Below are 57,671 nucleotides of genomic sequence, written 5' to 3'. Positions count from 1 at the left end.
GGCATATTTGATAATGGTCCGATAACCCTGAATTTAGCTGGTGAATGTTCATTACTTCTCACCTGGTTCGCTGTTGCTTCGGGACGTTCATTAACCATCCATGCAAGTGCATAGCCAAGGAAGAAGCGCTGAGCAGGAGTTAAGTTGGCAATCATTTCATTATTTTTGAATTGATTTGTTTTCTTGAAAGCTTCGTAAGCCATAATGATTCCGCCTAAGTCGGCAATATTTTCGCCTTGTGTAAGCTCTCCATTAATGTGTAATGTATCAACAGCAATATAATTGTTGAATTGCTTTACGATCATTTTTGTTTTAGCATAAAACTTTGCACTGTCTTCTGGAGTCCACCAATTCTGAAGATTTCCTTCAGCATTGTATTTGCAACCCTGGTCATCAAAGCCGTGAGTTATTTCGTGTCCGAATGTTGCACCAATAATTGAATACAACAAAGCGTCATCGGCCATTTTACCTTCATAGCCCGGAACAATAATATTACATCCGGGAATGCAAACTTCATTATTTGAAGGGTTGTAATAAGCGTTATAGGTTTGTGGCTCCATATCCCATTCGGTGCGGTCAACAGGTTTGCCATATTTTGAAATCATATAATTTGATTCCCATTTGTTGGCATTGATAATATTTTTAACAAACGAAGTACGGTCAATGTTCATAGCGCTTAAATCTTTCCATTTGTCGGGATAGCCAACTTTCATGATTACTGCGTTCAGCTTTTTCAATGCTTTATCTTTTGTTACATCACTCATCCAGTCGAGAGCTTTTATTCTTTCGGCATAAACCGATTTTATTGCATTGCCAATTTCAACAAGTTTTTCTTTTGTCCCTTTTGGTAAATATTCATCAACATAAACCTGTCCTATGAGTTCGCCAAGAGAATTGTCGGTTTGTTCAACTACGCGTTCCCAGCGTGGTTTAGGTTCTTTAATTCCACGTAAATTAGTGGAGTAGAAATTGAAAACTTCCATATAGGTCTTATCATCAAGATAACGGGCAAGGTTTTTAACAAGATTATATTTCAGATAATTTTTCCAATCATCAACAGGAAATGATTTCAGGTAACCATTGAGGGCTGTTAAATATTCAGGCTGACCTACAATAACCGAATCAACTTTGTTTAATCCAACACCTGCAAAGAATACCGACCAGTCGATGTTTGAAGTTGATTCTGAAAGTTTCTTCAAAGTCATCTTATGATAATTTTCCCAGGGGTCGCGTGTATCTTCACGTTTACGCGATGCTTTAGCCATAGCTGTTTCGAGTTTCATCAGGTTGCTGGCAGCAGTTTTTGCTTTGGCTTCATCATAGCCCAGTATTTTAAACATGTTCTGAAGATGCTGAATGAATTTTTCCCTGTTACTTACTGCACGTGCATCGCTGTCGAAATAGTAACTGCGGTCGGGAAGGCTTAGTCCGCCTTGTGAAAGGAAGATAGCATATTTGTTGCTGATCTTATCATCCTGTGCAACATAAAATCCAAATAATGGAGAACCTGCTACAATATGAATGTATGATGCTGATTTAAGAATCCCGTTGATGTCTTTTATACCGTCAATCTCGTCGAAAATATCTTTTAAATCAGAAATGCCGTTTTTATTGATGGTGGCGCTGTCCATACCTGATGAAAAGAAGTCACCGATTTTTTGTTTGTTACTTCCTTTTGTAGCTTCTTTCAATGTGGCTGATGATTCGCATATTTTGCGGATTTGAGCATTAACAGTATCCTGGATCAATTGCCAAATTCCATTGCTCTGTTCGCTTGCAGGAATAGGATTTTCTTTAAACCATTTTCCATTTGCATAAAGAAAGAAATCGTTACCGGGCTTCACTGTTGAGTCGATGTGCATTACCAATGCATCTGGACTTTCCTTGTCTTTCTTTTTAGAATTGCATGATGTGTTGCAAACGCTAATTGCAACAGCCATCAGTGAAGTAAATAAAAAATATTTTTTTCATTTAGTGATTTATTTTAATTGATTTTTTTAAAGTTACCAAATGTAAAAACATTATTGATATTTTATAACTTTGGTTTTCTTAAAATTTTATAATAAAAAAAGTATTATGGCATTTAAAAGTATTAAAACATACGTACCGCAAGTATATCATAAGTTTTTACCTGTTTTTTTTGATAGCGAAATTCCTGAAGAGAAATTTGCAAACTGTCAGGACTGTCCGATGATATGCGAAAGCCGAGCCGATTTTGAAAAAGACTTATCGAAACCATTTGCTCCCGATACTAAGTGTTGCACTTTTTTTCCAAAGTTGCCAAACTATATGGTAGGAGCAGTATTGAGCGATACAACTCCTGAAATGGAAGAGGGCAGGAAACGTTTATTGCAAAAAATAAAAGAAAAAAAAGGTGTTCTTCCTCATGGAATTTATCCTACAAAAAAATATTCCTTACTATATGAACATGGACGGAAGCTTGGGTTTGGTAAAAGTATAAATTTACAATGCCCTTATTATTTGCAAGGGGAATATAATTGTTCTTTATGGAAATACAGGGAAGCAATATGTGCAACATGGTTTTGTAAAAGTCTTACCGCACACGCAGGAATATCGTTCTGGAACAGGATGACTGCAATCATGAAACATATCCAGGAATCGGTGATACTGCATGTATTTGATAAGCTGGAATTGCGCGACACCATGCCTTTTGGTGATAACAGCAATATATCATATGAAGATATGGATGATTTATCAATGCATAAAAATGAATACTCGTTTTACTGGCAGCAATGGGAAGGAAAGGAGGACGCATTTTATAAAAAATCGTTTGAACTTTTTAATGAACTTACATTACAGGAATTCTCTTCAGTAAATGGACCACAGTTTAATCTGCTAGTGAAACAAGTGAAAGAACATTATAATAATATGATGGTCATTCCAAATGTTTTAATTCCTAATCCTGAAATAAGTTTCTTTAGTGAAATTGAAGGAACATATCGGATTAAAACATCAGCATATATTGAAAGAAATGAAAGCAATGTTGTGTTTGCGTTTGATATTCCAGAATCGATTATCAATGCATTTGACGGCATAAAGACCAATGACGAAATATTTATTTATCTCGAGAAACAGAAGAATATTACCTTAGGAAAAGATGTGCTTCTTGCATTGTATCATAACCACGTTTTGATTTCAAAATAAATTTTATATTTGTGTTAAACATTCTCAAAAATAAAATATGAAAAAAGTAAAAAGTTGGATTCTTATTATCATGTTGCTATCGGCAACATTCACAGGATTTATTCCTGTTCAGAACCGTGAAAAAGAATTGAACGGGCATACTCCTTCATCGTATATTTCGTGTGAACCTTGTTTTGAAGCTTTCCTGAAGAATTTATCAAAACTGGATGCTTTGATTTATGTTCCTGATACCAAACTGGAAAATGCTGAAAAGCATGGTTTGGTTTCGGGTGTAAAAAAAGAAATGTATTTGGATTCTATTCCATTGATGTCTAAATACACCCAGGTAACACCTGCTATTTCAGCAACCGATGCATGTTCGCAAACTGTGAAAGCAACTTTTGATGAAATGAAAATGGTTGTTTTTGTTGAGAGTTCAAAAAGTCTGCAATTTTCAAAAATGGGTTTATCAAAAATTGAATGGAAAGATACTCAGCGTTTAAAAATTGATGGCGAAATTCATAAAAACACTGCTGTGAATTTTAAATTAGTTAACAACAATAACATCTCAGTTAGCTACACTCCCGTTGTTATTAAGTTCTAAGAAAAAATATTTTTTTGTACAATCCTCTTGCCATGCAAGAGGATTTTTTATTTCAATGAATCCAAAATCCTTGCAGGAACTGTGCTTTTATTTACTATAATAGAAATTGTTTTTAAACGTATATATTGTTCCGATAAATAAAGGTAGCCTTTGTAGGCTCCTTTATCGCCCCATGAATTTTTTGTGAAATAAAATTTATTGCCGCTTTGGTCTTTTGCGGTTCCGGTGATATGCAAAAAGTGGTCGTCGGTAGTTGTAAAGTTATCGAAACTTCTCTGGTGATTTTCCTGCGTTACTTTAAGTTCTTTTTCCGTTACTGTTAGTGTTCTTGATTGCTCTACCTCATTTTTACGTGACCACTCAGTTTCAGGAACAATAGCTAATCCTTCAAATTGTGAAAACTCGTTTTCGCTTACATCTCCACCCCACCCAACGGTGTAGCCTTTTGCAATAGAACTGTCAATAATCTCAATCAAATCATCAAGGGGAATGTTATTATATAAATCAAATGACCAGTTGTCGGGGATTTCAAGAAAAAATTTCTGATAAAATGGGTGATGGTTAAACGATGTGAATTCAATATAATCATCAGGATTTATTTCCAAATAATCTTTCATGTATGTTATAGGATTATATTGGGTTTTGTTGATCTCAAATGTTTTCGGCACTTTGCCCATATACTTGTCTAGTATTTTTTCAAAACCTTTTATCCAATCTGTAGGAAAATTGCTTTCGTTTTCTTCTAATAATTTGTCAAGATAATTTTTTAAATCGTTTTTCATTTTGGAATGGTCATACATTTTTTCATCATCTTTTTTTCCGGGGTACTCGTTCAGCGGAAGCAGCCCGTATTTCCGCATCATATTGATCACATCATGTGCTTCGCCGCCTTCATCAAAATTATATTTACCATGAAGCCTAACATACAATACTGCTTTTTCAATGTAAGCGCAACGAACAATATACATTTCCGATAAATCAATTTCTTTTTTTCCGTTTCTCAATAATTCTGATTCCAGCATGGAACAGGTTGCAAAACTCCAGCATGTGCCTGTGTTTCCCTGGTTTTTTACCGTGTTTGCTTTAAGCTCTTTCTGAATGGTGAATTTATATTTGTCCTGCGACCATGATTTAACAGGCATCAGGAAGAACGCAATAATTATAAAATAAAGAAGTGATTTAAAATTTTTCATATCAACAGTTTTATTGAATACAAAATTAGGCATTAATATTATTTGATTATTGAAAAAAATCATATATTTGAATGCTGATAAGTTATGGAAAAACAATTACAAATATCATTCGATACTTCGGCGGGTCAAGCTATGTCAATACCATGCATTGGTGTTTTTGGAAGAAAAAACTACGGAAAGAGTTCATTTATTAATGCTCTATCGGGAGTTGAATTGGCTGAAGTTTCAAAAATTTCGGGTACCACAAAAGAACCTCAAAAATATCTTTGTGAACTGAAAGATATTGGTAAAGTTATTTTATTTGATACTTCCGGTATTGATGATTATGGTGAAGCAGGAGAGAAGCGCATACAGAAAAGTATGCAGGTATTAAAAGTTATAGATTTTGCTGTTCTGATTATTACCGGGAATCTTTTTGCTGAACCTGAGAAAAAAATGGTAAATCATTTTATTGATTATGCATTACCTTTTATCGTAGTTCATAATAAATCTGATATCAATGAATTGGCACAGGTATACAAGACTCAGGTTGAAACAGCGTATCAGACCAATGTGATTGAATTCAGTTCAACTGAAAAAAGTAATGTTTCAAATGTTATCAATACCATTAAGCAACTTTTGCCTGAGTCAGCTTATGAATCAAAGTCAATGCTTGGTTCGGTGGTTTCAAAGAATGATATTGTTGTTCTGGCAATACCATCAAACCTTAAAGAACCTGATGGGCAGCTGAGCAAATCGCATAACGAAATTGCCCGCGACCTGATAGATAATTTATGTTTCGTGCTGATGGTGAAAGAAACAGAGCTTCAGACGATTTTTTCGACATTGTATGATGCGCTTCGTATGACCATAATCCCTACATCATCATTTAACAAAGCCATGGATTTGCTTCCATATAATACACAGCTTACAACATATGGAGTTGTTATGGCCAGGCATAAAGGGAATTTTAATGCGTACCTGAAATATACACCGGTTATTTCTGAATTGAAAGACGGCGATCAGGTGCTAATTATACAAGCATCCGGTGATAGCACTTCTTCCGAATATAAAGAACCTGAATTGGTGATTAACCAACTGGATGCATTTTGTGAAAAGAAACTGGAATACCATATTGTTAACCTTTCAGAAAAATTACCCGACGATTACAGCCAGGTAAGGCTTGTGGTGCTTTGCGGAAGTATTGTGCTCACCAAAAAACAGGTCAACCGGATTATCGAACAGTTCATTAATGATGGTGTTCCTATTACTTCTTTTGATATGCTGAATGCATATACCCGTGGAATTTATACCCGGGCGATCTCTCCGTTTATTAAAAAGTAATTTTTAATCTTTCGTATTAAACTAAAAGGTATTAGATATATTGATTTAATGACTAAACCTGTCATATTTATTCATTTTTTAATATTAAAATTAAATTATTTCGTCATAAATTTTTTATAATTAGGCGTAAGTAATTGTATTTTAACATTTAGAACGCTGTATTGCATTTTATTTTCTGAAACAGATTTTTTAAATTTGCTATTGCAACAGCAAGCCAAAACACATGAACTTTCAGGAAGCAAAGGAATTTATTCTTAATAAACTGAAAAACGAATTAAAACCCCGCTTATACTATCATTGCTTATCACACACTCTTGATGTTTATGAATCGGCTAAGAAATTAGCAGCGATGGAAAATATTACCGGTAAGGATTTGATATTACTTGAAACAGCGGCGTTATATCACGATTCAGGATTTCTTTTTGGATATTGCGACCATGAACAAGAATCGGTAATGGTAACAAGAAAATATTTATCTGAATTTGATTATACCGATGAAGATATCGATATCATTTGCAATATGATTTTAGCAACACGATTGCCTCAGAATCCAAAGACTTTATTGGAGAAAATATTATGCGATGCCGATTTGGATTATTTAGGTCGTGATGATTTTTTTATGATAGCCAATCGCTTGCTTTGCGAATGGAATGAACATGGTCATGAAGTTTCATTAAAGAAATGGTATCATATACAAGTTGATTTCCTCGAAAAAAATAACTACTTCACTGAGTCAGCCATAGCGCTACGTAACGAAAAGAAAAATCAGAATTTAACTCAAATCCAAACTTTGATCAACTGATTTTTAATTTTGAATAATTTTTATATTTTTGCATAATAACTTAATTCTATGAAAAGCAAGAGAGAAAATATTGTACTTGTTCCTACCGATTTTACTGAGGTAGCTGATTTTGCTATTGACCATGCTGCCGGCATTGCCAAACAAATAAATGGAAAGATTGCCATTTTGCATGTCATTAATAAGGAAACAAAAGCCTATTTAAAGAAAGAAAATTTAAATGATGACGTAATTAAAGAAAAATTGAAGATAATTGCTTCATCTATCGAGAAAAAATATAATGTAAAGCTTGATTATATTGCTGAAGAAGGCAGTATATTCACAACAATAGCCAAAGTTGCCGATGAAATTAAAGCCCGGATGATCGTAATGGGAACTCATGGAAAAATAGGAGTTCAGCATCTTGTCGGAAGTTTTGCAATGAAGGTTATTGAAAGTTCATCGGTACCGGTAATTGTTGTTCAGGAACGCGAATTTGGTAAAGGATATAATAATGTTGTGTTTCCAATTGATGAAACTTCTGAATCGAAACAAAAGGTTTGCTGGGCTATTCATATTGCAAAAATATTTAATTCTACCATTCACATGTTTGGAATAAAATATAAAGATGAATTCCAGGCTAACGAAGTGGAAAGAAACATGGCGCAAATAAAGAGTATACTTAAGAAAAATGGAGTTAAGTTTACTGAAAAGGTTTCTGCTGAATCAGGAAATTTTGCAAAAAGTATTAATGTTTATTCTGATTATATTAAAGCCGATATGGTAATGATAATGACAAACCCCGACCAGTTATTACCCAGCTTTATTCTTAGTCCGTGGGCCGAACAGGTAATGTTCAATTCATCCAAAATCCCGGCAATGTGTGTTAATCCTGTTGAGCTTGATATTACTTCTATTAGTTTATAAGCTTTTTTACTTTTAATATTAAAGCCGGGATTCCGGCTTTTTTTATTAATTTGCAAACTGTTTATGAAAAGGGAAGAAGCTAAAATAAAAATTGAAGAACTTCGTAAGGAAATAAACGAGCATAACTATTATTATTATGTTCTTTCACGGCCATTGATCAGTGATTATGATTTTGATTTGTTGCTGAATGAACTGATTGAGCTCGAAAAACAATATCCTGAATTCTTTGATGAATATAGCCCTTCGCAGCGAGTAGGAGGTGAAATCACCAAAGATTTTAAGCAACGTAAACATAAATATCCGATGCTATCGTTAGGGAATACTTATTCCTTTTCGGAGCTTGACGATTTTAATGAAAGGGTAAAAAAAGTACTTGGAGAGAATTATCAATATGTGTGTGAATTAAAATTCGACGGACTTTCCATTGGTTTAACCTATTCAAAAGGGAAATTGCTTTACGCGGTTACGCGAGGCGATGGAGAGCAGGGTGATGAAGTAACAGTGAACATTAAAACCATAAAAAGTATTCCATTACAACTTCATGGTTCTGATTTTCCTGATGAATTTGAAATGCGTGGTGAAATTATCATGCCGCATAGATCGTTCGAAAAATTAAATGCCGAAAAAGAAATGGAAGGGGATGTCCCTTTCGCTAATCCGCGCAATGCAGCATCGGGGAGTTTGAAAATGCAGGACCAGAAAGAAGTTGCAAAAAGAAATCTTGATGGTTTTTTTTATTCCCTGTTAGGTGAAAAATTACCTTTTGATAATCATTTCGATAATATGAAGGCCGCAATGAACTGGGGATTTAAGGTTTCTGAATATATCAGGAAATGTAATTCAATAGAAGAAGTAAAAGAATATATTGATCATGTCGAAAAATTACGTCATCAACTCGACTTTGATATTGATGGTGTTGTAATAAAAATAAATTCTTTTGCACAACAGGAGCAGCTTGGAAGCACAGCAAAATCGCCACGCTGGGCAATAGCTTATAAGTATATGGCCGAACGGGTTTCTACAAAATTATTATCCGTTGATTTTCAAGTGGGACGTACAGGAGCTATCACACCTGTTGCAAACCTTCAACCGGTGCAGCTTTCAGGCTCGGTTGTAAAAAGGGCTACCTTGCATAATGCAGACCAGATCGAGAAACTGGATTTACATATTGGCGATACCGTTTTTGTTGAAAAAGGCGGTGAAATCATTCCGAAAATTATTGGTGTTGATACAAGTATTGACAATAAATGCTTACCTAAAGTCGTATATATCGATAAATGTCCTGAATGTAAAACTCCGCTTATCAGAAAAGAAGGCGAAGCCAATCATTATTGCCCGAATGAAACAAATTGCCCCCCGCAAATAAAAGGGAAGCTGGAACATTTTATCAGCAGGAAAGCCATGAATATTGAAAGTTTGGGCGAAGGGAAAATAGAAATTCTTTTTGATAATGGTTTGGTAAAAGATATTTCTGATTTATACAGGCTGACTTATAAAATGCTTTTCGGACTTGAGAAAGAATATGTATCAGATGATGGTAAAAAACGAATTGTAAAATTTAAGGAAAAAACAGTTCAGAATATATTGAATGGTGTTGAAGATTCGAAACATGTTCCTTTTGAAAGGGTATTATATGCAATAGGAATTCGTTATGTTGGAGAAACTATTGCAAAGAAACTGGCATTACATTATCAAAATATAAGTGCATTGAAAAGCGCTACCAAAGAAGATCTTATTAATGTTGATGAAATAGGCGAGAGGATTGCTGAGAGCATTATCGGTTTTTTTAATGAAGAAAAAAATATTGAATTAATAAATCGTTTAAAGTGCTTTGGCGTTTCATTCAGTATTGCAGAAGGCTTGAATTCATTAGTGTCGGAAAAATTAAACGGTAAATCATTTGTGGTCAGTGGAGTGTTCAGAAAATATTCCCGTGAACAAATTAAAAAAATGATTGAAGAAAATGGTGGAAAAAACATTAGCGCAGTTTCATCGAAAACCGATTATCTGCTTGCCGGCGATAATATGGGACCCGAAAAACGGAAAAAAGCAAATCAATATAATGTTCCTATAATTTCCGAAGAAGATTTTTTAAAGATGCTGAAGTAAATGGTATTATTTATAAAAGTTGTATCTTTATATTCCTGAAAAAAAACAGCAATGAGAAAAAAACGGTACATATACATATTGTTGTTTGTATTAATAACATCTTATTCTTTTTCGCAAAGCGACACTACAGGCAAAGTAAGATATACATCCGATTTCGTTTTTGATGAAGGCATTTATACCAGTTTTGAACAGTTCAAAACAGATAGCCCTGCAATAAGAAAGTTTGTTGTAAAAAAGCCGGCGCCATATTCCGATCCGAATTATAAGGATATTGTATACATCTGTCCCGATTCAGTTAAAACACCCGGCGGATGCGAATTAAAGGACTGCTGGGGTTATTCTTATAAAGGTGATGTTTATATTGCTCATGCTTATTATTCATACTATTTTAAATTAATGGTAATTGGTTCATTATGCCATTTTGTAGGGCTTAACAGCATTAACCATGCAAATAATGTAATTACGGGTTTTAGCAGCGACAGTGAATACCAGCAATTCTTTATTGATTTTGAAACAGGTAAGGTGGAATTATTTTCTTATAAAAATTTTTCAAAATTTTTGCAAACACACGACAATGAGCTTTACCAGGACTTGCTCAAACAAAAAAAGAAAAAGAAAATCATTTTTAAATATCTTTTAAAATATAATGAAAAACATCCGGCTTATATCGGTTGATTATACTCGTTCTTATCAGGTTTGCAAAGGCAAAACTGTTTAGAACGAGTTATATCGTACAGAAAACAAAAAATATTTTTGAAAACTCTTTTCTGTCGGTATAAATTATTTTTCGCGTTATGGATTTAGATATTCAGTTTTCCTTTTAATAGCTTATACCCGTTATTACTTACTTTCAGCACATCATTATTTTTAAGTACGGCAGAATAATTTTCCTTATCATAATAATCAAGGCGTTGGATAAAATTTATATTTACAATAAAAGAGCGGTGAATGCGGATGAAGATACCGGAATCGAGATGTGTTTCAAAATATTTCATTGTTTTTTCTTTCAGGAAATTTCCTTCTTTCGTGTGAACCTGCACATAATCATCATCGGAAGAAATATAAATTATTTCATCAGCATTAATTAAATGAATTTTGCTGCCGGTGCGGATAGCAATGCGGTTTATATTTTCTTCTTTATCATCGTAAGCATTCATTAAACTGGAATAATTCGGTTCCTGTTTATTTTTAGAAAAGATTTTTTCTTTTGCTTTGTCCAATGCATTAGCAAAGCGTTCTTTGGTAAAAGGCTTTAATAAATAATCGGCAGCGCCGGTTTCAAACGCTTTAATGGCGTATTGTTCGAAAGCTGTAGTGAATATGATCACAGGTTTATATTGAATCAATTCCAACACTTCAAAGCCTGTGAGTTTTGGCATTTGAATATCGAGTAAAACCAGGTCGGGTTTATTATTATTTATAGCAAGAACACCAGTAAATCCATCGGCACATTCTTCAATGATTTCAATGTCATTATTTGCAGAGAGATAATTTTTTATCAAAGCTCTTGCAGGTTCTTCGTCTTCAATAATGATGGTGCGGATTTTCATGATTGAGGAATTAATAATTCAACATAAAAAATGTTATTTTCTGATTTTGTTCTTAACAGGTTTTCCTGTCGATAAATGATTCGTAAACGTTCTTTAATATTATTTAAACCTATACCGTTTCCTTTATAAAGTTTTGGTGAAGAGTCGAAATTATTTGAGATAGAAATGGAAAGATAATTATCGTTTTTTTTACAAATTGTTTTTATGATGATGGGTTCAGTGCTTTCGTAAACCCCATGTTTTATGGCATTCTCAAACAACGGTTGTAAAATCATTACCGGAATTTTTAATTCGTTACTTTCCGGTTCTATGATAAATTCCGAAATAAGTTTATTCCCGAAACGTACTTTTTCAATATCAATATAACGGTTGATGTTGGCCAGCTCCGTTTTTAATGACGAGTATGATTCGTTGGGTTGACTTATTGAATAACGAAGGAAATCGGACAGCTTGATGATCATTTCCTGCGCTTTCTCAGGATTGGTAATAGTGAGTGAGCTGATCGAATTTAAACTGTTGAATAAAAAATGTGGATTGATCTGTGATTTCAGCATATTCAATTCGGCTTCTTTGATCATTTTTTCCAGTCTTGCTTCATTGGATGTACGTTCCTGCAAATCGTTGTAATAACCTATGATATAATAAAGCAATGCAAGGATAAAATATAAAAATGTACCGCTTACAATTCTCCAAATGGAAGAATTATCAAGGAATTGAATATATAAAAGGTTATCGGAATAAAGCGACCGCATAATAAAACCAGATGCACTTATCCAGACAAGAAGGATGAGTATCAATGATGTTAAATGATTAATAGCAGTATTGAAAACAATTGATTTTGCTGACTTGGAATAACGCACCACATACCAAACAGGCAAGCCGATAATTGCAAAGAGAAAATTATAAACAATACTATCGGCAACAGCAATTTCAAAATCAATTTTATAAATATAATAAAAAACAGTAAACTGGATTATCATCAGGATAACCCAGCTTATTCCATATATAGATATGAATCGGAGATTTTTAAAAAAAGGATGGTCCATAAAATGGAATTAATTTTTTATTTCGCATCCGCCGAAAATTGCAACACCTTTTATAATGAGTTTGCTTTTTGAGAATTCGTTTGCATTCTTTGTCATGAAACGTTTGTCGCCAACTCCGCCTAAGATAGAAGTCATTTGCGACTGAACATTCCAATCAGAAGGTACGCGTATTGCAGTTCCTCCGAAAATACAGGTGATCTCAAGCACATGCTCTCCTTCGGGAAGAGTAGTTTGTGTGAGGTCGATATCAGAACCGCCGAAAATATTGGTGATTTTGCCTCCCTTGAATTCAACAGGTGACAGGCGCATTTTATTTCCGCCAAAAACATTTGTTTCATCAATGTATCCGTCGCTTACTTTCGTTTCCGAATAGGAATGGTGGTTAAATGGATGATGCCACACTCTTTTTACAAGCATCATAATTCCAATAATTATAATTAATGCAGGCCAAAATGTATGTGTGTATTCAAAAGGAAAAGAAAACAGATCGGGTAAAATAAAAAATCCGCCTATTAGTATAAGAATGATACCGGTCATGCGGCTTTCTGGCGCAAACAGGTTAACAACACCAATGGCTATTAAAAACATTTCCCATGAGAAAAAAATATGTTTGTACTCATGAGGTAACACACCTGTGTTGAATGCGAGCAGCAAGCTGCCTGCCACGATAAAAAGTATTGCTGTAATGATTTTTTTCATTCTTCTGTGTTTGCTGCAAAAATACGTTGTAGTTTCCATAATTTAAAATTTTAATGATTTATTTATATGTTAATTAAGCTCTTCACACTGGAAGATATTTTTCTTTTTTTTATTCTACGACAAATATACTATGCTATGAAAGCCCTGTTATATAGCAAATCGGTGAATGAATGGTAGATGTCGGTGAATTACGTGAAGAGTTTTGTGAGCAAAATATTTGGTTGGCGGTTTATGGGTTGTGCAGAAAGTTAGGTTTATGGTTATTAGTTTATCGAGTGAAAAAAACATACTACTCACAACAATTAACTAAACCAGTCGCTTCACCTATCAACCATTAACAAGAGTTATAAGTTTTAAGGTTGGGCAGCTAGTTAGGGTGGTGGTCAAAAGTTGAAAGAGAAAAAAATCGCAAATAAAGTTGAACATTCGGCATTCGATATTGGAAATTGGATATTGGATATTGAGAAATATTAACCATCAATAAATAACCATTGACTTTTTTAATAGAAAATAGATAATAGCAAATAGAAAATATTAAATTGATGTCCGCCAAGGCGGATTGGTTGTAGGTTTGTTGCAACAGGACTGGTTATGTGTTTTAGATTGATGGAGTTGAAACCTTAGCCCTTTGACAATTGACCTGACTTGTTGCTACACCTTTCAACTATTGACTTTTTTAATAGAAAATATATAATAGCAAATAGAAAATATTAAATTGATGTCATTGGTTGTAGGTTTAGGGCAACAGGCCTGATAAAATTACAATTGAAGTTTGTGGAATCAATTGAAAGAAAAATCAATTCACATTTCACTTTATTTATTTACTTTTATTGGATAATTTATTTTATGAAAAAACTTATTTTATTAGCACTTATCTTTTTTTCAGGAATATTTGTGAAAGCGCAAAATCAGGATTCTTTGGTGATTTCCTTAAATGATGTTGCTGTAAGTCCTGAAAAAGTATGGTGTGTGAAAGCATTTATTCAGGATGAGAAAAAGCTCTGGATGTCGCCGGTAAAAATGATGGATAAAGATAAACTTTATTGGGCGCCTGTTTTTGGAGCAACCATTATTGCTTTATCGCGTGATGAAAAAATTTATTCTGAAGTTAAAAAATTCCAGGCAAAACATCAGTGGGTTTCCGACCTTAGTCCTGTGGTTACATACGGAGGCGAGAATGTTACTACTTTATCTACATGTGCGTTATTTTATTTTGGCGGACTTGTATTTAAAAATGATAAAGCAAAACAAACCGGATTAATGGCTACTGAAGCATTACTGCATGCAGGCTTTATTGTAACATTAGGAAAATTATTCACAGGAAGGCAACGACCTTCTTTCGATAATGGAAAAGATTACTGGAACTGGTTTCCAACATCATTGAATGCTTTTAAAAAAGATTACAAACAATCAGGTTATGATGCATTCCCGTCAGGGCATACTATTGCTGCATGGTCGGTAGCAACTGTGATTGCAAAGCAATATAAAGACATTAAGATAGTCCCGATAATTTGTTATACGCTTGCCACAGGTGTTGGAATATCAAGGCTTACACAAGATGCACACTGGATGTCGGATGTAATCATCGGTGGCGCCCTGGGTTATTCTATAGGAAGTTTTGTTGTTCGTGAACGTACCAATACTAAATTTTCTTTATTGCCTGTTACCGATGGAAAATCGGTCATGTTAAGTTCAACATTTAAATTTTGATTGTTGATCATGAAAAAATATTTTGCATTCGTGATTTTTATTTTTTGCATGACAAATATCCATGCGCAGGAAAATTACGACTGGTGGGTGAATATTCATCACTGGGATGGCATAACTCCATGGTATCAGTATTTGAATTTTTCGCCGAAATATTTTGGTCCGAATGCGTTGCCTGTTCCTGAAATTCAAAAAGGAGTCACCGGAGATAAAGCAATTGTGGAGCTTGCGGCAGATGGACATTTCAGTAAAGGTGATAAAACACAAAATGCTTTTACTATGTTGTATTATCCTATAGTACCTAAAATTGTTGCAATTGAAGGATATGTTGTACCGCTTGAACATTTTAAAATAGATACGATAACCCGTGATGAGCGTGCATCGCGTGATAGAGACGGTGAAGGAACTGCCGGTGGTGATATTTATTTCGGGACAATTGTTCAGTTGGTCAGGAATAAAAAAATCCCTGATATGGCATTGCGCATTTCGTTGCGCACCGCTTCGGGGACAAATGTTTCAGCAGCACGGTATACTGATGCTCCCGGATATTTTTTTGATTTATCATTTGGTAAAGAAAAAAACAATAAAAAATTTTTGATGAATAAATTGCGTTGGTATGCTATGATTGGGTTTTATAGTTGGCAGACAAACAGGGGCGATTACAGGCAGGATGATTCGTTTTTATATGGAGCAGGACTTGATTTAAATTTTTTGAAATATATTATCTCATGTAATGCCGGTGGATATTTTGGTTATATAAATAATGATGACAGACCTGTTGTTGCAAGGTTGCAGCTATCAAGAAAAACAGGAAATCATTTCCTTGGAATAAACTTTCAAAAAGGATTGAATGATTATCCATATAATTCAGTGAGATTATTTTTTAGATACACTTTGCCTGATGCAGTGTTTTTGAAAATATAAATGTGTCTTTTGATTTGAAATTATGGCTAATAGTATACCGACAGAAAAAAGGTTTGCAAAAATATTTTTGTTTTCTGTACGGTATAACTCGTTCTAAACAGTTTTACTTTTGCAAACCTGATAAGAACGAGTATAAATGTGGAAAACATTCCAGATATAAACTCTTTTATGCCATTTATATTTTAAATTAAACCGACTATCAAATCATATCTTTAATATTAAAGATTTTTTATTTTTTTGCATTATCATAAACTGATTTTTTTTATATGAAAAACAAAAAACTTTTACTATTGTTATCGTTTATAATAATATTAGTATTCAATGGTTGCAAGAAAGGCGAGGAGGACCCTTTGGTATCATTTCTATCACGAAAAGCGAGAATCTGTCGTAATTGGGAAGTTACTGAAGGCAGGGTGTCTTATGGTACACCTCAGCTTTCTGAAATATATAAGTTTGGTGAAGATAACAGGCTTATTTACCAGGAAAATCAGGGAAGTATAGAAGGATTTTATAAATGGAGGTTTGAAATTAAAAATGATGGTTCATATAGGATTTATCAGAATTTAAATTTCCCGTATAATTATACATATGTTTTGGATGAACAAGGCTATTGGTATTTTCTTTCAAAAAATAAAGATGGTGAGGCCAAGAATAAAGAATATGTTGCTTTTCAAGCTGTATCGGTTCAGGCGAATACAACCAATTATTCGTATCAGGCAGCATCACCAACAGTTTACCGCATTGTGCAGTTGAAAAATAAATCTATGAAACTTGAAGGTATTCGTGATAATACTAAAACCGAAGGTTCATGTGTTTCTGAAACAAAAATTATTGAAAATTTAACTTTATCGCCGGATAAAGATTAAAATAAATAAAACTGCAAAATACGCAATCCAACTATTTACGCTGATGTTGAACGGGTCGCTGTAGCAACTAACGTTTATTATTATACTTAGGCTGAAAGAATTTGCAAAATAATGCAAATTCATTCGCCCAGTATAATTACTGTTTTCCTCTAAAAAAACTAAACCGAATTAGTATACTATTTTTATCATAAAAGTGTTAAAATACATTTATTGTGGTTTCTATTTCATTTGTTTTGATATATTTGGTGTGTTATAAAATCATATCATTATGCGAAAACTATTTGCATCATTTATTTTATTTTCGTTTTTTCCAATGAACATATTTAGCCAGAACTGGCAGACGTATCCTTATTCTCCTGTAAATACACTTCTCTCATTTCCTCTTGATGATGGAAGGCATACAACTAATACCACTACCGAATGGTGGTACCTAAACCTGCATCTTATAGGTGCAGCGCCTGATTATAAAAAATATGATGTAATGCTTTGTTACTTTAATAAGCCTACTACCCAACGTATCTTTAATATTGCTATGCCTGAAACAGGCGTTTTTCATACTAATGTAAACCAAACCCCATTGGCGCTTACATCGCAAACAGCTTATTGGGGACTTACTTATTTTAATCTTTATCCATCCATTAAAGATACTTCAATATGGACATATCCGATAGACAGTATTCCTTATCGTTATTATTATCATGCTATAAATTCTACTGATAATGATGCACTTAATATTTATGTTACCAGCAGCCGTCCTCCTCTGAATGTTGGAGGTAATGGTTATATTCCCGAAGGTGTTGAAGGCGACTCGTCATATTATTTTTCTTATACAAATATGAAAGTTGAAGGTACAATTAAATTTGCTGGTGTAACCGATACTATCACTTCAGGAATTGGATGGATCGACAGACAATGGGGACCGTTTTCTATTGGAACAAGTTCTTCATATGAATGGTTTTCTTTACAGTTGGATAAACCGGGTATAACTTGGGGAACGCCACAAACTCCTTCTGAATTTAATATGTGGCAGATCTATTCCGACACAAACGATGTTCCTTATGTGCCGGGACTAAGATTCATTAGCGGTATATATCCTGACGATTCGCAGGATACTACTTGTAATTATATCTTTGAACGACTTAGTTATTGGCATGATGCATCAACAGGAAAATATTTTTCGAGCAGTTGGAGATTGATAAATCCTGTTCGTAATATTACTCTTGATATTATACCTACCATTCCTGATCAGTTGGTTAATGTTACTGCATTTAAATTTTGGGAAGGTTCAACAGAAATAAAAGGTGTTATAGAAAATAAGCCAGTTGAAGGATTGGGATTTGCCGAATTGGTTAATGGCCACACTTACCTTATCAATACACCATCAGTACCAACAGGTTTAACCATCACATCATTTGCTGATCATAACACTATAAACTGGAATACAAGTACAGCAGGGACATATCCTGTTGGCGGATACCGGGTATATCGTTCTGCATCTACTAACGGATACTGGAAATATCTTGCTTCTACTTCAGCGTTATCTTATGATGATTATTCCGTTTCACCCGATACGCTGTTTTATTACACAGTTACCAGTTTTGATAATCAGACCTCCACTTCTGCAAGCGCCTATGCAAGCCCTGTCCTTGCTGGTATTAAAGATATATCAACGGAAAATTATTTTGTGAATATTTATCCTAATCCGGCAAAAAATCAAATCACTATTGATATTACTAATGATATGAAAGGAAGTCATGCTGTAGTTGAATTATATAGTGTAGAAGGAAAATTAATATATAACCGGCAAATATTGAAAAGCAAAACACAATTAGATATTTCCGGTTTACCATTGGGAGTATATATATTAAAGATAGCTGATGATAATACCATAGTTATGAAAAGATTTGCAAAAGAATAAAATTTCATGAACGAATATATATAAATTGAAATCATTATAAAACCGCAAAATAAATTACAGATATATGAAAAAAGCATTTACCATAATTATTGTATCCTTGATCTATACAATGAATATGTACAGTCAGAACTGGCAAACATATCCATATTCGCCTGCCGGAACCGTTCTTTCGTTTCCTGTTGATGATGGAAGGCATACAGCTTCCAATACCAATACGGAATGGTGGTACATTAATCTTCATCTTATAGGTTCGGCGCCCAATTATAAAGTATATGATGTAATGCTTTGTTACTTTAATAAACCTGCTAATATGCGTATATTCAATATTGCTGTTCCCGCTACCGGTACATTTCATACCAATGTTAACCGGACACAATTGGCTCTTACTTCTCAAACCGGACATTGGGAACTTTCATATTACATCCTTTTACCATCGATTCGCGATACTTCAAAATGGACATACCCTACAGATAGCGTTCCTTATCGTTATTATTTTCATGCTGAAAATCCTACGGATAACGACGGATTAAAAGTTACGGTTACCAATAATCGTCCTCCTATTAATATTGGAGGCGATTGTTATATTCCAATTGGCACCAACGGCGACTCTTCATTTTATTATTCATATTCCAATATGAAAGTTGAAGGTACTATTAAATTTGCAGGAGTAACAGATACCATCACTTCCGGAATAGGTTGGATCGACAGGCAATGGGGGCCTTTTACAGTAGGTATTAATACAAATAATTTATATGAATGGTTTTCGATGCAGTTGGATAAAAAGGGCACTATATGGGGTAGCCCGCAAACTCCTTCGGAATTCAATATATGGCAAACATATACCGCCGATTCCAACAATGTACCTTGTACTCCTGCATCAAGGCTTATAAGCGGCATATATCCCGACAATTCCCAGGATACCTCGTCGGGGTTTATATTTGAACGAACCAGTTATTGGCACGATCAGGCAAACAATAAATACTATTCAAGCAGCTGGCGGCTTATCAACCCTTTGCGTAATATTACCCTTGATATGTTTCCTACTATTACCAACCAGGTTATTGATGTTACCTTATTCAAATTTTGGGAAGGAGCGGCAACAGTAAAAGGATTAGTTGAGAACAAACCTGTTGATGGTATTGGTTTCGCTGAGTTGGTTAAGTCGCACACGTATATGATAAACACTCCGTCTGCACCGGCAAATGTGGCGATTATACCATATGCAGACCATAATACAATAAGTTGGAGCGCGAGTACAGCAGGAACATTTCCCATCGGGGGCTACAGGGTATTCCGTTCAACATCAACTGATGGCTACTGGAAGTATATTGCCACAACTACAGCTTTATCGTATGATGATTATACTGCTTCGCAGGATACCCTTTTCTATTACACCGTAACCAGTTTCGATAACCAGTCGGCAGTTTCGGCAAGTGCTTATGCAAGCCCTGTATTTACAGGTGTAAAAGATGTTTCATTGGGTAATTCTTTAGTGAATATTTACCCGAATCCGGCTAAAGATCAAATAACCATTGAAGTCCTATCATACAATACTGATAATATTTTTACAATGGATTTATTGAATATTGATGGAAGAATTATAAAAAGTCAAACCATAAATAAATACAAAACACTTTTTGATATTACCGATCTTCCTTTAGGAATCTATATTTGCAGAGTAACAAGTAATAATGGTGTTACTGTTAAAAAGATTGTGAAAGAACATTGAAAGGTATAGAGGTATAAGGGTATAAGGGTATAAGGGTATAGGGGGATAGGGTATAAACATTAAATTAACCTGGAAATTCGACATTCAGTATTGGAAATTGGATATTAAAAAAGTCAATGGTTGAAAGGTGTAGCAGCTGGTTAAGTCAATAGGCAAAGGGTTAAAGTATAAACACCATAAACAAAAAAACATTTGTCCAAACCAGCCGCCCAACCCATCAACTTATGTCATTGGTTGTAAGGTGTAGCAACTAGTCAGGATGAATGTTAAAAGTTATTTGTAAAAAAACTTTATACTTAAAAACTATTGACAAAACCAGTCGCCCAACCATTCAACTTATGTCTATGGTTATAAGGTTTAGCAGCTGGTTAGTCTGAATGTCATTGGTGGTATGTAACCTTATTTACACAAAAATATTTACACTCTCTATTGCATGAACCCTCTCAATTCCTGCACGCATCGTTATAGTTCTTATCGGAATCGTTCAGATTCTTCCACACATTGGTACAATGTCAACTGTAATCGTTCAGATTCTTCCTTACATTAGTACGATGTCAACTGTAATCGTGCAGATTCTTCCTTACATTGGTACGATGTCAACTGTAATCGTACAGATTCTTCCTTACATTGCTACGATATCAATTGTAATCGTTCAGGTTCCGGGTCTGTTCAGGGAACTGTGTCAGGGATTGATTTAAGGAGCATTCATTCTATCTTACAACTTGATACTAGTGTCTTACGACTTGATACTAATGTCTTACGACTAAAGACTAGATACTTTTTAATTTTCAAAGGTATAGAGGTATAAGGGGTATAGGGTATAATAATTCTGACTTATGCACTCAGCACTTTAACTTTCCTTGTCTCCTTGTCTCCTTGTCAGCTTTCAACTCTTCGCCGTCAGCCTGAGCTAGTCGAAGGCTGGGCAGGTCATTTACTCAAAAAAAATCGCGTCTTTGCGTCTTTGCGCCTTTGCGTGAAATAATGAAATTCAGTCCCCAGTAACCGCGAATGACTACAAATGTATCTTACGACTTACGACTATCGACTAGATACTTTTTAATTTTCAAAGGTATAGAGGTATAAGGGGTATAGGGTATATAAACATAAAAATAAATTTTTCGATTCACTCTACAGTCCGCAGTCTACAGTCTCCAGTAACCACGAATGACCACAAATGTATCTTACGACTTACGACTATCGACTTACGACTTATAATTTAGTCGAACTGGTGTAGTTGTTAGTATAAAGTTGATATTAAAGCTTTTTTTATAATTTGAAAGGTTTTACATTTGAATAATAAAAAATTTATAAAAGGTGAATAAATATTCTTTTACATAGTAGTAATTATTCACTTTTGGTGAATATATAAATAGTTACAGGCAAGTTTAAAACACAAGACACATATAACACAACAGTTAGACATGAGTATACTTCACATCAATCAAATTTCATCGAAAATCCAAGACTTATTTAAATCACATTTAGAACTAAGTGACATTGGAGCAAAAGACAATCAAAAAGACGATAAAATAATTACTCGTTGTCTTGCAGCATACGCAATATATAACTCTCTTGAAATATCCGAACAACAAGCAGCTCAATCAGTAGTTGATGGTGGAGACGACAATGGTATTGACGCAATATTTTATTCTCCTACAAATAAAAAAATGATAATAGTTCAATCTAAATGGAGTAAAGATGGTTCTGGGGAACCCGAGAGTGCAGGAGTTGCAAAGTTCTGTACTGGGGTACGCGATTTATTCAATTTAAAGTTTGACCGATTTAATGAAAAGATAAAAAGGAGGCAGAATGAGATAGAATTAGCATTAGGTGAATATGATACAAAATATGAATTGATTTTTATAGACACCTGTACTTCATTAAACTTAGCAATACACTCTAATAGGCATATTGAAGATTTATTAAATGAAATGAATAACATTGGAGATTCAAATGCTGAAAATCTTGTTTCCTTTTATCGCTTAAATCAAAGTAAAGTTCATTCTTCATTAGCCCAAAGTGCTGGAAATGCAGCAATCGACATTGAATTAGGCTTAACAAATTGGGGTGCAGTAAATGACCCTTTTAAGGCATATTATGGTATGGTATCAGGTAATGAAATCGTTCAATGGTGGAAGAATTACAACGTAAGATTATTTGAAAAAAACATACGACAAGTTTTAGGGTCAACTGATGTAAATGAAGAAATTGAGAAAACTCTTCAAACACGACCTGAACTATTTTGGTATTTTAATAATGGCATAACAATAATTTCTGACAGTATTTCAAAGTCTTTAGTTGGTGGAGGCACAAGAGACTTGGGAAGTTTTAAGCTAACGAATATTGCAATTGTAAACGGAGCACAGACTGTTAGTACGATAGGAAAATACGGAGTTGCAAATTCTTCAACAAACTTAGACAATGTTAAAGTTGGAATTAGAATAATTCAACTTTCAGAAACTCCAGAAAATTTTGATAAAGAAATCACAAAATGTAATAATAGACAGAATAGAATCGAAAACAGAGATTTTGTTTCACAAGACATTGAACAAATTAGAATTAAAACAGAATTGATGATAGATGGTATTGACTATAACATAATGAGATCGGAATCATTTCAATACTCTGATAAATCATTTGAATTAATAGAAGCCACTGCATCACTCGCTTGTGCAAGCGGTAAGACTTCATTAGCAGTTCAAGCAAAAGGAGGTATTGGTAAATTTTTTGAGGATTTAAACAAAGGGATTTACAAAGAAATATTCAATGCTTCAGTAAGTGGATATTATGTTTTTAATGCTGTGAAGACTGTAAGAAAAATTGAGGCTATTATTAGAAAGGAAATAACCCTATTAGGTACATACAGCGGCAGACAATATGGACTTCTAGTGCATGGAAATAGAATGATTGCACTTAAGACAATTAATGAACTTAATTTAAAGTCTCAACTTCAAAAAATAGATTATAAAATAGACGATTCAATACTAGAAGCAAAGGTCAAAGACATAATTTCAAGGATGACTTATTATATTGATACTAAATACACGGACAGTATACTTGGAACCTTGTTTAAGAACTCTTCAAAATGTTCAGACCTTATAGACAACACATAAAACCAGCCATTAACAGCGGTTTTGCGTCAGGCGGGTTGATGTGCAAACCTGGTGCTTTGTGCTTCTATTCAAGTTTAGTGCTGGTTGACAGTTTTGTGCTCCGAAACCCGCCCGAACGCAAAGCCCGAAACCGTTATCTTTCATTTATTTCTAACTTTTTTTAATATATATATATCCAAACAAAAGCTCACCTAAATGGATAAGAACATAACCGTTGAAACTATAATTAATGCACCTATTGAAAAGGTTTGGGACTTTTGGTCGCTACCCGAACATATTATAAAATGGAATTTTGCTTCCAACGATTGGCATACCCCCAAAGCAACTAACAAGTTGCATAATGGCGGAAAGTTCAATTACCGCATGGAAGCTAAAGACGGAAGCTTTGGTTTTGATTTTTGGGGGACATACAATAAAATAATAACCCATAAATTAATTAGCTATACCCTTGGCGATGGCCGAAAAGTGGAAATAACATTTACAGCTAAAGGCAACAATACCGAGGTGATTGAAACTTTCGAAGCCGAAAGTACAAACCCAGCCGAAATGCAAAAAGTAGGATGGCAAGCCATACTTGATAATTTCAAAAAATATGTTGAAGCAAATTAAAACTATGAACAACTCACAAATAACGCCCTGCTTATGGTTCGATAGCCAGGCCGAAGAAGCGGCAATATTTTACACATCCATTTTCCGCAATTCAAAAATTGAAAGCATCAGTCGCTATACAAGCGAAGGCAAAGAGATACACGGACAAAAGGAAGGTACTGTATTAACCGTCAACTTCACTATCAACGGGCAAGCATTCACCGCGCTCAACGGCGGGCCAATCTTTAAGTTCAGCGAAGCTATATCATTCCAGGTATTCTGCGACACACAGGAAGAGATAGACTACTATTGGGACAAACTCACTGCCGGCGGCGAAGAAGGACAATGCGGATGGCTTAAAGATAAGTTTGGCGTATCGTGGCAGATAGTGCCTTCCATATTACCCAAGCTCATCACCGACCCGTCGAAAGCAGAAAAGGTCACCAAAGCCTTTATGCAAATGAAGAAATTCGACATCGCAAAACTTAAGCAGGCGTAGTGATTGAGGCTTTTTTAACAATGGACAGGGTTAGTGCAAAAAGTATAATTAATTTTATTCCTTACTTTTCTCCTTGACGAGAAAAGTAACAAAAGAGTCAAGACGAATCATTCGCCGTGGCGAACTTCCGCACTCTCTGAAAAATTGCTAAGTTCTATACAAAGCGAGTAAACTTCTTTGTGAGAACTTTACACAATTTTTCATTCACATCCAACCTTGTCCCCGCTGCCCCGATTTATCGGGACGTCAGTCCTACGCGCTTTAAAATAAAAAAGAAAGCGCGTTGGCAATGGAAAATTTAGCGGTGATGTGCGATGGTGCCGTTATGGTTGTGGATAGTAAGCGCTTGCTTGTGCGACAAACAACCATAGCAGCGCTTTAAATTTTCCGTCCCGATAATTATCGGGATTTTGATTCCTTTTTTCTAAAAAAAGGAATAGAAATAAATTATACATTTGAAAAAAACAAATTATGGAAACAGAAACAAAAAAGAAAATGCCAAAAGGAGCACCCGCATCGGGAGCCGTATATGGTTTAGGATTAATAGGAGCAGCCGTTTATTTTATTTCGCAGGCAACAGGATTTTGGATAGGCGTATTAGGATTCTTAAAAGCCCTGGTATGGCCGGCATTCCTTGTGTACGAAGCATTGAAATATTTTGGAGCGTAAAGATGAATAGAAAATAGATAATAGTAAATAGAAAATATTAAATTTAAAATTGGTCAGTCTTCGATGAACTCAGACTGACATTGGCAAATTAATGGAGAAAGAATTTTTAAAACAGAGAAATTGAATTTTAAAAGATGAAAAAAATATTATTCCTTTTTATGATCCAGGTTTTGATTTGTATTTCAAATGTTCAGTCACAAACCTATGTTCCATTTCCTGATTCAAATGCAATCTGGAATGTTTATGAATATCGTGATCAGCCATATTCGGTAAGTACTACACAATATTTGATAATTGGTGATTCAATTATTGGCAATAAACTTTATCATAAATTATATTTTTCTCAAAATAAAACGACTTTTCCAAATGACTCTACCTATTATCGTGGTCTTGTACGTGAGGATAGTATGAAAAGAATCTATTTCAATGGATATTCCGACATGCCTCAAGACACAGCTGATGTTCTTCTTTATGATTTCTCATTAAATGTCAATGATACATTTGCTGAACTAAATGGTGTTACTCAAACCATAATTGCTATCGACTCAATTTTAATAAATAATAAATACAGGAAACGCTACACTCTTAATCCAGACTGGGCTGGTAAATATTGGATTGAAGGAATTGGAAGTACAAGAGGATTGCTTTCTTCAATAGATCCATTCCCGACATGTACGTGTATTCATTCTTTATTATGTTTTCAACAAAATGACACGGTTTTATATTTAGACCAAAATATCAGTAGCACATGTCTTCCATTGTTGACAGATATTTCAGATGTTTATTCTTCTGAAAATAGTATTGAAGTATTTCCAAACCCTGTTTCGTCATCAAGTCTAATTATATTTCCTGAAGGAAATAAAGCTTTTTCCAGACTTGAAATCTATAACTCGACTGGAATACTGACCAACTCAATTAATGTGTTATCAAAGACTTGTTATAGAATTGACAAAGGGGATTTCACATCAGGTGTTTATTTCTTCAGACTTGTTGAAAAGACAGGACATTTTTTGACAGGTAAATTTTTAATATTATAAAAACTGCGATAGTTATGTGTTATTATTTTTTTTATAGGCTAATGAGAAATTTAAATTTTAGATATAGGACTTTTTCACTTATAATAGTGATTTTAATATTTAATTTTTCCTGTAAGAAAAAAGATTCTAACGAAGAAATCCCAACAACGACAAATAATTTAATATTAAGTCTAAAATTTAATAACGGGATAGTTGATTCAAGTGGAAACAATAATGTATTGATTTCAGACAATATAACTTTCACAAAAGATTCTTTTGGTAATACAAATGGAGCTGCATATTTTGATGGTTCGACTTCATCCATTACAAGTGCTGACAATGATTTATATGATTTGAAATCTTCATTTACATTTAGTATTTGGATAAAACCAGAAACAAATAGTGCATACTTGATTCAGAAACAAATGGATTTTAATGGAGGTGGTCCATATAGTTTCGATTATATAGGAGGCAAACCAAGAATACTACTATATTATAGTTCTTCAGACTATTTTGAACTTAAAGGAAATTCATCAATAAGTATTAATAAATGGCAATACCTTGCTGCAACGTGGGACGGAACTTCTGTTAAGATGTATGTAAACGGACAACTTGAAAAAGAATCAACATTATCTGGAAAGACGATATTAAATTCATCAAAAGGACTTGGGATTGGAATTTATCAATGGAATCCTTCAGGTGCAAGGTATAAAGGCGCAATAGACAATTTAGAAATATATAAGACAGCTTTATCCCAAGAAGACATTGAAAAGAAATACAATGAATATAAATAACAATACATACAACGGAATATTTTTTACGAAAACTATTACAGCTTCTGAACTGACAAACAAAAAATAAACTAGCAATAACAAGACTGTAAACCATGGGTGTTGCAGATAATATTAGTAAGCCGTAAATGGGAGCAGTGCTTCGGGTGTCTGTTTTTTGTATAATCGAAGTGCAGTTCTCCTAATGAATAGTGTTGCTAAAAACTACACATTAACGTATTGTTCTAAAATGCTACCCTCTGGCAATTTCCAGCACTTCCAAATTTTTTATATCAGTTTTATCAATTACAAATCGTACTGCAGTAATCATGTGATGCATTCCGTATTTGCCGGCAGCTCCGGGATTGATGTGAAGCAGTTTCAGGTTTTTATCATTCATTACTTTTAGTATATGCGAATGTCCGCTGATAAAAAGTTTAGGTGGATTTAAAAGAATTTCCTGTTTAATTGAAATATCATATTTTCCGGGATAACCGCCAATGTGAGTCATCCAAACTTTTACTTCTTCGCAATAAAAGCGTTGGTGTTTCGGGAATTCTTTCCGGATATCCTGCCCGTCAATATTGCCATATACACCGCGCAGTGGTTTTAATTTTCGTAATTCGTTTGCAATTTCAATGCTTCCGAAATCGCCGGCATGCCATATCTCATCAACATCTTTAAAAAAGTCAGCTAAACTTTTATGAAAATAAGAATGTGTATCGGATAATAATCCTATTCGTTTCATAAAGTAAAAGTAAAGAAAAAAATAATAGTGTTGCTTATGTTTCGTACCTACCTTCCTCACCGGTTAGGCGAGTGGCACGAAGATACAATCGGTATAATATCATTTATTATTTTCAGCGATGATTAGCGATTTTATCTGCGTTAATCAGCGAGAAAAATTTTAGAGGAAATTCAATAATGATAAAATCAAATCACTTTATATGTAGAAGTGTTTACCCAACCCACGCTACCATTTGCGATTTTTATTTCACTCCATTCGCCAACATTATCAATAACCTTTACTTTGGTACCTTCGTGAATCACGAAAATATCGGTGCTGTTGATGTCGGGCGAACTTTTTGCTGTTACCGAAGGTGTGAAAATAACAGCTTCTTTATTAGAAGTAATGCCTGAATACTGTGACTGAGCGCAAATAAATGATAAGAACATGATGAAAGCAAAGGAAAGAGAAGTCCAGAATGCCAGCTTTCTTCTTCTTAAAACTGTTGAGAAAAGATATAATCCGAAAAGGCTTAAAGATATTATTAATAAAGCGATCCCGATAGTTGCCCATGTGTTGAATGAAAAAATATTCCTGAAATTTTTCCACCAGCGTAACATGAAGAATTCAGGAATCTCGTCAATCTTATCTACAATTTTATTATTGGCAACTTTTAAATTGAAAATAATATCTTCATCAGAAGGGTTTAATTTTTTTGCTTTTTCAAAATATAAAATTGCTGAAGGGTAGTCGGTTTGCTTGAAATACGCGCTTCCCAGGTTGTAATAAAGTTCGGATGATTCGTAACCGTTTTTAATTATTTTCTCGTAACATTCAATTGCCTGCTGATAGAATTTCCCGGTAAAGGCTGTATTTCCTTTAGTAAATAAATCGGAGTTCTCATCAGCACGAAGCTGGAAAGCAGAAATAAAAATTAACGATATGATGATAACAACTTTTCTCATTTCAGTTCATCCTCCATTTTAGTTATTATACCAATGGCATCGTTGTATATTGTGCTGATAGTGATTGAACCATCATCAGGTGCAAAGCGTGCAAACTCACAATTGTTGAGTGTTTCAATAAACTGTTTTGAAATTTCTTCGTTCACATTTTTAGTAACAAATTTATCATTCACTGTTTCTTTAGAAAGTTCCGAAAGCGGGATATTCAGCTTGTCGCTTACATAACCCCATAGCGCTTTGAACACTTCATCGAGGAATTCTTCTTTTTTATTTTCTTTTAAAAGAATGCTGGCTGTATTCAACCGTTTGCGTGCAACCTTGGTGGCTTTTTTATTTCGCATCAGCGCGATGTTGCTGTTTTCTTTAAGTTTTTTGCGATAAATGATAACGAATAAAAGGAATAATATTATTGGCAATGCAATGATGCCGTAGAAAAGGGGAGAGGCATAAAAGAAAGTTCCTGTTTTAGAAAGAAACACAGGTGTTGATTTGATGTAATGAATATCGCTGTTCAGGTATTTAATATCTTCCTTATTGGCATTGCTGACAGTAGCTTCTTCGCTGCCGCTTCCTTTATCAACATGTAATTTAAATTCCGGTGATTCTAAAGTAACATATGATTTCGTGTTTAAATTAAAATAACAGAATTTTACGGGCTTGATGGTAAAGTCGCCTGCACTGCGTGGTATGATAAGATAGTTAAAGGTCTTTGCCCCGCTTACCCCTGCTGCTGTTGCTACAATATTATCTTTTATATCCGGGTCGTAAGTTTCAAAATCGGCCGGGAAATCGATCTCGGGGAGTTCAGCAAGACTAAGGTTTCCTGAACCTTTTATTTTGAAAGTGAGATTGGCTGCTTCGTTAGTTTTTAGTTTTGTTTTATCCAGTTCGGCAGAAAAAGTATATGAACCCACACTGTTTTTAAAATCAGCCGGCTGATTTGTAGTAGGCAAAGGCTTAACATTAATTGTAAGTAAATTTGAAGTTACTGTTTTTTTCTCCTGGCTATACGTGTTGAATGAACCACTGAAGAAGGGGTCGTTAAAGAAATCGGCAAACGGATCCCTGTATTGCTGCTTGCTTGCAACCTGAACAATACACTCCATATTGAGCGGATCGATTTTTAATGCACCTGATTTCTCAGGGAATAAAATTACTTTACGAATTTCGGCAACCGTATATTTTTTATTATTGATGATCTCAGTTGATTGGGTGATTTTTGCATTTTTATCGGTAATGTCTTCCGACCAGAACCCGGTAAATGCAGGGAGTTTATCAATGTTATATTGTAAAACAGGAATAAGAGTGTAGATCTTATAAGTGATAATAACCTGTTCTCCTTCATAAGGATTGGTTTTATCAGCATAAGCTTTTATAAAAATATCGCTGCCTGATACATCTGTAGATGTAGTTGTTGAAGTTGAAGATTTTGAATTGCTGTTGGAATTAGTGCTTGTGGTTGCATTGGTTGAAGTGCTTGCTGTAACTTCGATAGATATTTTATCGGAAGAAACCCATGAACCGTTTACATTTGCTTTTGCTGCATCAATAGTGTATTTCCCGATAGCTTTAGGTTGCAGTTGATAGGTCCATGATGTTTTAACAACACTGGTAACACTTCCGTTTATAATTGAAACCTGGCTGCTGCTGCTGCTATAAGGTCCGCCTAATATTGTGAATCCTGCAAATGCAGGACCCGAAAACTGGGAAGCACTTCCATCAGTGAGCGTATAAGTAACCTGGAATGATTTATCCAGTGCTATTTTTGAGTATTTGCAACTGGCAGTAAGTTTCTGCGCATTTGTTTCAAATGAAGCAAATGAAATAATAAGGACTAATAATATTTGAATATACCTTTTCATTCTTATTTTTCGATGAACAAATTTATCACTTTCAAAAATATCTTTTTTATTTATTATTTTTTTCCTAATCCTGATCCGCCGCGGCGGACTCAATTCTTAATTCTTAAATCTTAATTCTGAATTTTTAATTCTCTCTACCAATCTTTCTCCACCTGTATCTGTACCGCTTTTACTTTTTCTTCATTCAATTTATCCTGCAAATTTTTATCTTTATTATTAAGTGCATCAAGCATGCGTTGTGCATCATCTTTTGTTAGCTGGTTACTTTTCTGTTGTTGTTTTTTCTCTTGCTCTTTTTTATCATCCTGCTTTTTTTCGTCTTGTTTATTTTCTCCCTGTTTATTCTTGTCTTTATTTTCGTCATTTTTATTCTGATCATCTTTTTTATCTTTATTCTCATCTTTCTTATCCTTGTTGTCTTTATTTTGTTGCTGCTGCTGTTTTTGTTTCTGCAAATATTTTAAAGCATAGGAAAGATTATATTTGGTATCCATATCGTTTGGATTATCACGGAGAGCATTTTTGTAAGCTTCAATGCTTTCCTCGTATTTTTTCGATTGCAAAAGAGCATTACCTAAGTTATGGTATATTTTTGCACGTGTTGATTTATCGAGAGTACTGTCGATAAGTGAGCTGAATGTTTTTAATGCTTCTGCATAATTACCTTGTTTATATAATGCATCGGCAAGGTTGAATTTAGCCCTGATATTATTCGAATCTTTCTCCAGTGATTTTCTATAGGTAACTTCAGCATCTTTATAACTGCCGCTATTATATTGCGAATTCCCTTTACGTATAAGGTTATTGGCATTTTGTGAAAAAGCGGAGAAGCCTGCAAGCAAAAGAATTAATATGATATTTTTTTTCAAAAACATAAAATCGTTCAATACTTTTTAGTTAGTTTACTTTTTTATTTTCGCCAAAGATATTCAGTTTATAATACCATTTGCTTTTACGTTCAAAGATAAATAATTCCCAAAGCATGAAGAATAAAGCGAATGCAATGAAATACTGGTACTGGTCTTCGTAATCGGAATATATTTTTTCATCAAATTCTTTCTTCTCCATTTTGTCGATTTCATCCATGATTTTTGTAAGGCCCACATCAGCATTGGATGCATGAACATAAATTCCTTTTCCCGCAGTTGAAATTTCCTGAAGCATGGTTTCATTCAGTTTTGTTACAACCGTTTTTCCTTCATTGTCCTGTTTAAAACTGTTTCCTGATTTTCCTTTAATAGGAATAGGACTACCTTCAGTGGAACCTATACCAATAGTATGAACATAAACTCCTTTGTCAACAGCAGCTTTGGCAGAAGCTACAGCATCGTCCTCGTGATTTTCTCCATCGGAAATAATAATGATGGCTTTATTTTTTGTTTTATCGGTAAAGCTAAAAGAATTCATTGCCATGTCGATTGCAGCGCCAATAGCGGTTCCCTGCGTAGGGATCATATCGGTGGAAATTGTTGATAGGAAAAGTTTTCCGGCAGCGTAATCGAAAGTGATAGGTAGCTGTACATAAGGTTTTCCGGCAAAAACAATAATACCTATTTTATCATTATCGAGCTGGTCCATTAATTTTTGAATAGCCAGTTTTGCGCGATCAAGGCGGTTGGGTTTTATATCCTGTGCAAGCATACTGTTTGAAACATCGAGCAGTATCATTAGCTCAACACCTTTATGTTTTGCTTTGGCAAGTTTGGCGCCTGTTTGCGGACGTGCTATTGCAATAACTAAAAGAGCTACGGCAATCATTCTTAAAGTTAATTTGATTACCGGTTTTATTTCCGATACTTCAGGCATCAGTTGTGTTATAACGGAAGTGTCGCCAAATTTTTCATATGTTTTTCTTTTCCAACGGTTCAATAAAAAATATAACAACACGAATACAGGTATAACCAGAAGTAAATAGAGATAATATGGATTTGCAAACTGCATAATTTTAATTATTATGGTATACTACGATAAATAAGGTAACGTGAAAATAATTCAATAAGTAACAAAGCTAATGCTGCCAAAACAAAAGGCAGGAACTTTTCGGTTTTAATATTAAAGCTTGTTTCATCAATTTTTGATTTTTCAAGTTTATCTATTTCTTTATAAATTTCTTCAAGTTTGGCTTTATTGGTTGCCCTGAAATATTTTCCACCGGTAAGTTCAGCCATGCTGTTTAAAAGCGTTTCATCAATTTTTACATCTACATTTTGATAAGTGATACCGCCTAAACTATTTTTAAAAGGGTAGGGCGCCATTCCTAAAGTTCCTACACCAATAGTATACAAACGTATTCCGTATAGTTTTGCAATTTCAGCAGCAGTAGTAGGGTCAATAGCCCCGGTATTATTTATTCCGTCAGTTAAAAGGATAATAACTTTGCTGACCGCTTCACTTTTTCTTAAGCGGTTCACGGCTGTAGCAAGTCCATCGCCAATAGCAGTGCCATCATCGATCATCCCGCTGTAAATATCTTTGAAAAGATTTTTCATTACGGCGTGGTCGGTAGTAAGCGGACATTGAGTAAAAGCCTCACCACTGAAAACAACAAGACCAATACGGTCGTTAGGTCTGCCATCAATAAAGTCCATGGCAACTTGTTTGGAAGCTTCAAGACGATTGGGTTTAAAATCTTCGGCAAGCATAGTTCCCGATATATCCATTGCCATAACTATATCGATTCCTTCAACACTTATGTCTGTCCCGCTGCTGCTGGTTTGTGGACGAGCAATGGCAATGATAATTAATATCACTGCAAGCATTCGTAAAATAAATAAACCATGATACATCCGCTGCCGTAATGTTCGCGGGGCTTTTTTTAATACCGACGTGTCGGATACCTGGATGTCGGCATTATTTTGTTTATGCCTGAACCAATACCATACAGCCATTAGCGGAATTATTACCGGTATCAGTATTAATAAAGCCGGATGTGCAAAAAGGCTAAGCATTGCTTTTATCCTCCTTCTTTTCGTTTACAGGAAAATTATTTTCAGCTTCTTTGTTTTTCATTTCTTCAGCAATTGCAGGAATAAAAACAGGTATGGTATCTTTTACAAACGATTGTGCATTTAAAAAATTCAGATCATGTTCGTTTGGTAATGGATTGGCTTTAGCAAATTTTACCAGGTCCGATAAAATAAATAATTGCCGCAGTTTATCTTTTAAGTCATTAGCAATATCAATACTCCTGAAGGTGGAAATAATTTCATCGGAAGTCATTTCCATCGCGTTTACTGAAAATCTTTTTTCAATATATATTCTTATAATATCGGATAGCTCTGTATAATATTCTTTGACTTTATTATTTTGCCAGAGCTTTTTATTTTTTAATTCTTCAAGCGCAAGCAAAGCAATTTCATGTGCAGGCAATGGTGGCTTTGAAAAATCGATAAAGAATTTTCCTCCTTTTTTCTTTTTCTGAAAATAATATATAAGCAGTACAATTATTGCAACCAGGGCAATACCACCGGCAACATAAGGGATAAGCGCTTTCCAGTTGAAAGGAACATCCAAAGGACCTTTTATATCTTTGATTGCTTTAGTTGTATCAACGGCTATTGTATTTACATTAAGAAGAATTGAATCGGTTAATATCGTCGCGAATCCTGTATCTCCGGTGTTTTTGTATTTGAAAGAAATCTGTGGAATATAAAAGCTGCCGGAATCGTAAGCAGATAATGTGTAGACCTGGTTTAATGTAAGATTATTTGTACCTTTTACTGTGTCGATTTTTGATTTCTGAATGATTTCAATTTTACCAGATAAGGAATCGTTCAACTCAGGCCATACTACTAATGTCTTAGAAGGAAAACTGAGTTGCAGTTTCATTTTTACCTGGTCGCCAATAAGTATCTTATTTGAGTCGAGCTTAGCAGAAGCTTTTACATCCTGCGCCAAACCTGAATAATGAATACTGCTTATGAAAAAAGATAATATGAAAAGTTTTTTAATCATTTTTTATTTCAAATAGATAATTGTTACTTTCATTTTTAAAATATTCCTTTATACCTTTATACCCTATACCTCGTTTATTGTTCGTCGTTTTTAGTTTGTTTGCTTTGACTTTTATCATCCTTCGATGAACTCAGGATGACATTGAATCAATTTTTTTTAATCATAAATCTAATCCGTCGCGGCGGACTAAAATCTTAAATCTAAAATTGTCATTAAAATCATCTTGCTTCCCGTTTCTTAAATAATTTTTTTAATGGTTTTATAAAATCTTCACCGGTATCAAGTTCAACAGAATCGACGCCACTTTTAATAAAAATATTTTTCAGTTTTTCCGATTCATCCATTTTATACTTCTTATACATTTCTCTTAACACTTTACTGGAAGTATCTATCCAATGGGTTTTTCCTGTTTCTGCATCTTTAACACGCATCAGCCCGACGTCTGGAATTTCTTTCTCTCTAAGGTCATTAATTTTCAAGGCTATCACATCATGTTTCCTGTTTGCAATTTTTAAAGCTTCTTCGAAATCCTTTCCAATAAAGTCGGAGATGATGAAAGAAATACTCCTTTTCTTAATTGCATTAGTGAAAAATTTTAATGCTTCCGTAATATCCGTACCATTATTTTCCGGTTTAATATTGATAAGTTCCCTGATAATTCTGAGAATATGGAATGTTCCTTTTTTTGGTGGAATAAATTTTTCCACTTTAGTGCTGAAGAAAATAACTCCAACTTTATCATTGTTACGGATTGCCGAGAATGAAAGAACTGCAGCAACTTCAGTAATAAGTTCTCTTTTTAGTTGTTTCTGGGTACCGAATTCATTAGAGCCGCTGATGTCAATCAGAAGCATAACCGTCAGTTCACGTTCTTCATCAAATATTTTTATATAAGGATGATTGAAACGTGCCGTAACATTCCAGTCGATGGAGCGGATATCATCGCCATACTGGTATTCGCGGACTTCGCTGAACGCCATACCTTTTCCTTTAAAGGCTGTGTGATATTGCCCCGAAAAGATTTGGTCTGACAATCCACGTGTCTTGATCTCAATCTTTCTTACTTTTTTTATCAGTTCGCTGGTTTCCATTTTTATTAATTCAGAATTAAGAATGATGAATTCAGAATTTTTAGATTAGGGTACTTCAACGGTGTTTAAAATCTCATTGATGATTTCTTCGGTTGTGATATTTTCAGCTTCGGCTTCGTAAGTCAACCCGATTCGGTGACGCAGCACATCATGACAAACCGCACGCACATCTTCGGGAATTACATAACCACGGCGTTTCAGGAAAGCATAGGCTTTTGAAGCAATTGCAAGATTAATGCTTGCACGTGGCGAACCACCGTAATTGATCATACTTTTAAATTTCGGAAGTTTATATTCCTCCGGGTTTCTTGTTGCGAAAACAATATCAGTGATATAATTTTCTATTTTTTCATCCATGTAAACTTCACGGACAATCTGGCGTGCTTTTAAAATATCATCGGGCGAAAGTATTGTATTTGCTGTAGGAAGCGACATGTTCATGTTTTCGCGGATAATCAGTTTTTCATCTTGTTTGTTCGGATAACCGATAACGATTTTCAACATGAAACGGTCTACCTGTGCTTCGGGCAGTGGGTAAGTTCCTTCCTGTTCAATGGGGTTTTGTGTAGCAAGAACAAGAAAGGGTTCTTCAAGAGGATAGGTATTTTCACCAATAGTAACCTGGCGTTCCTGCATGGCTTCGAGTAATGCACTTTGCACTTTTGCCGGGGAACGGTTTATCTCATCGGCAAGAATAAAGTTAGCAAAGATAGGCCCTTTCTTCACTTTGAATTCTTCTGTCTTCTGGCTGTAAACCATAGTACCGATTAAGTCGGCAGGAAGCAGGTCGGGGGTGAACTGTATCCTGTTGAATTTTGCATTGATGGTTTTGGCAAGGGTTTTAATCGCTAATGTTTTTGCCAGTCCGGGGACACCTTCCAATAAAATATGCCCGTTGGAAAGCATGCCAATCAATAAACGTTCAATCATTGCTTTTTGCCCAACAATAACTTTGTTCATTTCCATGGTAAGTAAGTCAATAAAAGAACTTTCTCTTTGAATCTTTTCGTTGAGTTCTCGGATATCAATTGTTTCTTGCATATAGAATATCATTTAATTTGAGTGCAAAAATAAAATTATAGATGAAACGATTTCAAAAAATTGAAGTTAAAAAATGTTAGCTTGGGAGTTAAAAAATGTTAAAGTGAAATGGTGTAGAATTATTACTGATATGAAACTGTTTTATTCACTATTTATTTTTTTATCAAAGTGTTCATGAATTTACTTGCTGGCAATGTTTGTAAAGGATTGCTCGTTCAGTTATAAAACTTTTTTTATACTCGTTCTTATCAGGTTTGCAAAAGCAAAACTGTTTAGAACGAGTTATACCGTACAGAAAACAAAAAATATTTTTGCAAACCTTTTTTTGTCGGTATAAATGATATTTCTATCTGCATTTCGTTCTGATTATTTTTTCAAAACAAGTAAGAGCGAATATATTTTCAGAACAGAAAAAATTATATTATTTTTTTTATGATGCGCAGCCGATGTGTGTATTTTTTTAGCTGGGCATTGTATATCCCTTCATGGTCGAGAGTGTCAACCCGGACTTTTCCCGAAGCATGAATGATCTGGCTGTTGGGAAGAATGATTCCTGTATGAATTATATTCCCTTCTTCATTATCAAAAAATGCCAAATCACCGGGTTTTGCTTCCGATAAAAATTCAATGGTTTCGCCTTGTGTAGCTTGCTGATTTGCATCACGCATCAAATTGATCCCGCTAAGTTTATAAGTCATCTGCGTAAATCCAGAACAGTCTATACCAAAAGGACTTCGTCCTCCCCAAAGGTAAGGCGCATCGTGATACATAAAAGCGTTTTCAATGATTTTGTCAACAGTTACTTCTTCCTTTACAGGCCGTACAATGCCATCATAAGTATATTTGCCGTCTTCTATATAAAAAGTATGGTTAGCAACATGGGGCAGCGAACTTCCAAGTACCACGGGAATCATTACATCACGAGTGTTGTCAGTAAGCACATGCACCAGGTCGAGTGTAATGGAAGTGCCGAAATTACTAAGTTTATCAAAAGTTTCATAATACAACGGCATGAATTGTTTTTCATCAAGCCATCCTTCGTAATTGTCAAATATCGTTTTAAGCTTAACCCAACTATCTGTTTTTTCGGTAATCTCAAAAAGTTCACCAAATAAAAGCTGTGTTACCATTTCGCTGCGATGCGACGGTTCACGTCTTACAGCTACAATGCTAAGATTACACATTCCGAACTTCATATTCTTTATCGTTATTTTTCAAGTTGCAATTTTAATCATAATTGCAATATGCTTTGAACTTTTTAACTAAATTATTTTATTTTTCATAATTTCGTAGGAAAATAAAATAATGATGAAATATTTTACACGTATAGCTGAGAAATATTCTGAAATATATAAAGTACTTTTGTTTGTCATAAGTATTGTTATTGTTGTATTGCAGTTCCCGCAAACCGGGAAATTCAAATATGAATATGTAAAAGGAAAACCCTGGATGCATGATGATTTAATTGCTCCATTTGATTTTGCCATTTTAAAATCGGATGAAGAAATTAATAATGAAAAAGAATCGGCTTTAGAGAATAATCATCTTTATTTTTCTGTGAATAATACAGTTAAAATTCAGAAAAAAAATAAATTCAAAACAGATTTTGATGAGAAATGGACAGCAAAATACCAGGGCAATAATGCGGCATATCGGGAAAAGTCGTATAACAAAGGTCTTGAAATAATCGACAGTATATATAATAAAGGAATCATTCAATTATCCGATAAGCTTGAAGATAAAGAAGGCGATTATATAATTAATGTTGTAAATGAAAACATTTCTGAAGAAAAAGAACTTTCTGCTTTTTTCACCATTCAAACCGCTGATGATTATATAATAAGAAGCCTTAACACTTCACCGGGAATTGATGCGGCTTTGCTAACCACCTTACTTGAAAATGTTATCTCTCAGAATATTTTTTATGACGAGAATTTTAATTCAAAATATAAAGAAGAAATATTGGGAGGTATATCACTTACCCGCGGTATGATTCAAAAAGATGAGCGGGTTATATCGAAAGGCGAACTGGTAACAACAGAAAAATACCAGATCATCGAATCGTTGAAAAAAGAATATGAAAAACAATTAGGTTCATCTTCTAAATACACATGGATATTTATAGGTCAGCTTTTGCTGGTCATTATTTCATATACTGTTCTGTATTTGTTCTTGTATTCATTTCGTCACGAAGTATTTGTTGATAACAAGAAAGTGTTCTTCATTCTGCTTAATATCTTTATGATGGTTCTTGTAACCAGTATCGTTATTAAATTGGATGTGGGTTATTTGTACCTTGTTCCTTTATGTTTTGTTCCCGTTATAATTCGTGCATTTTACGATACAAGGCTCGCTTTATTTGTGCATATTATCACTGTAATTATAACAGGTTTTTTAGTTCCCAATAGTTTTGAATTTAAATTTCTACAGCTCATAGCCGGCATTATGGCGATAATCAGTGTGGTAAATCTAAGGCGCCGTTTACAATTTTTTATAACAACAATATTGGTCTTTATAACTTATTCTGCAACATACACAGGCATGATGCTTATGCAGGATGGCGGTTTTGAAGGAATCAGTATAAACAGTTATATGATGTTTGCCGGAAGTTCGCTTTTGGTTTTATTTTCATATCCGTTGATTTATATTTTCGAAAAAGTATTTGGATTTGTTACGGATATTTCGCTTCTCGAACTTTCTGATGTGAACTCAAAACTGCTTCGCATGTTGGGATTAAAGGCGCCTGCAACTTTACAGCATTCATTACAGGTTGCTAATCTTGCTGAAGATGCAATATATGCTATCGGCGGAAATGCAATGCTGACAAGGGCAGGAGCGCTGTATCATGATGTAGGGAAAATGGAAATGCCTCTGTACTTTACCGAAAACCAGGGTATGGGAGGTATTAATCCACATGATGAAATTACTTCTGAGGAAAGCGCTGCAATTATTATCAGTCATGTGATTAAAGGAATTGAACTGGCAAAAAAATATAATGTACCTGAACGTATCATTGATTTTATACGAACACATCACGGAACACGAAGGACTTTATTTTTCTACAACAAGTTCATAAAAAATAATCCTGATGAAGTTGTTGATGATAGTAAATTCAGGTATCACGGACCTATTCCATTCTCTAAAGAAACCGCTGTGGTAATGATGGCCGATGCAATAGAAGCAGCATCACGAAGCATGAAGAACCCTGATGAAAAATCAATAAATGATCTGGTTGAGAATATCATCAATTCACAAATTGAGCTTAATCAGTATACCAACTCCGATATTACTTTTCGTGATGTATCTATCATTAAAAAGATTTTCAAAAGGAAGTTACAGAATATGCTTCACGTAAGAGTAGAATATCCGGCATAAAATAAAAATCTTCAACTACTTACGACTTGCTACTTGCTACTTACTACTTGCTACTTACTACTTACTACTTACTACTAGAACTTCATCATCCAGCTCATAAAAGGAATAGGTATGGGGAATGTGAAATCATCAGCTATTATTCCTGCAAAACCAAATTGAAACGCCCTGTTTTGTTTTTTTGAAAATCGAAATCCCGGAATAACTACAGCAACTACATTTTCATCACCAACAAAAAAATATGAATCGACAACAAAAGAAGTTTTCTTACCTGTTTTCACAATCCCTGCTAAAGATAAAGTTGTTATTCCATTAACTTCATCTTCAAGCGAAGCAAAGGCATAACCACCTGAAGCCATAATGTTATTTCGCCTGTTGCCGTATGTTAATGAACCGAAACACATACCTCCAAAATACTTTGGTTTTATCCAGCTTAGAGTTCCCAGGTATGCTCCAATTCCTAAGTTAAGATTTTCACTTAAACTAATGGATTGCTTTGCATAACCTACAATAGGCATACAAGCCCATGTGGTCATAACTCCTAATGAAAAATTATCACCAACACAGAAATTAATATCAGGGCCATAATAATTTATACTTACATAGGAATCATCTTTTCTTTTTGTCGGCAAACCATTGGTGTTAATAAAATATCTTGTGCCGAATAAATCCGCTCCATCATAATTAGTGCTCGAATAATTTTTTTCAGTTACTTCCTCAATTTTTTTTATTTCATATTTTGGAATATATAATTTCCCCATCTCTTTGGTTTCAATAAGAACTTCTCTTTCATCATTTTTTAAAATATACCCGACATACTGGGCGCCATCATTTTTGGTTACGATATAAAGTTTTTTAATAATAGTGTCATTGGCTTTTAATGAATCGTTTTGTTGCGCATTAACATTAACTCCGCATTGCAGAATAAATAACATTACAGCAAGTTTAAATATTACCTTTTTCATATTATTAGCTTTATTTTAATTACCAAATATAAAAATTTTATTATAAAACCTTTGAATAAAAAATATTTCATTCAGTGAGAAATAATAAATCATATAATAAATGCCTTATGTATTCTGCCTGTTAATGTATGTATTATTATAAGTATTCTTTGCAGAACTTCCCTTCGTTGAAAAGCAAATCAATAATACTTAAATCATTAATAAAATCAAATTTTTCTGAAAAAACCTGGTTGTATTTTTTCGATGATATGTTATTTTCTTTTTTTGGTGAAATCGAATTTCGCAAGTCGATGATATTTATTGATGGTTGAAAATATTTTTCAGAAAATAAAATTTCAGTTTTAATACCGGTAAGTTTTAGAATTAAATTAAGAAGCTCATTATTAAAATCGATAAGATATTTTGTTTCCATTAAATAGAATGGTTCAAACGCATCCCTGTAATAAAGAAAAAAAGGAGAGTTGCTGTAAGCCGATTCTATTGCACGCCAGTGTATCTTTTGCCATGGCTGACTATTATCAATCTCGATATCTTTGGTAAGCGTGTGATTTCCATTTACTTTTTTTACAGGAATACTTAATGATAATTTCCCATTAGCAGATAAAATATGACAACGGTTACGAAAGGTCTGCTTTACATAATTTTCATATATATCAATATAGATACATTTATATATGTTGATTTTGCTGATAACAGAAATAGGCGGAAGGTAAGCAGTAGAAAATATATTGTAACTATTATTATTCATAAAATCATTAATCGTGTTTCTTCAATCTAACGTATCATTTTAAACCATCTGTCGCTCCTGAATTTATTAAATGTAGGTTTAAACCGGTCAGTAGAAAACCATATCATTACTGCTTTTCCGATTATATGGTCCTCAGGTAAAAATCCCCAGAAACGCGAATCTCTTGAATTATGCCTGTTATCGCCCATTACGAAATAATAATTCATTTTAAATGTATAGGTTTTTGAAGGGATACCGTTTATTGTACAAATACTGTCATTTTTTACGTTTATTATATTTCCTTCATAAACGCTGATAATTCTATAGTATAAGGGTAATGTGAGTTTATTAAGTTTTACGGTTGTTCCTTTTTTTGGAATCACAACAGGTCCATAATTATCCATATTCCACATATAATACATTGATGATGGAAACAAATTTGAAGAATACAATCCACTGTCCTCCGATATGATTTTAATTTCTTCAACATTACTTTTCTTTTTAATGAATTTTGCCATTTTTCGAGTCATCGCAAAATTATAATGCGCCATATCCATAACAGGGCCGCCTTCAGTAATGCCCAAATCTGAAAGCGAATCGGTATTGAAAGGTTTGTTGGTTCGTATAAAATAATTAAATTCTATATTTTCACTTTCTTCCAGAATATCACCATTAACAATAACATGGCTGTTTTTAATTTTAAGAGTATCACCGGGCAGCGCAACACAGCGTTTAATAAAAGGAGTTCGTTGTTCGATATTTTTTTTCTCGTTAATAGGATAATTAAAAACGATAACATCATTCCTGTGAACAGAAGAGATACCTGGCAAACGGAAAAATAACGATTCATCACTATCTAAAAATGGAAAAATAATTTTCATTAGTGAAAGACGAGGTCCATAATTAAATTTACTAACAAGGATATTGTCGCCACGCAAAAGGGTATTCTCCATTGATGTGGAAGGGATAGTATATGATTCGTAAAAAAAAGTTTTTATGAAGAATACGATTATAAGAGCAAATAAGATTGCTTTTACCCAATCCGTCAAGTTTTTTAATGTATTGCTATGTTTCTGAAGAAAATTCAAAATCGTATCTTTCATACAAATTTATATAAATTATTTTATCAGGTTTTGTTTTGATACAAATACCAGATAATTATTAAATTTGTAATAACAGAAAAAAATAAAATTAAGATGTTTGCCGATTGGCTTGAACAACATACATTGCCTTGCTTTTATCATAAGTATTTAGGTGTTGATTGTCCCGGTTGCGGAATGCAGCGTGCACTGATTGAGCTTTTACGCGGGAACCTTATTGAAAGTTTAAAAATGTATCCTGCATTAATACCAATTATATTTATACTGGGGTATTTAATTTTTCATCTTATTTATAAATTTAGAAATGGTGCAAATGTTTTAAAAATTTCATTTATATTTACATCAATTATAATTGTAATAAACTTTGTTGTTAAACTCATCAATTATTAAAAATAAATCATATGGAAAATCAAAACTTTAACCAGGCGCCTCCGCCAAATTATCAAAATCCTCAAGGGTTTTATCAACAGCCTCAATTACCTAATTCAACAGCTGTTTTAGTATTGGGAATATTATCAATAGTATTTTGCTGGGGATACGGTATTGTCGGGTTAATTTTAGGAATCATTGCTTTGTCAATGTCAGGTAAGGCAACTGCTACTTTCAATGCCAATCCAAACATGTATTCTTTAACTTCTTATAATAATATGAAAGCAGGAAGAGTTTGTGCCATAATTGGGACGATACTTTCAGCATTATTCCTGATATATGTTATTATTGTTATTGCTTTTCTGGGAGCTTTTCTTTCAAGTATGCCCTGGGATATGATGAATCATTAATATGTAGGAGGGCTTTAGCCCTCTTTTGTTTTATGAATTTTATTTTTATAAAATGAAAATCCTTACTTCTGAACAAATAAGGCAGGTTGATAAATATACCATTGAACACGAGCCAATAACTTCCATAAACCTTATGGAACGTGCTGCAACAAAATGCACCGAATGGATTATTGCGAATATCGAAAAATCAAAAAAAATTTTTGTGGTTTGCGGGTTGGGTAATAATGGTGGTGATGGGCTTGTAATAGCAAGGCATTTACACAGGAAAGGCTATGCTGTTAAAACATTGATCATAAAATATTCCGAAAAAACTTCTGATGATTTCAGTAAGAATTATGAACGACTGAAAAAACTTAAAAATATAAAGATTGCTGAAATTGCTGATGCGAATGATTTTCCTGAAATAAAAAATGATGATGTAATTATTGATGCTATTTTTGGTTCCGGTTTGTCGAAGCCTGTTGAATACTTTGCTGCCGACGTGATCGAAAAGATTAATGAAGCCAATTCATTAGTAATCGCAATTGATTTTCCATCTGGATTATTTTCTGAAGATAATTCAAAAAATAAATTTAAGAATATTATTCAGGCTGATTTTACGCTTACATTCCAGGTTCCGAAACTTGCATTTTTGTTTCCCGAGAATGAACAATACGTTGGTGAATGGGTTTTGCTCGATATTGGTTTAGATAAAAATTCCATTGAAGAATTATCTTCATCTTATTTTTTTATTGAAGAAAATGATATTAAACTTTTGCTTAAACATCGAGGGAAATACGCGCACAAAGGGAACTTCGGGCATGCAATATTTTTCTCGGGAAGTTTTGGAAAAATGGGCGCTGCTGCTTTAGGTTCAAAAGCATGTTTAAGAAGTGGTGCAGGTTTGCTTACCACACATATTCCTAAATGCGGTTATGAAATCATACAAACTTCTGTTCCGGAAGCTATGTGTTCGGTTGATGATGAAAATAATTTTTTAAGAACACTGCCCGATATTTCAAAATACAACGCTGTCGCAATAGGCCCGGGAATAGGGCTGGAGAAGGATACACAAAACTTATTGAAACTACTTATTCAAAATTCTTCAGTGCCTGTTATTTTCGATGCCGATGCAATAAATATTTTAGCTGAAAATAAAACATGGCTTTCATTTATTCCTAAGCATAGCATTTTAACGCCTCATCCCGGCGAGTTTGCAAGGCTTGCAGGGAAACCTGTTAACAGCAATCATCGTTTGGAATTACAAAAAGAACTTTCGGTTAAATATGGTATTTATATTATTTATAAAGGAGCCTTCACAACTATTTCCACTCCCGACGGACATTTCTTTTTTAATTCAACAGGAAACCCCGGAATGGCAACCGGTGGAAGCGGTGATGTGCTTACCGGAATGTTATTGGGATTAAAGGCTTGTGGCTATTCTTCATTTGAAACTTGTATAATAGGTACCTATATGCATGGATTAGCCGGGGATTTGGCTGCTGAAGAAAAAGGTGAACCTTCGTTAATAGCAGGTGATATAATAGAAAATATATCGGGAGCTTTTAAAAAATTATAACAAAATCTTTTTTCAATAAAAATAATCATGATTATTAATCATTAAAAATATATAAAATGAAAAAAAATAAAATCACAATTTTAGTTATTACTGTATTATTTATTGCTTCATGCAGTAGCCTTTCAAATATTGCCACCAGTAATGCTGCTGCAACAAATGCAGGATCGGCTTGCGGTAAAGTTTTGTTAAGTCTTTACACGCAGTATAAATCTACCGGTAAAGTGGATATGACTAACTCTACAACCTTATTAAATGTTGTTGAATTAGCCACATATTATAAAACATTAAAAGCTCACGGAAATGATGCTGCCTATAAAACTGCATTTGCAGCTGGACTGGTTACCGGTTCAAATGGTGTTATTACAGCAAGCAATTCATTATCTGTTGTAAATAAATTATTATCTATAGGTGGTTTGAATACGATTTCAACTTCCACAGTAAGCACTGCCACTGAAGCAGTAAGTGTAGCTACAGCTTTGGTAAATATATTTAAAAGTTTTTAAATATATAGAAATATTGAAAATATAAGTCCGTAAAAACTTTTATCCTTTAATGAATACTTTAACTTAAGGTGATAAGTTTTAAAATATTACTAAAGTACTTATTCCGTTATATTAATATTCCATCGGGTACCAATATTTTAAATGCAATAAGTGATGAAAGGAAGTATACAAAAAAAACTGATGAAGTTTTAATTATTTAAGTTGAGGATTGTAATTGGTGTAGTTACTCAGCGGGATATCTTTTGCAAGATATCCCGCTAATTTTTTAGTTTAGAATTTTAAAATATATAAAGCAGGAAAGTCGTCAGCCATTTTTTTTATAAAAATAAATGTTAAAAATAAACTTAACAATTTCTTAATATTGCGCAACCTGTTTTAACATTAAATTAACATACTTTTGAATGCTTAATATGATAATATGTTTGGATTAGATACAGGTGTAACGCTCCTATTAATCATGTGCATGGTTTGTGCTTGTGGCTTCGAATTTATTAATGGATTTCACGATACAGCAAATGCAGTAGCTACGGTTATTTACACGAATTCGCTGAAACCACGTATAGCCGTAATGATGTCGGGGATAATGAATTTTATTGGTGTATACTTTGGCGGGATTGCAGTGGCAATGGGAATCGTGAACCTGCTTCCTGTTGAAGCCTTGGTTGATAATAATATGGCGCATGGGATTGCTATGATCATGTCGCTGATATGTACTGCAATAATATGGAATCTTACCAACTGGACTTTTGGAATCCCTATTTCCAGTTCGCATTCACTAATAGGTTCTATTTTTGGAGTAGGTCTGGCATACCGGTTTTTACCGGGAAGCACTAATGTTGCATTAAATTGGACTAAAGTAGGCGATGTAGGATTATCACTATTAGTATCCCCATTTATAGGTTTTTTCTTTGCATTATTTATCATGTATTTTTTAAAAATAGTGATGGGCAATAGCCAGATATTTAAAAAACCTCCAACGGGGAAAGCCCCACCAACAGGTATCCGGTCAATTATGGTTTTATCATGTATTGGGATAAGTTTTGCACACGGGTCTAATGACGGGCAAAAGGGTGTAGGTTTAATAATGTTGATATTAATAGGGATTGTTCCCGGCTATTTTGCGCTCGACCTTAAACAAAACCCTGTGGATCTTAAAAATAATATTGTTCAGATAGAAAATTCAATTCACAGAATAGATACTACTAAATTAAATGCCGAGCAATTAGAAAAGGTACATTTTATAAAATGTGAAGCGGATTCATTACAAAATATAATTAGTGATGCTAAAAGTTTCGATGCCATACCTAAAACTGAACATTTTGCTATTAGAAAAGATATCCTTTTGCTTGCAAAGACTTCTGATAAACTTCTTAAAAGCATTAAGGAAGATGACAATAAAGCGCTTTCTGCTGATGATAACAGGATGATGAGCCAATATGTTGCAGGTATGAAAAAGAATACAGAATATGCTCCATGGTGGGTAATTCTTATGGTTTCGATTTCACTTGGAATGGGAACAATGATAGGTTGGAAAAGAATTGTTGTTACTGTAGGTGAAAAAATTGGTAAGACACAGCTCAATTATGCACAGGGAGCTACAAGCCAGATTATGGCTGCTGCAACAATAAGCGCATCAACATTATTCGGATTGCCTGTAAGCACTACACATGTTCTTAATTCAGGTATAGCCGGTAGTATGGTTGCACAAAAAGGTCTGGATAACCTTCAAGGCAAAACGATAAAAAGTATTGCTTTGTCATGGGTGATCACATTACCTGTTACTACAGTACTATCAGGTTCCATATTTCTTTTGCTCCGCTGGCTTATCGGATAAATATTTCAGCAATCAGAATTAACTATTTCTTAATATCAGGTAAAAGATAATTCCTTTTAATTTCAGTATTTTTGAAATTCTAATTATCTTTATGTTTGGACTCGATACAGGATTAACAATTGTACTTTTATTATGTTTGCTTGCCGCATGTGCGTTTGAATTCATCAATGGGTTTCATGATACTGCCAATGCTGTTGCAACGGTAATTTATACGCACTCCTTAAAGCCAAGGATTGCCGTGATATGGTCAGGATTTTGGAATTTTATAGGTGTGTATTTTGGTGGAATTGCTGTTGCAATGGGCATTGTAAACCTTTTGCCCGTTGAGGCATTAGTTGATGCCAATATGATGCATGGTATTGCAATGGTCATGGCACTTATTCTTACTGCAATAATCTGGAATCTCGGAACATGGTATTTAGGTATTCCCGTTTCAAGTTCGCATACATTGATAGGTTCAATTTTCGGAGTAGGATTGGCATTTGGTTTTTTGCCGGGAAGCAGCAGTGTGGCTTTGAACTGGCATAAAGTTGAGGAAGTAGGGTTGTCGCTATTGATATCACCTGTATTAGGTTTATTCTTAACATTGTTTTTATTGCTTTTTTTAAAGAAGATCATAAAGAAGAAAAAAATATTTGAAGCGCCTTCTGCTAATAAAAAACCACCAATATGGATTCGTTCCCTGCTGATCTTAACCAGTACAGGTGTGAGTTTTTCACATGGCTCTAACGATGGGCAAAAAGGAGTAGGACTAGTAATGATGATACTCATAGGTATTGTTCCGGGTTATTTTGCAGTCAACCTTTCAAAAAAACCTGCAGAATTGAATTTATGTATGAACAAAATTGAACTTATAATAAATCGTATTGATAATAATGCGTTAAGTGATAAAGCAATTAATGAAAATGTGGATCTTATAAAACAAAGAATAGATACAATTCAATCCATTACCGGGAAAGTTACATCGTTTAAACAAATACCCGAATCACGCCATTTCGAAATACGAAAAGATATCCTTCTTATTGGGAAAACAACAGACAAACTATTGTTATCGCTCAAAGGAAAACAAAATATTATTTCATCATCAGATATAAACGATTTAAAAAAGAATGTAGCTTTAATTAAAACAAACACTGAATATGCCCCATGGTGGGTTATTTTAATGATATCTCTTTCGCTTGGAGTTGGAACAATGATAGGATGGAAGCGAATTGTGATGACTGTTGGAGAAAAAATTGGCAAAACCCCTATGACATATGCACAGGGAGCAGCAAGCCAGTTGGTAGCAGCAAGTACAATAAGTATTTCTTCATTATTGGGTCTTCCGGTAAGCACAACACATGTGTTAAGTTCTGGTGTTGCCGGTTCGATGGTAGCTGAAGATGGCTGGAAAAATTTACAAGCCAGTACAATAAAAAACATTGGATTAGCTTGGGTTATCACTTTGCCTGTAACCATAGTACTTTCAGGGTCCTTATTCCTTTTACTCCGCTGGATTCTTCATTAATTATGTCTCAAGCTACAAGACCCAAATTTTAAATTCAAAGAAAAATATTTAATAAAAAGTTAGTTGTAATTCCTGGTACTTGGAACTTGAAGTTTTTCATTGCGTCAGTGGAGTTAATGATTTATTAATATATTCGTAATGATTCCTAAACGTTATTATTGATGAAGGCTTTATATTTTTGTAATATAAAATTAATTTATGTTTGGATTAGACACAGGCCTCACAGTTTTACTTTTCGTTTGCATTTTAGCAGTTTGTATTTTCGAATTTATTAATGGATTTCATGATACCGCTAATGCAGTAGCAACAGTAATTTATACACATTCATTAAAACCGAGAATTGCTGTAATATGGTCAGGATTCTGGAACTTCCTGGGTGTTTATACTGGCGGAATCGCGGTAGCCATGGGTATTGTAAACCTGCTTCCCACCGAAGCGTTAATTGACCAGAACATTTATCATGGAGTGGCAATGATACTGTCACTTATACTTACCGCAGTTATCTGGAATCTTGGAACATGGTATTTCGGAATACCCTGCTCCAGTTCACATACCTTAATAGGTTCTATATTCGGAGTTGGAATTGCATATATGCTTTTACCCGGAACAGGTCATATAGCGCTTAACTGGGCTAAAGTTGAAGATGTAGGATTGTCATTGTTAATATCGCCGGTATTTGGTTTTGGAATGGCGTTATTATTAATGTTCCTTCTGAAATATATTTTTAAAAAGAGATCAACTATTTTCCAGGAACCTTCCAGCTCCAAAGCGCCACCATTATGGATAAGATCGATACTTGTTCTAACGTGTACCAGTGTAAGCTTTTCGCATGGCTCCAACGATGGACAAAAAGGAGTGGGGTTACTGATGATTATTTTTATAGGAATTATTCCCGCACATTTTGCAGTGGATATGAGTAAAAACCCTCTTGTATTAAAAGAACAAGTAGTGAAAATTGAAAATATTATTAACAAAATTGATACTTTAAGTTTAAGTTCAGATAGTAAATCGGAACTATCTGCAATTAAAAAAAGTATGTTAAGCATTGAAGATAAAGTTATAGGTTTGAAAGAATTTGATAAAAAAGATAAATCGAATTTTAATATCAGGAAAAATATTATCACGGTTTCAAAGAAATTGGATAAGCTGATCCTGAAAAATCCTGAAGTGTCAAAATTAAATTTAAGTAAAGCAGAAATTGCAATTGTTTCATCTTCTGTAAAAGAAATGAAAACGTATACTGAATATTCGCCATGGTGGGTAATACTTATAATCTCTCTCTCTCTTGGTTTAGGAACCATGATAGGATGGAAGCGTATTGTTATAACCATAGGAGAGAAGATCGGGAAAACACATCTTACCTATGCTCAGGGTGCCAGCGCTGAAATTATTGCAGCAAGCACTATAGCTGTTTCCACTTCGTTTGGGCTTCCGGTAAGCACAACTCATGTTCTTTCTTCAGGTATTGCAGGAACAATGGTTTCTGATAGCGGTTTGAAAAACCTGCAAATGAAAACAATTAAAAATATAGGTATCGCATGGCTTATAACATTACCGGTTACTATAATAGTTTCGGGCTTACTATTTATCCTGCTGCGATATATTATAGCATAATGTATCAGTGCTATAATCAAGTTTGTCTACATTAAAACCTTTGTTCTCTATAAAATTTTAAAATTATATCTATTGATAATCTTTGTGATATGAAATTTAGAATCATTTTAATGCCCTCTTTGCATAAAAAGTATAATTTTGCAACTCTAAAATTATATTCTTTTTTTATTTGTTTCAGAGCAATTGGATACATCAGAACAAACGATAAATAACGAGCAAAAAAGTAAGAATCCTTTTCTGCGTGCTATACAATTCATTTATTCATTACTGAAATGGTTATGGATAATGAAAAATAAATTCTTTTCCTTCATTAAAAAAGGTATTTTTAAAATTGTTCCTTATCTTGAAAAACCTGTATGGCCGGCAAAAATCATCAGAAAGTTCCTGAAATATACTTTTAATTTTTTTCTATTTGTTTTCATATACTTCTTTGCTGTCATTATAAATTTTCTCTGGCTTTTTGGTTCGTCGCCAAGCATTGATAAAGATAAAGGTCCAGAAATGGCCGTTTCATCTGAATTGTATACATGCGACAGTGTTCTTATTGGGAAATATTTTAATGAAAACAGGGCACCGGTTGAATACGGCGAAATCAACAAGAATATTCTGAATGCATTAATTGCTACTGAAGATGCGCGTTTTTATGATCATAGTGGAATTGATTTAAAAGCAACATTCTCGGTGTTCTGGTATATAATAAAAGGAGATAACAGGGGAGGCAGTACCATTACTCAGCAGCTGGCAAAGAATTTATATAAAACCCGTAAAACATCGCGTGGGTTATTAGGCTATGTGCCATTCATGAGAACAATCGTAGTAAAAAGTAAAGAATGGGTTACTGCGGTAAAACTTGAACATTATTATTCAAAGGAAGAAATACTCACCATGTATTTGAATGCTGTTGATTTTGGCAGCAATTCGTTTGGGATAAAAGTGGCAAGTAAAACGTATTTTAATAAATTACCTGTATCGCTAAATATCCAGGAAGCAGCTACCCTAGTGGGAATGCTTAAAGCGCCGACTACATTCAGCCCGGCCGTACATCCTCAGAAAAGTCTGGAACGCAGGAATACAGTGCTTTCGCAAATGTTGAAATATAATTACATTACACAGCATGAATTTGACTCCATCAGCAAATTACCTATAGTCCTTAATTATAGCGTTGAAGACCCTACTGAAACGGAATTGGGTTCATACATCCGTTCAGCTGTTGCAACTTATTTGAAAGACTGGTGTAAGGAAAGTGGTTATGATATTTATACAAGTGGTTTAAAAATATACACTTCTATTGATTCGAAATTGCAGAAATATGCAGAGAAATCGGTTGAAGAACAAATGAAAATATTACAGAGAAGGTTTAAAGAACATTGGGGTGATGAAAACCCATGGATTGATGAGAACGACAATGAAATTGAAAATTTTATAGAAGACCAGGTAAAGAAAACAGCCTTGTATAAGAAATTATTAAAACGCTATGATAATAATATTGATTCGGTAAATGCTGAGTTAAACAGGCCTCATAAGATGAAATTATTTTCATGGAAAAAAGGAGAAGAAGAATTTACTATGAGTTCTCTTGATTCCATCAGGTATATGAAGCGTTTTCTGAATGCGGGCTTCGTGGTGATGGATCCGTTTACAGGAAAAGTTCTTGCATGGGTTGGTGGAATTAATTATAAATATTTTAAATACGATCATGTGAATCAGGCGAAAAGGCAACCGGGTTCTACATTTAAACCTTTTGTTTATTGCGCTGCTATTGATAAAGGCTGGTCGCCATGCGACCGCATTGTTGACCAGCAGGTAACAATAAAATATAAAGAAGATGGAAAGGATATGGAATGGTCGCCTCATAATGCAGATTGGGAATACACAGGCAGAGAAATGACATTGAGGCATGCCATGGCGAAATCATGTAATTCCGTTACGGTGCAGCTTTCTGAAAAAATAGGATTTCAAACGGTTGCTGATTATGCTAAAAAGCTTGGTATTACTGCAAAACTTAAACCGGTACCATCAATAGGTTTGGGGTCGAACGATGTTACATTACTTGAAATGGTTGCTGCTTATTCTGTTTTCATGAACCAGGGAATATATTCCGAACCAATGCTCGTTTTAAAAATTACCGACAGGGATGGCAAACTGATCAAAGAATTCAAACCTAAGCAAAAACAAGTATTGAGCAAAGAAACAGCCTGGCTGATGACCTATATGTTGAAAGGCGGACTGGAAGAGCCCGGTGGAACATCACAGCAACTTTGGGAATATGCCGATATTTTTGGCGGTAATGACATTGGTGGTAAAACAGGTACCTCGTCAAATTATTCCGATGGCTGGTTTATGGGAGTTACTAAAGATATTGTTGCAGGTTCATGGGTAGGCGGCGAAGAGCGCTGTATCCATTTTCGTAAAGAGGAACATATGGAAGGCTGCCATTCTGCATTACCTATTTTTGGTTTTTTTATGACCAAGGTTTATGATAATAAATATCCCAAAATCACAAAAGGAAAATTTCCTGAACCCAGTATAAAAATTTCAAAAAAATATTACTGTCCTACTGCATGGGAGAAAAAAGATACTACTGATACTGATGATGCGGATAAAAGTGATTCATTAAAAACTAAACCTAAATCAGCAAAGACAAAATCAAAATCAAAAAAGAAAGTTAAAAAAACTGAGGAAAAGTGTAAGGATTGTCCTTGATTTTTATACTTATATTTATCGCTCACCAAAAATAGCTGTTCCAATACGTACAATAGTGCTGCCTTCTTCAATTGCAATTGTATAATCACCAGACATGCCCATCGAGATTTCTCTAAAATATTTATCCTCGCAAAAATATTTTGATTTTAATTGATGATAAATAGTTTTCAGATCTTTAAATTCATTACGTACCAATTCAGTATCTTCCGAAAATGTTGCCATTCCCATTACTCCGCAGATTCTGATGTTCTGCATTTTTTTGTATTCTTCCGATTCAATTATTGCGACAGCTTCTTCGTAGTCTAACCCGAATTTAGTTTCTTCTTTTGCAATGTACATTTCAAGGAGGCAATTGATAATCCTGTTTTTTTTCTGAGCTTCTTTATTTATTTCCTGTAATAATTTCAGACTTTCCACGCTATGAATCATCGAAATGTAAGAAGCAATGTATTTTACTTTATTTGATTGCATGTGACCTATAAAGTGCCATTCAATGTCATCAGGAAGTTTAGGTTGCTTTTCAATCAGTTCCTGTACGCGATTTTCACCAAAAACTTTTTGTCCGCATTGGTAAGCTTCCAGAATTTTTTCAACGGGATTGGTTTTACTTACCGCTATTAACTTGACATTTGAAGGAATCTCTTCATTTAATTTGAGTAAATTCTCTTTGATACTCATATTATTTTTTTCGTTTAAAGATCAGTGTGAAATTTTTATCGTAAATATTTTCCCATTCTTTTGCATTCCGCAGTGAGTCGATATCCGACAAATATTTTTTATCATCCCAATAAGGATAAATATTTGAATTTGTATTCAGGTAAATATAGTCTGCATCTTCAATAGAAGGATATACATAAATATTTCTCCTAAAGCACAAATGAGAAACAAATTCATCCTGTGCGCAAACTTTCGCATCGGCAGGAATTAATTTTAATGATGTATAAGATTCTTTAATGTCGAAATTCCTTACATAGTGCGGCTTTGTATAGAAACGTTGTTTCTGCCTGATGAAATGAGTGCGAGTACTATCAAATGTATGCGCAGTTACAATAGCTGTGATTATTAATAATGAATAAACTATTATGTTCTTTGTTTTTTCTTTTTTTATGTCGTTAAGAAAAGTAAATGCGCCAATCGTGATAATGGGAGCAAATTCAATTGAGTAATGATAACCTAAGCCCCAGTAGGTGAAATAATCGCAAAACATTTTCTGTCCGTAAACAGGCAGTAGCATCAATAAATAATATGGACGGAAGAATAAAAGTATTCCACCCGAAAGTAAAATAATAATGTGTAGTTCTGCTTTGATATAATTGTAATCGGGGTTTCCCAGATGATTTACAAATAATAATTTTAAAGCGTACAAAGGTTTTGTAATTATTGTTTTTATTGCTTCAGTCATGTTGCTGCCCAATGCTGCATACCGGAAATGCAGGTAGTTTCCGCCTGAGCCGGATGAAGAGCCAAGCGAAGGAATAATCAATTTTACTACCAAAAGAAAATACACAATACATATGCCTGCAAAAATTCCCGACCATAGAATTTTTTTCTTTTCATTTCTGTATTTTATTATCAAAGAAATAAAAATGAAGAATCCCCACAATGCCATATTCTCCTTTGATATCAGAAGAATAATCAAACAGAAGAAAGTTTGTTTCCATTGATTTTTGTGGATAAAATAAAATATCCAGGGAATTGTCATTGTGCCGGGAACATTATTATGGTAGTCGAATGCAAGCGCTGAATAGATTGCGAAAAATAAAAAGAAATGTATGCTTGCTGCGAGTGCAAACTTTTTATTTTCACTAATCAACTCAACATATTTAAAAACACCTTGACCTCCAACCAATATTGAAATAACCTGGAAAATTAATAATGTGTAAGATCCGAAGATGTAATAAAAAGGCGAAATAAGCATTAGCAATAATTCAAAATGATCGCTGAGAATATTGCCGAAACCGGGTTGTATCACACTGTTGTTGTTAATCCTGAAATGTGCATAATCCCACAGCGTCTGGTTATATATTCCGTAATCGTGCGCATTGGTGCGGAACATGTAATGATTAACCAGCGATATGATACCGTAAAGCATTGCAAAGAAAAAGAAAACCGATGCTTTGGTGATTCTGAATTTTATATCGTTTGATTGAAGCATGAATAGAAATTAGATTGTAAAAGTAGGAATTTTGTATAAACCAGAAAGTGATATTTAACAATTATCCGTTGGGAAAATCGTCATCAGATATAATTAAAACAGCGCCGACCATAGCGGCAGTTCATCATATTGACTGGCTATATCATCCGTTCTCCAATCGAGTATTTTTGATAAGTAGGTTTTCATGAGTTGTTATTTTTTTGAACTAGTCATGAGACGATCGCGAACATATTTATATTTGTGTCACAAGCTTTATGTCAATCGATACAAAACGTTGATACATGAAAATTATATCTATCATTAATTAATTTAATTCTTTATATATTAAAACTAATAGTCTTGATAGGTCGTTGTCAAAGTATGTTAAAGCATTTGAGTCTTTTGAAAAACTTAAACCAATACCACCATATGGAGACGCAACAAGCTTCGGTTTTAATTTATTTTTAGCATTTTCCTTTATTACAAAGTACCTTGCCGTTTTATTAATCCCCCATGTTACAATAACAGTTAACCCAGTGAATCCGCCTTTATTTATTTTAGCCTTATAGTTTTTGGGTATTACATATTTTAAATAAGTTTGATTTTTTATTATTTTATTTTTATTGTTGAGCTTAAATGAAAATATATCACTAATTGAATTTTTGTCTGGGAAAATATATACTGTGTTCTTTTCATGATTTTTGAAATTAATATTTAATATGGAGTCTGAAGCTAAATATGTATTAATATTCATGCTTATAGTTTTAGAAGAAGTATCTTTAGATAAATGAATTAATTTGTAACAATTTGCGTCAAGATTTCTTGCATCAATTTTTAGGTTGAAGAAAATATTTTCAATGTCCTTAATTTTTATGTTATTAAAATTATAGGTTTTTACTAACTTCAATGAGCTGGTGTCAGTATTATTTTCTATAAATGCAAAGTACTCATCGGTCCTTTCAAAAGTTTTTGACTGACCGAATGATTTTAAAGCATAAAATATTATTAATAGAATAAGGAAATGTCTTTTCATATGAGAAATTTATCAAGTAGTCAATAGGTTTAAGCATCGGGAATTTCTGGCTCAACTAGTTTTTTCAATTTGTCTAAAGATTCTTGCCATCCTAAATAACACATTTCTGTAGGTATAGCAGGAGGAATACATTCTTGAATGATTTTAAGTTCTGTACCGCAAATGACCTTTTTAAGCCATACGGAAGTGGTCATTTCCCCAGGCAAATTCGGGTCTTCAAATTTGTCAGTATATTTAATAAATTCATTCGGTTTCAATTCTATGTATGTTCCGCCAAATGAATGTCCGTTACCAGTAGAAAAATTGATAAAAGACATGCGGTAGTTACCGCCATTTTTTACATCCATGCTATGAACGATACATAAAAAACCATTGGGCGGAATCCATGACGCCATGGCATTTGCATCCGTAAAAGCTCGATAAATTTTTTCGGGAGATGCTTTAAGCACTCTGTGTAAGGATACGCTGTTGTTTGCCATTTTATGGATTTTAATTTAGTGATTATTTATTAAATGGTTGCTTCGGAACATTGAACATCCATCGAATGCCGAACCTGTCAAGGCATACACCCCAGTAACCCCAGAACTCATCATGTGGTGCTACACATTCTGTCGCTCCTGTGGAAAGTGCGTTGTATATTCTGTCGGCTTCTTCTTTCGTGTCGGGTTCTAAACTAATTGTTGTATTGTTGCCGATTTTAAGTTTGTGTCCCATACTCTCAAGCATATCAGTTCCCATAATGTTTATACCTCCTAAAATGGGAAGCGATACATGCATTACCATTTTTTTTTCGGTATCAGAAAGTTTTGGCATTCCGTCTTGTTGAGGGATGTCTCCCATCCGCATGATGGGTGCAGCCCATTCTGTTTTGAAAACTGATTTGTAGCAGTTAAACGCTTCTTCTGCGTTGCCTTGAAAGTTCAAGTATATATTTGTTTTTGCCATTTAATTATTTGTTTAATTTTTATTGAAACTGTCTTACCCCCCTAAATAGCTGGACAAAATTAAAAAAATAATTTTGTAACGT

The 57,671-nt window shown here is 34.1% G+C and carries 51 protein-coding genes (1 of these 51 running past the window's edge); 28 read left to right on the top strand and 23 right to left on the bottom strand.

Annotated elements, in window-relative coordinates; translation table 11 throughout:
- Window positions 1-1,940 carry the 5' portion of a M13 family metallopeptidase gene (locus PKK00_05785; protein HNW97904.1) on the bottom strand. 79 nt of this gene lie to the left of the window's left edge, so the window shows 1,940 of its 2,019 coding nt (coding positions 1-1,940); it begins with the start codon at window positions 1,938-1,940; the stop codon falls past the left edge of the window.
- Between the two features lie 136 nt (window positions 1,941-2,076).
- Here PKK00_05785 and PKK00_05780 point away from each other — a divergent pair, with 136 nt between their 5' ends.
- Together PKK00_05780 and PKK00_05775 are read left to right on the top strand one after the other, a co-directional pair.
- Window positions 2,077-3,165, top strand: a complete 1,089-nt coding sequence (locus tag PKK00_05780; GenBank protein ID HNW97903.1) for a hypothetical protein — start codon at window positions 2,077-2,079, stop codon at window positions 3,163-3,165.
- 37 nt (window positions 3,166-3,202) lie between these two features.
- Complete coding sequence (locus PKK00_05775; GenBank protein ID HNW97902.1) at window positions 3,203-3,748, top strand: hypothetical protein; 546 nt, start codon at window positions 3,203-3,205, stop codon at window positions 3,746-3,748.
- A gap of 47 nt (window positions 3,749-3,795) precedes the next feature.
- On the opposite strand, the gene PKK00_05770 is transcribed toward PKK00_05775, so the two are convergent.
- On the bottom strand, window positions 3,796-4,941 hold the full coding sequence (locus tag PKK00_05770) for a C1 family peptidase (protein HNW97901.1): 1,146 nt from the start codon (window positions 4,939-4,941) through the stop codon (window positions 3,796-3,798).
- Between the two features lie 84 nt (window positions 4,942-5,025).
- Here PKK00_05770 and PKK00_05765 point away from each other — a divergent pair, with 84 nt between their 5' ends.
- From PKK00_05765 to PKK00_05745, 5 genes are all read left to right on the top strand, one after another.
- A complete protein-coding gene (locus PKK00_05765) occupies window positions 5,026-6,264 on the top strand; it encodes a GTP-binding protein (GenBank protein HNW97900.1) in 1,239 nt (412 codons plus the stop codon).
- A gap of 223 nt (window positions 6,265-6,487) precedes the next feature.
- Entirely contained in the window at window positions 6,488-7,066 is a 579-nt protein-coding gene (locus PKK00_05760; GenBank protein ID HNW97899.1) for an HD domain-containing protein, read from the top strand.
- Window positions 7,067-7,114: 48 nt separating this feature from the next.
- Complete coding sequence (locus PKK00_05755) at window positions 7,115-7,969, top strand: universal stress protein (protein ID HNW97898.1); 855 nt, start codon at window positions 7,115-7,117, stop codon at window positions 7,967-7,969.
- A gap of 63 nt (window positions 7,970-8,032) precedes the next feature.
- The gene (ligA, locus tag PKK00_05750; protein ID HNW97897.1) at window positions 8,033-10,078 is read left to right on the top strand and encodes an NAD-dependent DNA ligase LigA; all 2,046 of its coding nucleotides are present in this window, start codon (window positions 8,033-8,035) and stop codon (window positions 10,076-10,078) included.
- A 51-nt stretch (window positions 10,079-10,129) separates the two neighbouring features.
- Window positions 10,130-10,753, top strand: a complete 624-nt coding sequence (locus tag PKK00_05745) for a hypothetical protein (GenBank protein ID HNW97896.1) — start codon at window positions 10,130-10,132, stop codon at window positions 10,751-10,753.
- Between the two features lie 125 nt (window positions 10,754-10,878).
- On the opposite strand, the gene PKK00_05740 is transcribed toward PKK00_05745, so the two are convergent.
- From PKK00_05740 to PKK00_05730, 3 genes are read right to left on the bottom strand one after another with little or no spacing between them, the layout of a single operon-like run.
- Window positions 10,879-11,628: a LytTR family transcriptional regulator DNA-binding domain-containing protein gene (locus PKK00_05740; protein ID HNW97895.1), complete on the bottom strand. Its 750-nt coding sequence runs from the start codon at window positions 11,626-11,628 to the stop codon at window positions 10,879-10,881.
- The gene (locus PKK00_05735) at window positions 11,625-12,674 is read right to left on the bottom strand and encodes a histidine kinase (GenBank protein HNW97894.1); all 1,050 of its coding nucleotides are present in this window, start codon (window positions 12,672-12,674) and stop codon (window positions 11,625-11,627) included. The genes PKK00_05740 and PKK00_05735 overlap by 4 nt, the downstream gene beginning before the upstream one ends.
- A 9-nt stretch (window positions 12,675-12,683) precedes the next feature.
- Window positions 12,684-13,412, bottom strand: coding sequence for a DUF5668 domain-containing protein (locus tag PKK00_05730; GenBank protein HNW97893.1), 729 nt, complete (start codon window positions 13,410-13,412; stop codon window positions 12,684-12,686).
- Window positions 13,413-14,219: 807 nt separating this feature from the next.
- Between PKK00_05730 and PKK00_05725 the strand changes: the two genes are divergently transcribed.
- The 12 genes from PKK00_05725 to PKK00_05670 all read left to right on the top strand — a co-directional run bounded on the left by PKK00_05725 (window position 14,220) and on the right by PKK00_05670 (window position 27,199).
- Entirely contained in the window at window positions 14,220-15,083 is an 864-nt protein-coding gene (locus tag PKK00_05725; protein HNW97892.1) for a phosphatase PAP2 family protein, read from the top strand.
- Between the two features lie 9 nt (window positions 15,084-15,092).
- Window positions 15,093-16,004: a hypothetical protein gene (locus PKK00_05720; protein HNW97891.1), complete on the top strand. Its 912-nt coding sequence runs from the start codon at window positions 15,093-15,095 to the stop codon at window positions 16,002-16,004.
- A 266-nt stretch (window positions 16,005-16,270) separates the two neighbouring features.
- Window positions 16,271-16,870 (top strand): hypothetical protein, encoded by a 600-nt coding sequence (locus PKK00_05715; GenBank protein ID HNW97890.1) that lies wholly within the window; start codon window positions 16,271-16,273, stop codon window positions 16,868-16,870.
- 268 nt (window positions 16,871-17,138) lie between these two features.
- The gene (locus PKK00_05710; GenBank protein ID HNW97889.1) at window positions 17,139-18,788 is read left to right on the top strand and encodes a lipocalin-like domain-containing protein; all 1,650 of its coding nucleotides are present in this window, start codon (window positions 17,139-17,141) and stop codon (window positions 18,786-18,788) included.
- Between the two features lie 64 nt (window positions 18,789-18,852).
- Window positions 18,853-20,517 (top strand): lipocalin-like domain-containing protein, encoded by a 1,665-nt coding sequence (locus PKK00_05705; protein ID HNW97888.1) that lies wholly within the window; start codon window positions 18,853-18,855, stop codon window positions 20,515-20,517.
- 509 nt (window positions 20,518-21,026) lie between these two features.
- Complete coding sequence (locus tag PKK00_05700; protein HNW97887.1) at window positions 21,027-21,215, top strand: hypothetical protein; 189 nt, start codon at window positions 21,027-21,029, stop codon at window positions 21,213-21,215.
- 726 nt (window positions 21,216-21,941) lie between these two features.
- Window positions 21,942-23,633, top strand: coding sequence for an AIPR family protein (locus PKK00_05695; GenBank protein HNW97886.1), 1,692 nt, complete (start codon window positions 21,942-21,944; stop codon window positions 23,631-23,633).
- Window positions 23,634-23,828: 195 nt separating this feature from the next.
- Window positions 23,829-24,242: an SRPBCC family protein gene (locus tag PKK00_05690; GenBank protein ID HNW97885.1), complete on the top strand. Its 414-nt coding sequence runs from the start codon at window positions 23,829-23,831 to the stop codon at window positions 24,240-24,242.
- Window positions 24,243-24,246: 4 nt separating this feature from the next.
- On the top strand, window positions 24,247-24,720 hold the full coding sequence (locus tag PKK00_05685; GenBank protein HNW97884.1) for a VOC family protein: 474 nt from the start codon (window positions 24,247-24,249) through the stop codon (window positions 24,718-24,720).
- Window positions 24,721-25,191: 471 nt separating this feature from the next.
- A complete protein-coding gene (locus tag PKK00_05680) occupies window positions 25,192-25,389 on the top strand; it encodes a hypothetical protein (protein ID HNW97883.1) in 198 nt (65 codons plus the stop codon).
- 134 nt (window positions 25,390-25,523) lie between these two features.
- A complete protein-coding gene (locus tag PKK00_05675; GenBank protein ID HNW97882.1) occupies window positions 25,524-26,426 on the top strand; it encodes a T9SS type A sorting domain-containing protein in 903 nt (300 codons plus the stop codon).
- 86 nt (window positions 26,427-26,512) lie between these two features.
- On the top strand, window positions 26,513-27,199 hold the full coding sequence (locus PKK00_05670) for a LamG domain-containing protein (protein ID HNW97881.1): 687 nt from the start codon (window positions 26,513-26,515) through the stop codon (window positions 27,197-27,199).
- Between the two features lie 229 nt (window positions 27,200-27,428).
- On the opposite strand, the gene PKK00_05665 is transcribed toward PKK00_05670, so the two are convergent.
- From PKK00_05665 to PKK00_05620, 10 genes are all read right to left on the bottom strand, one after another.
- The gene (locus PKK00_05665; protein HNW97880.1) at window positions 27,429-27,923 is read right to left on the bottom strand and encodes a metallophosphoesterase family protein; all 495 of its coding nucleotides are present in this window, start codon (window positions 27,921-27,923) and stop codon (window positions 27,429-27,431) included.
- A 185-nt stretch (window positions 27,924-28,108) separates the two neighbouring features.
- Window positions 28,109-28,867: a tetratricopeptide repeat protein gene (locus PKK00_05660; protein HNW97879.1), complete on the bottom strand. Its 759-nt coding sequence runs from the start codon at window positions 28,865-28,867 to the stop codon at window positions 28,109-28,111.
- Window positions 28,864-30,729, bottom strand: a complete 1,866-nt coding sequence (locus PKK00_05655) for a BatD family protein (protein ID HNW97878.1) — start codon at window positions 30,727-30,729, stop codon at window positions 28,864-28,866. Before PKK00_05655 ends, PKK00_05660 begins: the two co-directional genes overlap by 4 nt.
- Before the next feature lie 134 nt (window positions 30,730-30,863).
- Window positions 30,864-31,598, bottom strand: coding sequence for a tetratricopeptide repeat protein (locus PKK00_05650; GenBank protein HNW97877.1), 735 nt, complete (start codon window positions 31,596-31,598; stop codon window positions 30,864-30,866).
- Window positions 31,599-31,626: 28 nt separating this feature from the next.
- Window positions 31,627-32,670, bottom strand: coding sequence for a VWA domain-containing protein (locus PKK00_05645; GenBank protein HNW97876.1), 1,044 nt, complete (start codon window positions 32,668-32,670; stop codon window positions 31,627-31,629).
- A gap of 11 nt (window positions 32,671-32,681) precedes the next feature.
- On the bottom strand, window positions 32,682-33,677 hold the full coding sequence (locus PKK00_05640) for a VWA domain-containing protein (GenBank protein ID HNW97875.1): 996 nt from the start codon (window positions 33,675-33,677) through the stop codon (window positions 32,682-32,684).
- On the bottom strand, window positions 33,670-34,683 hold the full coding sequence (locus PKK00_05635; protein HNW97874.1) for a hypothetical protein: 1,014 nt from the start codon (window positions 34,681-34,683) through the stop codon (window positions 33,670-33,672). The genes PKK00_05640 and PKK00_05635 overlap by 8 nt, the downstream gene beginning before the upstream one ends.
- 218 nt (window positions 34,684-34,901) lie before the next feature.
- Window positions 34,902-35,774 carry a DUF58 domain-containing protein gene (locus PKK00_05630; protein HNW97873.1) on the bottom strand — a complete coding sequence of 291 codons (873 nt, stop codon included), beginning with the start codon at window positions 35,772-35,774 and terminating at the stop codon, window positions 34,902-34,904.
- 45 nt (window positions 35,775-35,819) lie between these two features.
- Window positions 35,820-36,815 carry a MoxR family ATPase gene (locus tag PKK00_05625; protein HNW97872.1) on the bottom strand — a complete coding sequence of 332 codons (996 nt, stop codon included), beginning with the start codon at window positions 36,813-36,815 and terminating at the stop codon, window positions 35,820-35,822.
- A 416-nt stretch (window positions 36,816-37,231) separates the two neighbouring features.
- On the bottom strand, window positions 37,232-38,011 hold the full coding sequence (locus PKK00_05620; GenBank protein HNW97871.1) for a C40 family peptidase: 780 nt from the start codon (window positions 38,009-38,011) through the stop codon (window positions 37,232-37,234).
- Between the two features lie 109 nt (window positions 38,012-38,120).
- Between PKK00_05620 and PKK00_05615 the strand changes: the two genes are divergently transcribed.
- Window positions 38,121-40,190, top strand: a complete 2,070-nt coding sequence (locus PKK00_05615) for an HDIG domain-containing protein (GenBank protein HNW97870.1) — start codon at window positions 38,121-38,123, stop codon at window positions 40,188-40,190.
- A 74-nt stretch (window positions 40,191-40,264) separates the two neighbouring features.
- Here the strand turns inward: PKK00_05615 and PKK00_05610 are convergent, their stop codons facing one another.
- The 3 genes from PKK00_05610 to lepB form a co-directional block, all read right to left on the bottom strand.
- Window positions 40,265-41,152 (bottom strand): hypothetical protein, encoded by an 888-nt coding sequence (locus PKK00_05610; GenBank protein ID HNW97869.1) that lies wholly within the window; start codon window positions 41,150-41,152, stop codon window positions 40,265-40,267.
- 136 nt (window positions 41,153-41,288) lie between these two features.
- A complete protein-coding gene (locus tag PKK00_05605) occupies window positions 41,289-41,900 on the bottom strand; it encodes a WbqC family protein (GenBank protein ID HNW97868.1) in 612 nt (203 codons plus the stop codon).
- 26 nt (window positions 41,901-41,926) lie between these two features.
- A complete protein-coding gene (gene lepB / locus PKK00_05600; GenBank protein HNW97867.1) occupies window positions 41,927-42,982 on the bottom strand; it encodes a signal peptidase I in 1,056 nt (351 codons plus the stop codon).
- 93 nt (window positions 42,983-43,075) lie between these two features.
- Here lepB and PKK00_05595 point away from each other — a divergent pair, with 93 nt between their 5' ends.
- The 8 genes from PKK00_05595 (at window position 43,076) to PKK00_05560 (ending at window position 53,477) form a co-directional block, all read left to right on the top strand.
- Window positions 43,076-43,369, top strand: a complete 294-nt coding sequence (locus PKK00_05595) for a DUF2752 domain-containing protein (GenBank protein HNW97866.1) — start codon at window positions 43,076-43,078, stop codon at window positions 43,367-43,369.
- Window positions 43,370-43,380: 11 nt separating this feature from the next.
- Window positions 43,381-43,758 carry a CCC motif membrane protein gene (locus tag PKK00_05590; protein HNW97865.1) on the top strand — a complete coding sequence of 126 codons (378 nt, stop codon included), beginning with the start codon at window positions 43,381-43,383 and terminating at the stop codon, window positions 43,756-43,758.
- A 52-nt stretch (window positions 43,759-43,810) separates the two neighbouring features.
- Window positions 43,811-45,316 (top strand): NAD(P)H-hydrate dehydratase, encoded by a 1,506-nt coding sequence (locus PKK00_05585; protein ID HNW97864.1) that lies wholly within the window; start codon window positions 43,811-43,813, stop codon window positions 45,314-45,316.
- 56 nt (window positions 45,317-45,372) lie between these two features.
- Window positions 45,373-45,819: a hypothetical protein gene (locus PKK00_05580; protein HNW97863.1), complete on the top strand. Its 447-nt coding sequence runs from the start codon at window positions 45,373-45,375 to the stop codon at window positions 45,817-45,819.
- Between the two features lie 418 nt (window positions 45,820-46,237).
- A complete protein-coding gene (locus PKK00_05575; protein ID HNW97862.1) occupies window positions 46,238-47,653 on the top strand; it encodes an inorganic phosphate transporter in 1,416 nt (471 codons plus the stop codon).
- A 91-nt stretch (window positions 47,654-47,744) separates the two neighbouring features.
- Window positions 47,745-49,160: an inorganic phosphate transporter gene (locus PKK00_05570; protein ID HNW97861.1), complete on the top strand. Its 1,416-nt coding sequence runs from the start codon at window positions 47,745-47,747 to the stop codon at window positions 49,158-49,160.
- Between the two features lie 198 nt (window positions 49,161-49,358).
- On the top strand, window positions 49,359-50,774 hold the full coding sequence (locus PKK00_05565; GenBank protein HNW97860.1) for an inorganic phosphate transporter: 1,416 nt from the start codon (window positions 49,359-49,361) through the stop codon (window positions 50,772-50,774).
- Between the two features lie 285 nt (window positions 50,775-51,059).
- Window positions 51,060-53,477, top strand: a complete 2,418-nt coding sequence (locus PKK00_05560; GenBank protein HNW97859.1) for a transglycosylase domain-containing protein — start codon at window positions 51,060-51,062, stop codon at window positions 53,475-53,477.
- 15 nt (window positions 53,478-53,492) lie between these two features.
- Here the strand turns inward: PKK00_05560 and PKK00_05555 are convergent, their stop codons facing one another.
- The 5 genes from PKK00_05555 to PKK00_05535 form a co-directional block, all read right to left on the bottom strand.
- Window positions 53,493-54,155 carry a YggS family pyridoxal phosphate-dependent enzyme gene (locus PKK00_05555; protein HNW97858.1) on the bottom strand — a complete coding sequence of 221 codons (663 nt, stop codon included), beginning with the start codon at window positions 54,153-54,155 and terminating at the stop codon, window positions 53,493-53,495.
- A gap of 1 nt (window position 54,156) precedes the next feature.
- Window positions 54,157-55,632, bottom strand: a complete 1,476-nt coding sequence (locus tag PKK00_05550; protein ID HNW97857.1) for a DUF2079 domain-containing protein — start codon at window positions 55,630-55,632, stop codon at window positions 54,157-54,159.
- A 304-nt stretch (window positions 55,633-55,936) separates the two neighbouring features.
- Window positions 55,937-56,644 carry a hypothetical protein gene (locus tag PKK00_05545; protein ID HNW97856.1) on the bottom strand — a complete coding sequence of 236 codons (708 nt, stop codon included), beginning with the start codon at window positions 56,642-56,644 and terminating at the stop codon, window positions 55,937-55,939.
- 29 nt (window positions 56,645-56,673) lie between these two features.
- Window positions 56,674-57,123, bottom strand: a complete 450-nt coding sequence (locus PKK00_05540) for an SRPBCC family protein (protein ID HNW97855.1) — start codon at window positions 57,121-57,123, stop codon at window positions 56,674-56,676.
- 22 nt (window positions 57,124-57,145) lie between these two features.
- On the bottom strand, window positions 57,146-57,589 hold the full coding sequence (locus tag PKK00_05535) for a VOC family protein (protein ID HNW97854.1): 444 nt from the start codon (window positions 57,587-57,589) through the stop codon (window positions 57,146-57,148).
- Window positions 57,590-57,671 lie beyond the last annotated feature (82 nt).

Source organism: Bacteroidales bacterium (assembly GCA_035353855.1).
Lineage (GTDB): Bacteria > Bacteroidota > Bacteroidia > Bacteroidales > CG2-30-32-10 > DAOQAK01.
The sequence above is the reverse complement of the archived record's forward strand: the minus strand, read 5'-3'. Positions and strand labels throughout refer to the sequence as shown.

Coding starts and splice junctions, on each gene's coding strand:
- PKK00_05540 (HNW97855.1), bottom strand. CDS start 57,123: ATGGCAAACAACAGCGTATCCTTACACAGAGTGCTTAAAGCATCTCCC.
- PKK00_05730 (HNW97893.1), bottom strand. CDS start 13,412: ATGGAAACTACAACGTATTTTTGCAGCAAACACAGAAGAATGAAAAAA.
- PKK00_05595 (HNW97866.1), top strand. CDS start 43,076: ATGTTTGCCGATTGGCTTGAACAACATACATTGCCTTGCTTTTATCAT.
- PKK00_05590 (HNW97865.1), top strand. CDS start 43,381: ATGGAAAATCAAAACTTTAACCAGGCGCCTCCGCCAAATTATCAAAAT.
- PKK00_05535 (HNW97854.1), bottom strand. CDS start 57,589: ATGGCAAAAACAAATATATACTTGAACTTTCAAGGCAACGCAGAAGAA.
- PKK00_05770 (HNW97901.1), bottom strand. CDS start 4,941: ATGAAAAATTTTAAATCACTTCTTTATTTTATAATTATTGCGTTCTTC.
- PKK00_05710 (HNW97889.1), top strand. CDS start 17,139: ATGCGAAAACTATTTGCATCATTTATTTTATTTTCGTTTTTTCCAATG.
- lepB (HNW97867.1), bottom strand. CDS start 42,982: ATGAAAGATACGATTTTGAATTTTCTTCAGAAACATAGCAATACATTA.
- PKK00_05665 (HNW97880.1), bottom strand. CDS start 27,923: ATGAAACGAATAGGATTATTATCCGATACACATTCTTATTTTCATAAA.
- PKK00_05685 (HNW97884.1), top strand. CDS start 24,247: ATGAACAACTCACAAATAACGCCCTGCTTATGGTTCGATAGCCAGGCC.
- PKK00_05715 (HNW97890.1), top strand. CDS start 16,271: ATGAAAAACAAAAAACTTTTACTATTGTTATCGTTTATAATAATATTA.
- PKK00_05550 (HNW97857.1), bottom strand. CDS start 55,632: ATGCTTCAATCAAACGATATAAAATTCAGAATCACCAAAGCATCGGTT.
- PKK00_05680 (HNW97883.1), top strand. CDS start 25,192: ATGGAAACAGAAACAAAAAAGAAAATGCCAAAAGGAGCACCCGCATCG.
- PKK00_05605 (HNW97868.1), bottom strand. CDS start 41,900: ATGAATAATAATAGTTACAATATATTTTCTACTGCTTACCTTCCGCCT.
- PKK00_05545 (HNW97856.1), bottom strand. CDS start 56,644: ATGAAAAGACATTTCCTTATTCTATTAATAATATTTTATGCTTTAAAA.
- PKK00_05780 (HNW97903.1), top strand. CDS start 2,077: ATGGCATTTAAAAGTATTAAAACATACGTACCGCAAGTATATCATAAG.
- PKK00_05720 (HNW97891.1), top strand. CDS start 15,093: ATGAAAAAATATTTTGCATTCGTGATTTTTATTTTTTGCATGACAAAT.
- PKK00_05745 (HNW97896.1), top strand. CDS start 10,130: ATGAGAAAAAAACGGTACATATACATATTGTTGTTTGTATTAATAACA.
- PKK00_05585 (HNW97864.1), top strand. CDS start 43,811: ATGAAAATCCTTACTTCTGAACAAATAAGGCAGGTTGATAAATATACC.
- PKK00_05570 (HNW97861.1), top strand. CDS start 47,745: ATGTTTGGACTCGATACAGGATTAACAATTGTACTTTTATTATGTTTG.
- PKK00_05635 (HNW97874.1), bottom strand. CDS start 34,683: ATGATTAAAAAACTTTTCATATTATCTTTTTTCATAAGCAGTATTCAT.
- PKK00_05625 (HNW97872.1), bottom strand. CDS start 36,815: ATGCAAGAAACAATTGATATCCGAGAACTCAACGAAAAGATTCAAAGA.
- PKK00_05725 (HNW97892.1), top strand. CDS start 14,220: ATGAAAAAACTTATTTTATTAGCACTTATCTTTTTTTCAGGAATATTT.
- PKK00_05765 (HNW97900.1), top strand. CDS start 5,026: ATGGAAAAACAATTACAAATATCATTCGATACTTCGGCGGGTCAAGCT.
- PKK00_05760 (HNW97899.1), top strand. CDS start 6,488: ATGAACTTTCAGGAAGCAAAGGAATTTATTCTTAATAAACTGAAAAAC.
- PKK00_05555 (HNW97858.1), bottom strand. CDS start 54,155: ATGAGTATCAAAGAGAATTTACTCAAATTAAATGAAGAGATTCCTTCA.
- PKK00_05580 (HNW97863.1), top strand. CDS start 45,373: ATGAAAAAAAATAAAATCACAATTTTAGTTATTACTGTATTATTTATT.
- PKK00_05755 (HNW97898.1), top strand. CDS start 7,115: ATGAAAAGCAAGAGAGAAAATATTGTACTTGTTCCTACCGATTTTACT.
- PKK00_05695 (HNW97886.1), top strand. CDS start 21,942: ATGAGTATACTTCACATCAATCAAATTTCATCGAAAATCCAAGACTTA.
- PKK00_05700 (HNW97887.1), top strand. CDS start 21,027: ATGTCAACTGTAATCGTTCAGATTCTTCCTTACATTAGTACGATGTCA.
- PKK00_05560 (HNW97859.1), top strand. CDS start 51,060: ATGAAAAATAAATTCTTTTCCTTCATTAAAAAAGGTATTTTTAAAATT.
- PKK00_05705 (HNW97888.1), top strand. CDS start 18,853: ATGAAAAAAGCATTTACCATAATTATTGTATCCTTGATCTATACAATG.
- PKK00_05690 (HNW97885.1), top strand. CDS start 23,829: ATGGATAAGAACATAACCGTTGAAACTATAATTAATGCACCTATTGAA.
- PKK00_05740 (HNW97895.1), bottom strand. CDS start 11,628: ATGAAAATCCGCACCATCATTATTGAAGACGAAGAACCTGCAAGAGCT.
- PKK00_05610 (HNW97869.1), bottom strand. CDS start 41,152: ATGAAAAAGGTAATATTTAAACTTGCTGTAATGTTATTTATTCTGCAA.
- PKK00_05575 (HNW97862.1), top strand. CDS start 46,238: ATGTTTGGATTAGATACAGGTGTAACGCTCCTATTAATCATGTGCATG.
- PKK00_05775 (HNW97902.1), top strand. CDS start 3,203: ATGAAAAAAGTAAAAAGTTGGATTCTTATTATCATGTTGCTATCGGCA.
- ligA (HNW97897.1), top strand. CDS start 8,033: ATGAAAAGGGAAGAAGCTAAAATAAAAATTGAAGAACTTCGTAAGGAA.
- PKK00_05660 (HNW97879.1), bottom strand. CDS start 28,867: ATGAGAAAAGTTGTTATCATCATATCGTTAATTTTTATTTCTGCTTTC.
- PKK00_05655 (HNW97878.1), bottom strand. CDS start 30,729: ATGAAAAGGTATATTCAAATATTATTAGTCCTTATTATTTCATTTGCT.
- PKK00_05615 (HNW97870.1), top strand. CDS start 38,121: ATGATGAAATATTTTACACGTATAGCTGAGAAATATTCTGAAATATAT.
- PKK00_05675 (HNW97882.1), top strand. CDS start 25,524: ATGAAAAAAATATTATTCCTTTTTATGATCCAGGTTTTGATTTGTATT.
- PKK00_05630 (HNW97873.1), bottom strand. CDS start 35,774: ATGGAAACCAGCGAACTGATAAAAAAAGTAAGAAAGATTGAGATCAAG.
- PKK00_05620 (HNW97871.1), bottom strand. CDS start 38,011: ATGAAGTTCGGAATGTGTAATCTTAGCATTGTAGCTGTAAGACGTGAA.
- PKK00_05735 (HNW97894.1), bottom strand. CDS start 12,674: ATGGACCATCCTTTTTTTAAAAATCTCCGATTCATATCTATATATGGA.
- PKK00_05565 (HNW97860.1), top strand. CDS start 49,359: ATGTTTGGATTAGACACAGGCCTCACAGTTTTACTTTTCGTTTGCATT.
- PKK00_05640 (HNW97875.1), bottom strand. CDS start 33,677: ATGCTTAGCCTTTTTGCACATCCGGCTTTATTAATACTGATACCGGTA.
- PKK00_05645 (HNW97876.1), bottom strand. CDS start 32,670: ATGCAGTTTGCAAATCCATATTATCTCTATTTACTTCTGGTTATACCT.